At 37.9% G+C, this 57,671-nt stretch carries 53 protein-coding genes (2 of these 53 running past the window's edge); 26 read left to right on the plus strand and 27 right to left on the minus strand.

Annotated elements, in window-relative coordinates; all coding sequences use genetic code 11:
- A protein-coding gene (gene priA / locus ACOXY8_RS01585) for a replication restart helicase PriA (protein WP_458329805.1) crosses the window boundary here: on the plus strand, positions 1-1,686 show its 3' portion. It extends 804 nt beyond the left edge of the window; the window shows 1,686 of its 2,490 coding nt (coding positions 805-2,490); its start codon lies beyond the left edge, outside the window; its stop codon occupies positions 1,684-1,686.
- Positions 1,686-2,750, plus strand: coding sequence for a DUF6048 family protein (locus tag ACOXY8_RS01590; protein ID WP_458329806.1), 1,065 nt, complete (start codon positions 1,686-1,688; stop codon positions 2,748-2,750). Before priA ends, ACOXY8_RS01590 begins: the two co-directional genes overlap by 1 nt.
- Before the next feature lie 27 nt (positions 2,751-2,777).
- Here the strand turns inward: ACOXY8_RS01590 and surE are convergent, their stop codons facing one another.
- On the minus strand, positions 2,778-3,566 hold the full coding sequence (gene surE, locus ACOXY8_RS01595; protein ID WP_458329807.1) for a 5'/3'-nucleotidase SurE: 789 nt from the start codon (positions 3,564-3,566) through the stop codon (positions 2,778-2,780).
- Positions 3,567-3,729: 163 nt separating this feature from the next.
- Here surE and ACOXY8_RS01600 point away from each other — a divergent pair, with 163 nt between their 5' ends.
- Both ACOXY8_RS01600 and ACOXY8_RS01605 read left to right on the plus strand, forming a co-directional pair.
- A complete protein-coding gene (locus ACOXY8_RS01600; protein ID WP_458329808.1) occupies positions 3,730-4,302 on the plus strand; it encodes a pentapeptide repeat-containing protein in 573 nt (190 codons plus the stop codon).
- A gap of 68 nt (positions 4,303-4,370) precedes the next feature.
- Positions 4,371-4,769 (plus strand): DUF2721 domain-containing protein, encoded by a 399-nt coding sequence (locus ACOXY8_RS01605; RefSeq protein ID WP_458329809.1) that lies wholly within the window; start codon positions 4,371-4,373, stop codon positions 4,767-4,769.
- A gap of 69 nt (positions 4,770-4,838) precedes the next feature.
- On the opposite strand, the gene ACOXY8_RS01610 is transcribed toward ACOXY8_RS01605, so the two are convergent.
- From ACOXY8_RS01610 to ACOXY8_RS01645, 8 genes are all read right to left on the minus strand, one after another.
- Positions 4,839-5,465 carry a peroxiredoxin gene (locus ACOXY8_RS01610; RefSeq protein WP_458329810.1) on the minus strand — a complete coding sequence of 209 codons (627 nt, stop codon included), beginning with the start codon at positions 5,463-5,465 and terminating at the stop codon, positions 4,839-4,841.
- A gap of 183 nt (positions 5,466-5,648) precedes the next feature.
- Positions 5,649-7,091, minus strand: a complete 1,443-nt coding sequence (locus tag ACOXY8_RS01615; RefSeq protein WP_458329811.1) for a TolC family protein — start codon at positions 7,089-7,091, stop codon at positions 5,649-5,651.
- Between the two features lie 7 nt (positions 7,092-7,098).
- Complete coding sequence (locus ACOXY8_RS01620) at positions 7,099-8,445, minus strand: HlyD family secretion protein (RefSeq protein ID WP_458329812.1); 1,347 nt, start codon at positions 8,443-8,445, stop codon at positions 7,099-7,101.
- Positions 8,438-10,171, minus strand: coding sequence for a peptidase domain-containing ABC transporter (locus tag ACOXY8_RS01625; protein ID WP_458329813.1), 1,734 nt, complete (start codon positions 10,169-10,171; stop codon positions 8,438-8,440). The genes ACOXY8_RS01620 and ACOXY8_RS01625 overlap by 8 nt, the downstream gene beginning before the upstream one ends.
- Before the next feature lie 32 nt (positions 10,172-10,203).
- Positions 10,204-10,881, minus strand: a complete 678-nt coding sequence (locus ACOXY8_RS01630) for a TetR/AcrR family transcriptional regulator (protein WP_458329814.1) — start codon at positions 10,879-10,881, stop codon at positions 10,204-10,206.
- Positions 10,882-11,082: 201 nt separating this feature from the next.
- The gene (locus tag ACOXY8_RS01635; RefSeq protein WP_458329815.1) at positions 11,083-11,325 is read right to left on the minus strand and encodes a hypothetical protein; all 243 of its coding nucleotides are present in this window, start codon (positions 11,323-11,325) and stop codon (positions 11,083-11,085) included.
- A 355-nt stretch (positions 11,326-11,680) separates the two neighbouring features.
- On the minus strand, positions 11,681-12,445 hold the full coding sequence (locus ACOXY8_RS01640; protein ID WP_458329816.1) for a type III pantothenate kinase: 765 nt from the start codon (positions 12,443-12,445) through the stop codon (positions 11,681-11,683).
- A gap of 89 nt (positions 12,446-12,534) precedes the next feature.
- Positions 12,535-13,893 (minus strand): NAD-dependent succinate-semialdehyde dehydrogenase, encoded by a 1,359-nt coding sequence (locus tag ACOXY8_RS01645; RefSeq protein WP_458329817.1) that lies wholly within the window; start codon positions 13,891-13,893, stop codon positions 12,535-12,537.
- A 233-nt stretch (positions 13,894-14,126) separates the two neighbouring features.
- Between ACOXY8_RS01645 and ACOXY8_RS01650 the strand changes: the two genes are divergently transcribed.
- The 7 genes from ACOXY8_RS01650 to ACOXY8_RS01680 all read left to right on the plus strand — a co-directional run bounded on the left by ACOXY8_RS01650 (position 14,127) and on the right by ACOXY8_RS01680 (position 22,951).
- On the plus strand, positions 14,127-14,492 hold the full coding sequence (locus ACOXY8_RS01650; RefSeq protein WP_458329818.1) for a hypothetical protein: 366 nt from the start codon (positions 14,127-14,129) through the stop codon (positions 14,490-14,492).
- 100 nt (positions 14,493-14,592) lie between these two features.
- Entirely contained in the window at positions 14,593-17,529 is a 2,937-nt protein-coding gene (gene secDF, locus ACOXY8_RS01655; protein WP_458329819.1) for a protein translocase subunit SecDF, read from the plus strand.
- Between the two features lie 39 nt (positions 17,530-17,568).
- Positions 17,569-18,954 carry a sodium-dependent transporter gene (locus ACOXY8_RS01660; protein ID WP_458329820.1) on the plus strand — a complete coding sequence of 462 codons (1,386 nt, stop codon included), beginning with the start codon at positions 17,569-17,571 and terminating at the stop codon, positions 18,952-18,954.
- A gap of 124 nt (positions 18,955-19,078) precedes the next feature.
- Positions 19,079-19,558, plus strand: coding sequence for a DUF4199 domain-containing protein (locus ACOXY8_RS01665; RefSeq protein WP_458329821.1), 480 nt, complete (start codon positions 19,079-19,081; stop codon positions 19,556-19,558).
- Positions 19,559-19,598: 40 nt separating this feature from the next.
- Positions 19,599-20,015 carry a VOC family protein gene (locus tag ACOXY8_RS01670; protein ID WP_458329822.1) on the plus strand — a complete coding sequence of 139 codons (417 nt, stop codon included), beginning with the start codon at positions 19,599-19,601 and terminating at the stop codon, positions 20,013-20,015.
- Positions 20,016-20,030: 15 nt separating this feature from the next.
- Positions 20,031-20,573 (plus strand): SRPBCC family protein, encoded by a 543-nt coding sequence (locus tag ACOXY8_RS01675; RefSeq protein ID WP_458329823.1) that lies wholly within the window; start codon positions 20,031-20,033, stop codon positions 20,571-20,573.
- A 74-nt stretch (positions 20,574-20,647) separates the two neighbouring features.
- The gene (locus tag ACOXY8_RS01680; protein WP_458329824.1) at positions 20,648-22,951 is read left to right on the plus strand and encodes an acyl-CoA dehydrogenase family protein; all 2,304 of its coding nucleotides are present in this window, start codon (positions 20,648-20,650) and stop codon (positions 22,949-22,951) included.
- A gap of 83 nt (positions 22,952-23,034) precedes the next feature.
- On the opposite strand, the gene ACOXY8_RS01685 is transcribed toward ACOXY8_RS01680, so the two are convergent.
- The 6 genes from ACOXY8_RS01685 to ACOXY8_RS01710 form a co-directional block, all read right to left on the minus strand.
- Positions 23,035-23,412 carry a GxxExxY protein gene (locus tag ACOXY8_RS01685; protein ID WP_458329825.1) on the minus strand — a complete coding sequence of 126 codons (378 nt, stop codon included), beginning with the start codon at positions 23,410-23,412 and terminating at the stop codon, positions 23,035-23,037.
- A gap of 103 nt (positions 23,413-23,515) precedes the next feature.
- Positions 23,516-23,944, minus strand: a complete 429-nt coding sequence (locus tag ACOXY8_RS01690) for an acyl-CoA thioesterase (protein WP_458329826.1) — start codon at positions 23,942-23,944, stop codon at positions 23,516-23,518.
- A 215-nt stretch (positions 23,945-24,159) separates the two neighbouring features.
- Complete coding sequence (locus ACOXY8_RS01695) at positions 24,160-27,375, minus strand: S41 family peptidase (protein ID WP_458329827.1); 3,216 nt, start codon at positions 27,373-27,375, stop codon at positions 24,160-24,162.
- A gap of 194 nt (positions 27,376-27,569) precedes the next feature.
- Positions 27,570-28,760, minus strand: a complete 1,191-nt coding sequence (locus ACOXY8_RS01700; RefSeq protein WP_458329828.1) for a hypothetical protein — start codon at positions 28,758-28,760, stop codon at positions 27,570-27,572.
- 2 nt (positions 28,761-28,762) lie between these two features.
- Positions 28,763-30,046, minus strand: a complete 1,284-nt coding sequence (locus ACOXY8_RS01705) for a hypothetical protein (RefSeq protein ID WP_458329829.1) — start codon at positions 30,044-30,046, stop codon at positions 28,763-28,765.
- Positions 30,047-30,360: 314 nt separating this feature from the next.
- Complete coding sequence (locus ACOXY8_RS01710; protein WP_458329830.1) at positions 30,361-31,932, minus strand: calcineurin-like phosphoesterase C-terminal domain-containing protein; 1,572 nt, start codon at positions 31,930-31,932, stop codon at positions 30,361-30,363.
- Between the two features lie 559 nt (positions 31,933-32,491).
- On the opposite strand from ACOXY8_RS01710, the gene ACOXY8_RS01715 reads away from it, so the two are divergent.
- The 8 genes from ACOXY8_RS01715 (at position 32,492) to ACOXY8_RS01750 (ending at position 39,131) form a co-directional block, all read left to right on the plus strand.
- A complete protein-coding gene (locus tag ACOXY8_RS01715) occupies positions 32,492-32,965 on the plus strand; it encodes an Lrp/AsnC ligand binding domain-containing protein (RefSeq protein ID WP_458329831.1) in 474 nt (157 codons plus the stop codon).
- A 156-nt stretch (positions 32,966-33,121) separates the two neighbouring features.
- Positions 33,122-34,567, plus strand: coding sequence for a Fe-S cluster assembly protein SufB (gene sufB, locus ACOXY8_RS01720; protein ID WP_458329832.1), 1,446 nt, complete (start codon positions 33,122-33,124; stop codon positions 34,565-34,567).
- 27 nt (positions 34,568-34,594) lie between these two features.
- Positions 34,595-35,356: a Fe-S cluster assembly ATPase SufC gene (gene sufC / locus ACOXY8_RS01725; RefSeq protein WP_458329833.1), complete on the plus strand. Its 762-nt coding sequence runs from the start codon at positions 34,595-34,597 to the stop codon at positions 35,354-35,356.
- Between the two features lie 11 nt (positions 35,357-35,367).
- Positions 35,368-36,672 (plus strand): Fe-S cluster assembly protein SufD, encoded by a 1,305-nt coding sequence (gene sufD, locus ACOXY8_RS01730; RefSeq protein WP_458329834.1) that lies wholly within the window; start codon positions 35,368-35,370, stop codon positions 36,670-36,672.
- Between the two features lies 1 nt (position 36,673).
- Positions 36,674-37,918, plus strand: a complete 1,245-nt coding sequence (locus ACOXY8_RS01735; RefSeq protein ID WP_458329835.1) for an aminotransferase class V-fold PLP-dependent enzyme — start codon at positions 36,674-36,676, stop codon at positions 37,916-37,918.
- A 2-nt stretch (positions 37,919-37,920) separates the two neighbouring features.
- Entirely contained in the window at positions 37,921-38,358 is a 438-nt protein-coding gene (locus ACOXY8_RS01740; protein ID WP_458329836.1) for a SufE family protein, read from the plus strand.
- A 10-nt stretch (positions 38,359-38,368) separates the two neighbouring features.
- Positions 38,369-38,695 (plus strand): iron-sulfur cluster assembly protein, encoded by a 327-nt coding sequence (locus ACOXY8_RS01745; protein WP_458329837.1) that lies wholly within the window; start codon positions 38,369-38,371, stop codon positions 38,693-38,695.
- Positions 38,696-38,714: 19 nt separating this feature from the next.
- Positions 38,715-39,131: a BrxA/BrxB family bacilliredoxin gene (locus ACOXY8_RS01750; RefSeq protein WP_458329838.1), complete on the plus strand. Its 417-nt coding sequence runs from the start codon at positions 38,715-38,717 to the stop codon at positions 39,129-39,131.
- Positions 39,132-39,222: 91 nt separating this feature from the next.
- On the opposite strand, the gene ACOXY8_RS01755 is transcribed toward ACOXY8_RS01750, so the two are convergent.
- Both ACOXY8_RS01755 and ACOXY8_RS01760 read right to left on the minus strand, forming a co-directional pair.
- Complete coding sequence (locus tag ACOXY8_RS01755) at positions 39,223-39,909, minus strand: response regulator transcription factor (protein WP_458329839.1); 687 nt, start codon at positions 39,907-39,909, stop codon at positions 39,223-39,225.
- Positions 39,899-41,335 carry a sensor histidine kinase gene (locus tag ACOXY8_RS01760; RefSeq protein WP_458329840.1) on the minus strand — a complete coding sequence of 479 codons (1,437 nt, stop codon included), beginning with the start codon at positions 41,333-41,335 and terminating at the stop codon, positions 39,899-39,901. Before ACOXY8_RS01760 ends, ACOXY8_RS01755 begins: the two co-directional genes overlap by 11 nt.
- Before the next feature lie 142 nt (positions 41,336-41,477).
- On the opposite strand from ACOXY8_RS01760, the gene ACOXY8_RS01765 reads away from it, so the two are divergent.
- The gene (locus tag ACOXY8_RS01765; protein WP_458329841.1) at positions 41,478-42,671 is read left to right on the plus strand and encodes a TIGR03435 family protein; all 1,194 of its coding nucleotides are present in this window, start codon (positions 41,478-41,480) and stop codon (positions 42,669-42,671) included.
- A 150-nt stretch (positions 42,672-42,821) separates the two neighbouring features.
- A complete protein-coding gene (locus ACOXY8_RS01770; RefSeq protein WP_458329842.1) occupies positions 42,822-43,241 on the plus strand; it encodes a GxxExxY protein in 420 nt (139 codons plus the stop codon).
- A 126-nt stretch (positions 43,242-43,367) separates the two neighbouring features.
- On the opposite strand, the gene xerD is transcribed toward ACOXY8_RS01770, so the two are convergent.
- Positions 43,368-44,279, minus strand: coding sequence for a site-specific tyrosine recombinase XerD (gene xerD, locus ACOXY8_RS01775; protein WP_458329843.1), 912 nt, complete (start codon positions 44,277-44,279; stop codon positions 43,368-43,370).
- Between the two features lie 12 nt (positions 44,280-44,291).
- Between xerD and aroQ the strand changes: the two genes are divergently transcribed.
- The 4 genes from aroQ to rnhA all read left to right on the plus strand — a co-directional run bounded on the left by aroQ (position 44,292) and on the right by rnhA (position 46,944).
- The gene (aroQ, locus tag ACOXY8_RS01780; RefSeq protein ID WP_458329844.1) at positions 44,292-44,711 is read left to right on the plus strand and encodes a type II 3-dehydroquinate dehydratase; all 420 of its coding nucleotides are present in this window, start codon (positions 44,292-44,294) and stop codon (positions 44,709-44,711) included.
- Positions 44,708-45,772, plus strand: coding sequence for an aminotransferase class V-fold PLP-dependent enzyme (locus ACOXY8_RS01785; RefSeq protein ID WP_458329845.1), 1,065 nt, complete (start codon positions 44,708-44,710; stop codon positions 45,770-45,772). Before aroQ ends, ACOXY8_RS01785 begins: the two co-directional genes overlap by 4 nt.
- Positions 45,773-45,904: 132 nt before the next feature.
- Positions 45,905-46,477, plus strand: coding sequence for a MarC family protein (locus ACOXY8_RS01790; RefSeq protein ID WP_458329846.1), 573 nt, complete (start codon positions 45,905-45,907; stop codon positions 46,475-46,477).
- A complete protein-coding gene (rnhA, locus tag ACOXY8_RS01795) occupies positions 46,474-46,944 on the plus strand; it encodes a ribonuclease HI (protein WP_458329847.1) in 471 nt (156 codons plus the stop codon). The genes ACOXY8_RS01790 and rnhA overlap by 4 nt, the downstream gene beginning before the upstream one ends.
- Here the strand turns inward: rnhA and ACOXY8_RS01800 are convergent.
- The 9 genes from ACOXY8_RS01800 to ACOXY8_RS01840 form a co-directional block, all read right to left on the minus strand.
- On the minus strand, positions 46,941-48,002 hold the full coding sequence (locus ACOXY8_RS01800) for a hypothetical protein (RefSeq protein ID WP_458329848.1): 1,062 nt from the start codon (positions 48,000-48,002) through the stop codon (positions 46,941-46,943). The two genes, rnhA and ACOXY8_RS01800, sit on opposite strands and share 4 nt — an antisense overlap.
- A gap of 35 nt (positions 48,003-48,037) precedes the next feature.
- Positions 48,038-49,609 carry a hypothetical protein gene (locus tag ACOXY8_RS01805; RefSeq protein ID WP_458329849.1) on the minus strand — a complete coding sequence of 524 codons (1,572 nt, stop codon included), beginning with the start codon at positions 49,607-49,609 and terminating at the stop codon, positions 48,038-48,040.
- A complete protein-coding gene (locus tag ACOXY8_RS01810; RefSeq protein ID WP_458329850.1) occupies positions 49,587-50,141 on the minus strand; it encodes an RNA polymerase sigma factor in 555 nt (184 codons plus the stop codon). The genes ACOXY8_RS01805 and ACOXY8_RS01810 overlap by 23 nt, the downstream gene beginning before the upstream one ends.
- 271 nt (positions 50,142-50,412) lie before the next feature.
- Positions 50,413-51,084, minus strand: a complete 672-nt coding sequence (locus tag ACOXY8_RS01815; protein ID WP_458329851.1) for an MCP four helix bundle domain-containing protein — start codon at positions 51,082-51,084, stop codon at positions 50,413-50,415.
- Between the two features lie 117 nt (positions 51,085-51,201).
- Complete coding sequence (locus ACOXY8_RS01820) at positions 51,202-51,765, minus strand: phosphoglycerate mutase family protein (RefSeq protein WP_458329852.1); 564 nt, start codon at positions 51,763-51,765, stop codon at positions 51,202-51,204.
- Positions 51,766-51,881: 116 nt separating this feature from the next.
- Positions 51,882-52,133 carry an RNA recognition motif domain-containing protein gene (locus ACOXY8_RS01825; protein WP_458329853.1) on the minus strand — a complete coding sequence of 84 codons (252 nt, stop codon included), beginning with the start codon at positions 52,131-52,133 and terminating at the stop codon, positions 51,882-51,884.
- A 143-nt stretch (positions 52,134-52,276) separates the two neighbouring features.
- The gene (locus ACOXY8_RS01830; RefSeq protein WP_458329854.1) at positions 52,277-53,641 is read right to left on the minus strand and encodes a serine hydrolase domain-containing protein; all 1,365 of its coding nucleotides are present in this window, start codon (positions 53,639-53,641) and stop codon (positions 52,277-52,279) included.
- Between the two features lie 61 nt (positions 53,642-53,702).
- Entirely contained in the window at positions 53,703-55,271 is a 1,569-nt protein-coding gene (locus ACOXY8_RS01835) for a DUF1501 domain-containing protein (RefSeq protein WP_458329855.1), read from the minus strand.
- A 3-nt stretch (positions 55,272-55,274) separates the two neighbouring features.
- A complete protein-coding gene (locus ACOXY8_RS01840) occupies positions 55,275-56,855 on the minus strand; it encodes a DUF1800 domain-containing protein (RefSeq protein WP_458329856.1) in 1,581 nt (526 codons plus the stop codon).
- Between the two features lie 192 nt (positions 56,856-57,047).
- Between ACOXY8_RS01840 and ACOXY8_RS01845 the strand changes: the two genes are divergently transcribed.
- Positions 57,048-57,671, plus strand: the 5' portion of a protein-coding gene (locus ACOXY8_RS01845; RefSeq protein ID WP_458329857.1) for a LytTR family DNA-binding domain-containing protein. 249 nt of this gene lie beyond the right edge of the window; only the first 624 of its 873 coding nucleotides appear in the window; it begins with the start codon at positions 57,048-57,050; its stop codon lies beyond the right edge, outside the window.

Raw genomic sequence — 57,671 nt, forward strand, 5'->3', positions numbered from 1 at the left:
TTAGAGGAGTTTTTCATTCAGGTTTCTAGATTGGATGAAATCAATTTGGAGAACATTCCGGAATTGGAACTCAATGCTGCGCAGAAAACTGCCAAGGAGGAAATTCTCCAGCAAATGGAGGAACAAGACGCCATTTTGCTACACGGCATTACAGGAAGCGGCAAAACGGCCATCCTTATTGAACTGATCAGAGAAGTGATTGATAGCGGTCATCAAGTGCTTTATCTAATGCCTGAAATTGCCCTCACAACCCAAATGGTAGGCCGGTTAAAAAAGCATTTTGGTAATGATCTGGGTGTCTATCATAGCCGTTTCAGCGATAACGAAAGAGTGGAAGTTTGGAAAGGTGTATTGGATGATAAATTACCTATCGTTGCCGGCGTTCGCTCATCTATCTTTTTGCCATTCAATAATTTAGGATTGATTATCGTTGACGAGGAGCATGAAGCTTCATTCAAACAGTATGATCCTGCGCCTCGCTATCATGCACGCGATATGGCATTGGTCTTGGCGCGCTTTCACCAATGCAGATGCATCCTAAGTTCTGCCACCCCTTCTATTGAGACGTTCCACAATGCACAAGAAGGAAAATATGGTTTAGTAAATCTAAAAAGCAGATTTGGTGAAATTCCTCTTCCCGATATTCAGCTTTCGGATGTACGCAAACATAAACTGGAGAAGAAGGACATATTCAATTTTGGGACGGAACTGAAGCTAGCTATTGAGGAGCAACTTGAGAACAAAAAGCAGGTAATCCTTTTCCAAAACCGCAGAGGGTATTCGCCATATCTCAGTTGTGAGGAATGCAGTTGGATACCGAAATGTGAGTCCTGCGCAGTGAGCCTTACTTTCCACCAATATGCAGGAGAAATGCGCTGCCATTATTGTGGATTCAAAAGCAATGTTCCGAGCCATTGTGCTGTTTGCGAAAGCACTCATTTGAAGACGGTAGGCTTTGGAACTGAACGCATCGAAGAAGAAGCTAAACTACTATTTCCAAATGCTCGTCTTCAACGAATGGATCTAGATACGACAAGAAGCAAAGACAGTTTCCAGAAAATTATTGATGACTTTGAAGCTAGAAATATCGATATTCTAATCGGTACTCAAATGGTGAGCAAGGGCTTAGATTTCGATCACGTGAGTTTGGTGGGTGTGATGGATGCTGATCATCTAATTCACTTTCCGGATTTCAGATCGCATGAGCGAGCCTTCCAAATGCTGACACAAGTAAGCGGGAGGGCTGGCCGAAAAGGTGATAAAGGCAAAGTAATCATCCAAACTCGGGACGATAGCCAAGATGTTTTGAAGCTGGTAAAGAATCACAATTACCACAAAATGTTTGAGCTGGAGTTGAAGGAACGTCAAGAATTTTTGTATCCGCCATACGCTCGTATCATCAATATAACGGTAAAATCAACAGATAAATTGGAAGCAAAAAAAGCTGCTGAATCCTTAAATCTTCACCTTAATGCTCAATTGGGAGACAGTATTCAGAAAAATCCTCCACATGAGCCTTTGATTTCTAAAATCAGAAATTGGTATATGCAGGAAATTCTATTGAAAATTTCGAAAGAACTGAATTTGCAAAAAGTAAAGCAGCGAATAAGAAAAGCTGTAGATTTAGTGGAACAAGACAAGAGATTTAAGAAAATACGCATAATTTTGGATGTAGATCCAGTCTAATGAAGCAATCGATTTTACTCATTTTCCTATTTTCATTTTTATTCATTGGTTTTCAGTCGATTGCCCAAGAAACGACCGAAAAGCAAAAGCAAGACACTATTAAGCAGGAGAAACCTGTGGTTTTGCCTAAGACGGATACTATCCCGCCGCCAAAAACGGGAAATGACACTATTCCACCGCCTAAAACACAACCTGATAGTATTCCTCCCGCTTCTATTCCACAGGATACGATTCCTGTTACACAGCAACAATTACCTGCTGATACCATTCCTGAAGTAATTCAACAACCAGTTCGTTATGATTCACTTGGCAATGTGATTACTGAAATGCCTACTGATACCATTCCTCCTGTCGGTAATCAGACTGATTTATTGGATTCTTTAAGAGCTGAAATTCCTACTGACTCCTCAGGAATGGCTAATTCTACAAACGTACCTTTGCTTCCTCCCGCTTTTGTTTCATCCTTAGGTGTACAGGTAGATTATGGGAAGTTCAGCTCCTTTTTTCTAGGCTTCGAAACAAAATACGAAGCTGGCATCTTTGTGAAATTCAAAAACCGCTATCAAGTAGTAATGGATATTGGCAAAAGTGCTTTGAGTCCTGTAGATGTGCTGGATGATAATGATTACCGAGCAGCTGGCACTTATATGCGAGCTGGTGCAGATTATGTAATGGCCAAGGATCCTTCGAATAGAGTATTTGGTGGCTTAAGATATGGAAAGTCAAATTTCTCAGACCAGGCTCAATTTTTTGGTGAAGATCCTTATTTAGAACAGTATCCGATCGGCTTGAGACGAGATGGTTTTACTGCAGATTGGTTTGAAGTAGTTCTAGGTACTGAAGGGCAATTTATGGAAAACCTCGATATAGGATTTCTGATTAGGATGAGAATATTGTATCAATTTGAGCAGGTTGGAGAAGGAGAATTACCAGTTTACAGAATTCCGGGCTACGGCAGACCCGAAGATAAAACCTCTCCAGCTTTGAATATTTTTATGCGCTACGGCATACGTTTCAAATCAGCAGCTGAAAAGAAATTTGAAGCCTTGCAAAAAGAGGACTGATAATCTGCCCTCTTTTTGGAAATTCTTTTAATTTGAAATGATATCCCAATCGTCATTTAATTGACTGATTGCATGGTGAGCCGTCATATCGAATTCTACCGGCACCACAGACACGAAGTTGTTGGCAATTGCCCATTCATCATTGTCTTCCCCTTTATCGAAATTCACAAAGTTTCCTGCCATCCAGAAATATCTTCTACCATTAGGATCAAATCGCTGATCAAACTCTTCTTGCCATTTGGCACGAGCTTGACGACAAATCTTAATTCCTTTGATATTCTCAATGCGTTTAGGTGGGAAATTCACATTCAATGCAAGGCCTTTTGGTAAGCCTGTTTTCAAAACCTGAGCTGCAATCTTGGTAACATACTCCACAGTATGCGAAAAATCTGCATCATGAGAATAATCACAAAGCGAAAATCCAATGGAAGGAAGGCCTTCAATTGCACCCTCAACCGCAGCCGACATCGTGCCTGAATATAAAACACTTATAGAAGTATTACTTCCATGATTAATTCCACTTACTACCAAGTCTGGAGTCCTGTCTTTAAGCACCCAATGTTTGGCTAATTTCACGCAATCTGCTGGCGTACCGGAGCATTTGTAAGCAACAGTTTCACCGAAAATATCAACCTGAGAAAGGCGTAATGTATTGCCAATCGTAATCGCATGTCCCATTCCTGATTGTGGACTATCAGGAGCAACTACTACAACTTCCCCCAACTTTTGCATGGCCTCTACCAAAATGCGAATACCCGGTGCGGTAATTCCGTCATCGTTTGACACAAGTATTAATGGTCTATTCTCTGTCATCATTTCTAAAAATTAAGGTGCAAAAATGACCAATTAATAAAGCCCGAGCAACTTAAAAGGCAGGTGAATGGATTAATAAATCAATAAATCTCAATTACCTTTGAAAAAGAGCACACAAGTTTAAAGCAAATTAATGGAGCTGAAATAATTAAAAGCAACTTTAGAAATGAACAAGCAACTAATCGAAGGAGAGACTTTCAGCAATATAAATTATACTGAAAACCTAATGGCTAAAGGCGATTATGAGAATTGCCAATTTACAAATTGCAATTTATCCAGTGTTGATTTATCAAACATCAATTTTACTGAATGTACCTTCGATTCATGCAATTTGAGTATGTGCAAACTCGGAAACACAGGAATCAAAGATGTAACTTTCAATGACTGCAAAATGCTGGGTTTGCATTTTCAAAATTGTAATGAATTTTTGTTTGAAATAGAAATCAACAATTGCCAATTGAACTTGTCTTCATTTTATCGAAGGAAATTGAAAAAGACGAATTTTAGAAACTCAGTTTTGCATGAGGTAGATTTTGCTGAAGCTGATTTATCAATGGCGGTATTCGACAATTGCGATTTACAAGGAGCTATTTTTGAAAATACTATATTAGAAAAAGTGGATTTTCGAACCGCTAAAAACTACAGTATAAATCCTGAACTCAATAGAATAAGAAAAGCCAAGTTCTCAATTCCGGAGGTAGTAGGGCTATTGAACAAATATGATATTACCATCCAATAAAAGCGGGAGGATATAATTACCCTCCCGCCCTATTCAAATTTTCAATTCGCTAATAATCAATAAATAATATGACCATTTCGATTGAAACACCCGCTCTCTTATTTTCTGCCACCTCGCTGATTTTATTGGCCTATACCAACAGATTTCTTACGATTGCTTCGATAGTTCGTGGATTGAAAAAAAGCTATGACGAAACAGAAAGCAAGAGAACAGCGCTTGAGATAAAAAACCTAAACTTGAGAGTTACATTGATCCGAAATATGCAAATGTTTGGAGTGTTGAGTCTGTTCTTTTCTGTTTTTTCAATGACATTAATCTTTTTTGAAATCCCTATGTGGGACATCTATTTTTTTGGCTTTAGTCTACTTTTATTGATGATTTCGCTTAGTCTTTCTTTTTGGGAAATAAGTATTTCGGCCAATGCTCTTAGATTACACTTAAGCGATCTGCTAAAAAAGAAATTCTAATTCAACCTAAATAAAAAAAGGTGGCGGTAATACTACTAGGCCACCTTTTTAGTTGAACTTTTCTGTAAACTATAATTTAGTTGTCCGTAAGTATGGTTTTATTTTCTGGTAACCTTGAGGAAAAAGTTTATTCGCATCTTGATCAGAAATAGAAGGAAGAATTACAACATCCTTACCCACTTCCCAATCCGCTGGAGTAGCTACCTTATGACTATCTGTCAATTGTAAACTATCTATCACTCGCAAAATTTCATTGAAATTTCTACCGGTTGACGCCGGATAAGTGAGAGTAAGTCTTACTTTCTTGTTCGGATCAATAATAAATACGGATCTCACCGTCGTTTTTTCTGTAGCATTTGGGTGAATCATATCATATAGCATAGCCACTTCCATATTGGGGTCAGCAATGATTGGGAAATTAACATGACTCCCTTGCGTCTCATCTATGTCCTTTATCCAGGTTTGGTGACTTTCTACATCATCAACACTTAATGCGATTACTTTCACGTCACGTTTAGCAAATTCCCCAGCTAAGCTAGCTGTTCTGCCCAGTTCGGTAGTGCATACAGGAGTAAAATCAGCCGGATGAGAAAATAATACACCCCAGCTATTTCCAAGCCATTCATAAAATCTTATTTCTCCTTGAGTAGAATTAATTCTAAAATCAGGAGCAGTATCACCTAATCGTATTGACATATTGATTGAGTTTTAAGTTTAACAAATTTTATTATTGATAATCAGCCTTTTATAAAATATTGAGCTTGACCTTCACAGCAAATTTAAGAATAAAAATTATAAATATATAATTCCTATATAAACAATAGGAATTAATAATAAATGCTTAACCAACTATTGGTAACGTGTTTTTATTATTAGCGTTTAGATACCTTGAACAAGCACATAATTAACTTTCAAACTTGATTTTTGTTGCTTGCGCACCAAGTCCATCAGTTTGATTTGGGAATTGATATATCCCAGCTCCCGTGAGTTTACTAGAAATAAGGAACTTTCGCCTATCGCAAATTTTTGTCTTTCGCCTTCTAGTAAGGATAGATAGTCTTCAACAGTTCTTCGGTACAAACTCACTTGATCACCAATAGTATTAACTTCATTCAAAGCCGCTTGAGCTTGGAAATTGAGACTCGCCCCTTGTTCAGCAAATTTTGCTTCTACGCTTTGTATTTTGAATTTCGCAAGCTTCAGCTCGGCTCTTTCCTTACGCAAAAACAATGGCATTTGCACGCTAATGCCATAAGTAAAATTATTATTTGAGTAAGCTGTAAAGAGGTCATTATTTAAGGATTCTGCTAATGCATTATATTTCAAATTGACGATAGGCTTCAATTGTTCTTGCTTCCATCTCCGATCTATCTTATTCATTTCCAGCTCCAACTGTAATTGCTGCAACAGTGGATGATTCCTCAGCATCGTTTCCCATTGGGCAAATGCTTCTTCCAAATCTAAGGATTCAAGATTCTCAAAAGAGTTTGGTATTAAGTTTTCGTCCAACTCTAAAGGCACAAAGCCTTCACTCCACAAATACACAGATGCCAGTAATGTGGAGTTGGTGAAATCTAATTGCGCTTGCTGAAAATTAAGTGTGCGATCCTGTACTTGGATTCCAGCTTCTAGAGTATCGATCATTGGTAGAAATCCCGCTGCTGCTTGTTGCTTCACACCATCGAACCGGATTTGAGCCAGCTCCAAAGCTTCTTCGAATATTTTTAAGGTATGATAGCTATAAAACCAGTCCCAATAAACTTTCCCAGCTTCGAAATACAATTCGTTAAGCAATTTTAACCGCTCTAGCTCAGTAACTTCCTGAAAAAGTTGCGCCTTACGCAATTCTGCTCTTCGATAATCAATTAATAATCCTTGCCCTATTGGCATAGAGAGGCCTGCATATACTAGTCCATTTACTGGAGTAGTATTTTCTGAATTTAGATATACTCCTTGATTTTGCTCATAACCACCTACTACTTCCATCCCAAACCATGTAGGCACTTTCAAGCCAGCATCTATCAGTCGATAATATTCATCACCTTTAAAATTCTTCTCATTTAGGTTGCCCGCAATTTTTGGATCGAAATTTCCTCTTGCTCTTTGTAAAGCAGCTTTACCTCCTTCTGCTTCCAAGTCGGCTTGTATAACAAGTGGATGGTTGGTCATCACAATTTCCATGTACTCCTCAAAACCCAATACGCGACTAGTATCCACTTGGGCAAAAGATTGCATACTACATAGAAGTATAAAAATTCCGATAAGCCATTTATTGAACATAAATCTTAAAGATGCTTGAGTAATAAATATATCTTTCGCCATTATTTAATTATTGGCCTTGTGTTAGCATTGGTGCTGGTTTGTAATAGTCTGGCGGGAAACCGTTGATATTACGCCATAGCTCATAGTAGATTGGCACATCTTTGAGAAGCACCATACTTGTAGCCCCTGCACCAACTCGAAGCGCATCTGGCCAAGGATAGCTTGTAGAATCGGGAGTAACTAATATTCTATAAAGACCATTTGCATTTGCAAAATTGTCCATTGCTAAAACATTGCCCGAATACGTACCATAACTTGTATTTGGCCAGCCGGAAAAAACAATTGCTGGCCAACCATCGAATTGGATTTGCACTGGTTGTCCCTTTTGTAAGAGCGGGAGGTCAAGTGGTTTGATGAACATCTCAACTGCCAAATCATACTCAGATGGCATAATCGTCAAGATCTGCTGACCTTCTTTCACTGTTTCTCCAATACCGGATTCAATCACCTGAGTAATATATCCGTCTTGCGGAGCTGTGACGTAATAAAGAGAGCGCCTAATAGAGTAGTTTTTAAATTCATTTTGCAGCTTACTTGTTGTAGCCTCAGAATCAAACATATTAGACATTGCTGTAAACTTGTCTGACTGAGCTTTGGCTATGGCATCTTCAAAGCTTGCTTCAATACTATTTATTTCAACTTCTGTATTAATCAACTCATTGCGAGATGTAAGCAATTTATTCTCAGCTGAAATAAGTTTCGCATTTTCCTGTTGAAATTTGAGTTTCCTGCTTTCAAAATCTGCCAGTGATATTAATCCCGATTCGAGCAATTCTACACTTCGATCCTGCTGATTTTTAGCAATCTCAAAATTAATTTTCGCTGCTTCGAAATCTATGCTATCGCTTATAACCTTCAGTCTTGCTTGAGTAATTTTATTTTCAGCTTGTTGAAGTTTAAGTTCTCTAGAATCCCGTAATGCAGCAATTTGACTTTCCAATGCAGTCACCTTATTAGAATATGCCTCTACAGCATTTTGCTTAGAGCCGATCTGCTCATTAGTTCTTATCAGAATTTCAGGATCAAAGTATTGGTCTTTTACTTCGGAGATGAAAAGGATCGTATCGCCTTTAACTACATAGTCACCTTCTTGCACGTACCAACTTTCGATCCTCCCGCCTATTACAGACTGAATTGATTGAGGTCTTTGCTCGGGTTTTAGAGCAATTACTTTTCCATCAGCTCGGATATTTTGTGTCCATGGCAAAAACATAAACACTAATCCAATTCCTGCAAAAACTGTGAGAAGTCGAATAAGCAGCTTTCCAGTACTTCTTTTATTAACCAAAGCAAATGAAGAGAACTTCTGCTTATCTACAATGTCCATTATACTATTTGGAGAAATATTAAGCATGATCACCTCCTTTTGAATTAAAAAACGGCTTCAACTCTTGATAGCTTCCAGTTCTTTGTATCATTCCATTGTTCATGATGGCAATATTATCGGCCAATTTGGCCATGTATTGATCCGATGAAGTTGCGATAAGGGTCCATAAATGCTCGTCTAAGAATAGAAAATCAATGATTTTCCTTTTGTCTTCTTCATCTAGATACTCAAATGCATCCTCCAGGAGCAAAAGTCTAGGCTTAGTAACGATAGATCTCGCAATCAAAAATTTCTGAATAATACTTTTTGGCAATTTATTACCAAGTGGGTCAAGCTGAGTGTCATATCCTTTTGGCAAACTCTTGACATAGTCTAATAAGTTTAAATTTTTAACCGCCCATTTTACATTTTCGAAACTAGCATCCTCTCTACCTACTTGTATGTTTTCCAATACTGTACCCTCAAACAATTGCTCAGAACTTAAGCAAGTACCTATTAACGCTCTATAGGATAACATATTAAAATTTTCTATCGGTATGTCATTTACAGAAAACCTGCCCTTCTTTAAGTTATACAAGCCGGCTATTAGGTAAATTAATGTGCTTTTTCCAGAGGCATTTTCACCTGTAATAAGCCATTTTTCACCTCCCGCAATTTTCAGATTCACATCATTTAAAACTTGTACATCTTGTCCAGGATAGGTAAATGATACTTTATCTAATTCAATATCAATTCCAGTTCCATTGAGCTCATGATTCAAGTCCATTCCCTTATGCTTCTCCAGCTCCAAATCGGTAACCTGACCTATTTTTTCTAATGCTGTAAGCACATCATAAATTGTTTCCAGATTGAAAACCAGTTTTTCTACTGAGCTGATAATCATTAAGATGATGATTTCTGCGGCGACAAATTGCCCAATATTCAATTGCTGATCCATTACCAAATAGCCCCCAATGGCCAATAATCCAGTAGCTACTAAAACTCTGAAAATCACCAACATTGAATACTGCTGAACTAACACTTTGAAATGGCTTTCTCGAGCATTTAGGTATGCTCCAACGTGAGAATTTGCTTTATTCAGCGCCAAATCAGAATTACTCGCCATACGGAACGTATTTGACGTACGCGCTACTTCCTCCAGCCAATGAACCAAACGGTACTTGTGTTTAGATTCTTCTAGACTTGTTTCCAAACCTCTACGTGCTGTAAATCTAAATATGGCAAAAACCAAAAGAACCAGAATAAGACCAAAAATGATGAAAAAGGAATTGTAAAATGATAATAGTATTAGTCCAAATAAAATTTGAAGGGAAGCAATTGAGAATTCAATCAGAATCTTGGATAACCCTTTTTGAACTGTAAGAGTATCAAAAAACCTGTTCATCAATTCTGGAGCATAGTGTTTATACAGTTCCTCCATTTTGATTTTCGGAATGCGATACACAAACTCAAAAGATGCTCTAGTGAATATCCTTTGCTCAAGATTCTCTGTAATCCTCAGTTGGAAAATCTGAAAAATACCAATCAACGCAATACCAAATACGACTAAGATCACTAGGATGATCCATGCTGTACTTACCCTCCCGCCTTGAATTAAGTTAATAATCGCTTGGATACCCAATGGAATAACCAAGTACACCAAACCATTAAATATGGAATAAATATATACATCTCGAATTTCCTTGCGATCGGGTTTAAGTAATCGCCAGAACCGTTCTGTTGGACTTATTGTCTTTTTGAAATTATTATCCATTTGGAATGCAAAATATTGCTTGAATACAAAATTTAATACTTAATAGAACTGAAGACCAGACTACTATAAAACTTCTTAATTGAGTCTTCGCCTTTATGTGAATCTGTCAACCTTGGAAGATGTTCAGAAAAATACCGTTGAAGATGCGCACCTTCTATAATTGTAGATATGAGCATGTGCGGGTATTTGTAGGTCGGATTAATCTCTAATACAATATCCGCGATCTTAGCTACTAGCTTTTTGTAACCGGCAAATGCACCAATCTTATTTTCTTGATCTACCACTTTTGTAAGGTAAGATTTTGATGATTCAGAGATTACAATCCTATTTAGCTTGGTCTTATCAATGGGAGTAGAATTTTCTGCTTCTTGGAAATTTTCAGTTATTAGCTGAATCGCTTTCTCAAGTCTCTGCTCAGCAGATTGAATATTGGCAGTACAAAAAGCCAATCTATACTCCATCCAACCCCAGTACCACGATGATAAATAAAGTAAAAGCTTATGCTTATTTTCGAAATAGCGATAGATAGAAGCTTCTGTAGAATTAATTTCCTTGGCAAGTTTGCGAAATGTAAACTCCTCAAAACCGAGCTCATCAATTAAGGAAATACTCGTTTCCAAAATCTTCCGACCCAACTCGCTTGATTCAGGATCCTTCAAGTAAATATGATTATTCACTTGAACATTCATTTTCGATAGTATATCATGCATACTCAAAGCTTTTAAGCTATAAATAAAAGTAATACTATCAATACAGATTTAAGCCAAAAAGGTTTTAAATTTTATCTAAAACCTTTCAAAAATTTTTGAGTGCACACAATGCTTTATGGAAGGTGATTTTTTCTAAAGAAAAATGCTCCTAAGAATTCGGATTCTTAGGAGCATTCAAATCATTACGATTGTAAACTTTGACTAATTAGATTTTGTAAGGATGTAATTCATCAAATCATTAGGAGTATGAAGTAGTTCTACTTCATTAGCATCTAAGTCCACATGCATTGCTCTCTCTACGTCGTAGAACAGACCTTCTACATACACTTTATCAAAACCTAAATCATTCACAAAATCCTTCTTCTTCACTTTGGAAACGGGAGCTATTCCGTATTGGTCGAATACACTGACCATTGTTTTAATTTTTGTGTATTTATTCTCCATACTTTTGTTTGTTTATCTAAAGTCATTGATTTTGGCAAACTGGATTTTCATTATCAATTCATATTCCAATTTTTCAAACGCTCTTATTTATTATTGACTTTTGAACGAAAACCAGTAATATCAGTCCAAGAACGAGTGCTAAGTGGTTAAAATTTCACTTTACTGAAATATTTTTACCTTGAAAACTAAAAAATAGCCTTAAGTAAAAATGTTATTGACCTATTTAACTATGATTTTCAAGTGATTGGAATAAAACTAACTAGCCAAAAGCTGAATTGGTTTGCGTATTTTTATTTCAACTAGAATAAGGAAGGAGAGTTTGTGAAGATGAACAATATTATTTAAACCTGTTAATCTATGAGTTTGCATCCATTATTATGCGCATTCCATCTAGGGTAAGGTGTCGGTCAATTATATCAAATTCACCTTCCAGATTATGCAGAATGCTGGACATTCCGCCAGTAGCAATTACTTTCATAGAGTCGCTTACTTCAGATTTAATTCGGCCGATCATTCCTTTAACCATGTAAGTGTAGCCTAGCAATATACCTGATTGTATGGCAGATACAGTATCATTTCCTATTGCGGTTTTAGGTAATTCCAATGGTACATATGGCAATTTGGCAGTATTAGATGAGAGTGCTTTTACTGCCGTGCGCAATCCAGGTGCAATGGATACGCCGATTACGCTTCCTTTGGAATCTACAATAGTGAAAGTAAGAGCAGTGCCAAAATCTACTATGATACAAGCATTATTGAATCTGGTCCAAGCGGCTACCGCATTCGCCACCAAATCGGTTCCAATTTCTTCGGGGTTATTCAGTTTGATTTCCAATTGAGGATAACAAGTCATCCCGATTGTAAGCGCCTCTATACCAAACATTCTCTTGGACAAATCCTCCAAAATACCTGTGATTTGCGGAACTACAGTGCTGATTACTACTCGATCTATTTGGTCGATTTTAAAGCCATTCTCTAGAAAACAAAAGCGAAGGAATTTTTCATACTCTAATGCTGGCACGATAGGATGCGTTTCGAATCTCCATTCTCGCGTCCATTCTGTACCTGTGTATATGGCAAATACGATATTGGTATTGCCTGCATCAATGGCTAATAACATTCCGAAATATACGAATGATTTTGAATGCCCAATAAAGCAAGAAAGCGGGAGAAAAAAGAAAAGCTAATCCTCCCGCAATATTTTCCGATTTATTTATTTACGAAGACTGTTTTCACATTCACAAATTCCAATAAACCCTCCCGCGACAGTTCCCTTCCATAGCCAGATATTTTTGTCCCTCCAAATGGCAATCTCGGATCTGACTTCACCAATTCATTTATAAAAAATGCTCCGTCCTCTACTCTATCAGCATAGCTTTGTGCTTTTTCAATATCCTCGCTAAATAAAGTCAATCCCAATCCAAATTTAGATTTGGCGGCCAACTCAAAAGCTTCATCTATAGTTGCGGCTTTGATAATTGCGGCCATTGGCCCAAAAGTCTCCTCATCAAATGCTGGCATTCCCGGCTGCACATTCACCAATATAGTCGGTTCGTAATGTGCTCCTTTTCTTTCTCCACCTATCAATATTTCAGCACCCATTTCTACAGATTTTTTCACCTGCTTTTCCAAATCCTCAGCTAAATCTTCTCTAGCGAGCACACTTATTTGCGTTCCTTCTTCCAATGGATCACCAATTTTCAGCTTGGATACGGCTCCCTTAAATTTTGGCATAAAACGCTCATATGTATTCCCAACCAAAATAAAGCGCTTGGCTGCAATGCAGCTTTGTCCATTGTTTCGCATTCGAGCCATCAATCCAATTTCAATCGCTTTATCTATATCGGCATCTTCGGCCACGATAAAGGCATTGCTGCCGCCAAGCTCCAACAAGGATCGCTTCAAATATTTGCCAGCCAAAGCTGCCACAGCACTACCTGCCTTTTCACTTCCAGTAAGCGTGATCGCAGATACAGCTCTATGCTTTACAACCATTTCCGTCTGATCATGATCGATTAATAGATTTTGAAACACGCCTTTTGGGAAGCCGGCCTCTACGAAGAGTTCTGCAATATGTGTAGCTGAGCCAAATACATTCGAAGCATGCTTTAAAAGCGCCGTATTCCCAGCCATTAAAGTTGGCGCAGCAAAACGCAATACTTGCCAAAATGGGAAATTCCATGGCATTATGGCGAAAACTGTTCCTTGAGGATCGTATCTCACATAGCTTTTATAGGCATCCGTTTCAATGGTTTTGCTTTGAAGAAATTCTGCTGCATTCTCGGCATAGTATTTACAAACCCAGGCGCACTTTTGGATTTCAGCTATTGATTCCGATAGAGGTTTGCCCATCTCCAATGTGATGGTTTTTGCATATTTCGATTCATTTTTTTCTAATAGCTCAGCAGCTTTCAGCATTAGCTTGGCTCTTTCTTCTATGGATACTTTCTTCCATTTATTATAAGCTTCAGCAGATTGATCTAAGATTTCATTTAATTCTTTTTCTGTGTGTTTCTTATAACTAGCGATCTGCTCACCAGTGTAGGGATTTATGCTTTTCAATGTCATTATCTAGCTTATCAAAATTATTGATTGAATATATTTTTCACTCAGATTGGGAATATTAGAACGGTATTTCCGATTGCAAAACACTCCTGCTTTCTAATTTGTTCGTTGATTTAATCTTTGTTGAGATTAAGGATAATGGCCAAAATTTAAAAAATAAAGGCATTTAAATTTTCAAAAAAATAAATATTAATCTCGCTCAACTGAATTCAATTCTTATACGTTAACATTGCATCGTGAAAAAGTTAGGGTTTCCAAATCTTCCAATCCTAAAGCAAAGTATCGCTACTTTTCTTGCCGTTACTTTTTTGTTTATCTCGCTCACAGCTCAAGCAGAACACGAAGTAAAAATTAGCGATTCTTCAGAATATTTAACTTCCTTAGATTCAAACTTCAGCGATACTTTTCAGGCGGTTCAACCCAAAATAAGAGTAATAAATCCTGCACAGTTTCAGCTTCAATTATTTACAAGTGTAGACCAAAATCTTTATACACTTAGAGATTTATTATTCACCAAAAAAATTATCCTCCCGCAGGTTTTAGGCGTTCAAGCTCACCTGCAGACAATCCTTGAGTTTGTTATTTGCACAAACGCTCCTTAGTAATTCATCATCAAATGCTGGAGTAAAATTGATCTGAATCCATCAGACGAATTACTCCTACCCTATTCCTAAATTATTTTGATGATTTTTTATTAAGAAAATGAAAAACAAGAATTTTATTGTGTTTATCACACTGGTGATTACAGCTTTATGCTTGTATTACCTATCATTTACCATTGCATCGGGCAGAGTGCGCGAACAAGCAACACTCCAGGCCACTCAAGCTGATGGCACAGTCAATTTTATTAAAAAGCAGCAATATCTCGATTCAGTGTGGAGGTTGCCTGTGTATAGAATACTTGGTGCAAATTTCACCTTCAAAGAAGTAAAAGAGACTGAACTTGGCCTTGGACTGGATTTGCTGGGTGGCATGCATGTAACCTTGGAAGTATCACAAGCTGAGATTATTAAAGGCTTAGCCGGTAATCTTGAAGACTCAAAACTCCAATCAGCAATAGCAAATGCCGTAGAATTGTCAAAGACTGGAAATGGCAATTTTGTAGATTACTTTTATCAATCATTCACTAAGGAATTGCCTAATATTCCATTGAGCGAGTATTTTGCTAATTCAGCGAATGCAGATAGAATTACGATCAATTCGACTGATTCGGAAATTTTGAACATTATTAATGCTGAAGTTGAAAATGCGCTAGATCGTTCTTTCAATATCTTGAGAACTAGGATAGATCGATTTGGCACATCCAATCCAAATATCCAACGCATACAAAACAGCGGGAGGATACAAATAGAACTTCCTGGAGTTGACAACCCAGAGCGAGTGCGGAAGCTACTGCAAGGAGTAGCCAAGTTACAGTTTTGGGAAGTATATGAAACTTCCGAAATAGCTTCGACCATCGAAAATATCAATAGCCAACTGTTGGCAAGCGGAATTACTCAATCATTACCTAGCAGCACCTCATTGGATACAAGCAATTTATCCGATTTGGAAAAGGAATTGGCTTTGACCGATTCTAGCCAAAAACTTGAAAATCAGAATTCTGAGTTTATTGAATTGCTGCAACCAGGTTATGGTCTGAGCTATTTGCTGAAAGACACTATGCGAATCAATCAGCTTTTAAATAGCGAGCAAGTTGCTCAAGTAATCCCATCGAATACCAAGTTTCTATGGGCTGTGAAACCGGCTTCAGCACAAGTTGGAAATGAAGTATTGGAGCTATACGCCATCAAAACAACCAGAGGTGAAAGAGCTCCATTGGAAGGTGATGTGGTAACTGCTGCGATGCAGACGCTGGATCAAACTTCGAAACCAGCAGTAAGCATGCAAATGAATGCAGAAGGTGCTCGCCAATGGAAAAAGCTTACTGGTGAAAACCAAGGCAGAAGAATTGCCATCGTATTGGACGACTACGTTTACACTGCACCGACAGTGCAAGGTGAGATTCCAGGCGGAAATTCAGAAATCACAGGGAATTTCACAATCGAAGAAGCAAAAGACTTAGCTAACATTCTGAAAGCTGGCGCATTACCTGCTCCTACCCAAATTGTGGAAGAAGCCATGATTGGCCCTACCCTAGGTCAAGAAGCTCAATTTCAAGGATTGTCCTCTATGATTGCAGGACTTGGCATAGTTGTGTTATTTATGCTTGGCTATTACGCCCGTGCAGGCTTGGTTGCCAATGTGGCGTTGATCTTCAATATTTTCTTTATCCTTGGTATTTTGGCTCAAATCGGTACTGCCCTTACCCTGCCGGGAATTGCAGGTATTGTATTAACAATCGGTATGTCTATCGATGCCAATGTGCTTATTTTCGAAAGAATTCGAGAAGAACGACGAAATGGAAAAGGCCTGTTAGAATCCATAAAACTTGGATATGACAAGGCATTTAGCGCAATATTAGATTCAAATGCAACGACTCTCCTTATCGGTGCAATATTATACAGCATAGGCCAAGGACCTGTAAAAGGCTTTGCAGTTGTACTTATGATTGGTATTGTAGCTTCATTTTTCACAGCCGTTTATATCACAAGAGTAATTCTTTATTTCCTTACCAAGAAAGGTGAGCAAAGTAAGATCAGTTTTGAAACAAAGCTTGCTTTCAACCGAATCAAAGACTTGAATTTTGATTTCCTTGGAAAAAGAAAAATAGCTTATCTATTCTCCACGTCAATTATTGGCCTTGGACTTATATTAATCTTGTTCAATGGATTAAAGCTTGGAGTTGATTTTACAGGTGGCCGATCTTATATCGTAGGATTTACCGAAAGCGTAATTCCTTCCGAATTAAAAGTAGACCTAGATAATGAATTTGATGGCTCTGTCGAAGTAAAAACGTACGGATCGAGCAATACGGTAAAAATCACTACCTCCTATTTGGTAAATGAAAGCAGTAATGAAGCTGATATCCTAGTTGAAGATAAATTAGTAAGCAGCTTAGAGAATATTACGGGGTTTACATATAATGAAAATGGCGCATCCAATATAGATGATTCCTTCAAAATTGAAGGCACTTCAAAAGTTGGCGCTTCAGTGGCCGACGACATCAAGTCCTCTTCCTACAAAGCAATCATTTGGTCGCTGATCGCCATATTCATTTACATTCTAATCAGATTTAGAAAATGGGAATATTCCTTAGCCTCCATTATTGCGCTTATACATGATGCAATGTTTGTAATTGCGGCATTTGCCATTGCCAATAGTTTGGGTGCAAACTTTGAGATTGATCAAGTATTTATGGCCGCTATTCTTACGGTAATTGGGTATTCCATTAACGACACCGTAGTGGTTTTCGACAGGATTAGAGAGCGATTGCAAAATCATAAATCCAGTCAAAAAACACAAGTGATCAATGAAGCAATAAATCAGACTTTGAGCAGAACCTTAATTACCTCATTCACCACACTAGTCGTCGTATTAGTGCTGTTAATATTTGGTGGTGAAGTTCTTAGAGGATTTTCATTTGCGCTGTTTGTTGGCATCATCGGCGGTACTTTTTCTTCCATATTTATTGCATCACCTATCATGGTCGATCTAATGAAGCGGGAGGTTAAAAAAGAAGCTAAAGCCGTTCATGCCTAATCATTTATTAAATAATCAACCAATCAATTTAAAATAGAAATGGCTACTCAAGCAACATCAACCGAAAACCGAGGCCAATGGGGTTCTGGCTTTGGATTCATCATGGCAGCGGCAGGTTCTGCCGTTGGTCTAGGCAATATTTGGCGCTTTCCATACATCACTGGTGAAAACGGAGGCGGGGCCTTTGTCTTCGTGTATATCCTTTGCGTTTTGCTAATTGGCCTCCCGCTATTACTCAATGAAATCAGCCTTGGCCGAAATAGTGGCAAAAACCCTATTGGAGCAATTCGAAGTAGTGGTGGTAATAAGTTTTGGCAATTGGCCGGTGTTATTTGTGTAATGGTGTGCTTCTTTGTTTTAAGCTATTACTCGGTAATTGCAGGTTGGACAATTGGTTACATTTTCACAGAGCTATTAAATGTTCCTATTAGTTTCGAGGTATTCCAAGAAACTCCCATGTATGTGATTCCTCTATGTTTTCTCTTTATCCTAATCACCATTTTGATTGTGGTAAAAGGAATCTCAGGAGGTATTGAAAAAGCATCAATTTATCTTATGCCTTTACTGTTTCTGATTATCATCTTTATTTCAATTCGCAGCATCACCTTGCCGGGTGCCTCCGAAGGGATTAGATATTACCTAGAACCAGATTTCTCTAAAATCAATGGAAAAGTTGTGTTGGCTGCATTAGGCCAAGCATTTTTCTCCTTATCTGTTGGCTGGGGGCTAATGATCACTTACGGATCCTATTTATCGAAAAAGAACAACGCAATTACTTCCGCAAGCTGGATTGTAGGGATGGATACATCAGTAGCTTTAATGGGTGGTTTGATGGTATTCCCAGCTGTATTCGCTTTTGGCAAAAACCCTGCTTCCGGCCCGGCTTTGGTTTTCGATGTATTGCCTACAGTGTTTGATCAAATGACCGGCGGAGCAATTATTGGCGCATTGTTTTTCTTGCTCTTATTTGTCGCTGCACTTACTTCCAGTATTTCCATGCTAGAAGTCCCAGTTGCGTATTTGATTGATGAGAAAAAATGGACACGCAAAAAAGCCGCTTGGACAGTGGGCATTGCTGCAATGGTACTGTCCATCCCATCAGCCATTTCATCTATCGAAGGCAACATATTCAATACCATGAGTTTGAATTTCTTCGGCATTGTAAAAACTGGTTTTTTCGATTTGATGGATTTCTTCTTTGGAACGGTCGCCGTAGTGGTAGTCTGTTTAATGTTGAGCTTATATACGGGCTGGGTAAAAAGCATCCAAACCTATGCAAATGAGCTCGCCCTTGGCGCTCCGGGTTTCAATGGCTGGAAAAGAGCCTTCTGGATATTCTTTATCAAGTTCGTTTGCCCTGTTGTGATATTCCTTGTTGTCTTAGACTTGCTCGGCGTATTTGGCACTCCTCAAGCGGGAGGATAATCGAATTATATATTTATACCAAAAGGCTTCAATCAATTTTGTAGTCTTTTGGTATTTTTATTTCCCATTTATTGACTTTCTCATAGAATTGGTTGAAATTTCATTTCTACTATCAAATACCACCATGAAAAAGTACAGTATTGAAATCAAATGGGGAATTATTTTTATCCTCGCAACACTCCTTTGGATGTTCCTTGAAAAGCAATTTGGGCTGCATAGTGAGCACTTAGACAAGCATGCGACTTATACCAATTTCTTTTCTATCGTTGCTATTGCAATTTATGTATTAGCACTTTTAGATAAGCGAAAAAATGCCTTTAGTGGCACCATGAGCTGGAAACAAGGATTCAAAGCAGGCTTTATCATCACAATAGTAGTGACTGTCCTTACCCCAATTGCTCAGATCATTACGCATAATGTAATCAGCCCAGAGTATTTCCCTAATATAATTGAAATGGCTGTGGAAACTGGCCTGCAAAGTCGTGAAGAAGCTGAGGCTTATTTCAATTTGAATAATTATATCCTTATTTCCACAATTTTTGCATTTGTTGTCGGGATTCTCACTTCGGCCATTGTGGCAGTTTTCACACGTAAATCCTATTAAGAAATTCTTAATCAATCCAACAGGAAACTGATAATCAATTATGACCAAAAGAGTAACAGGCATCGGTGGAATATTCTTCAAATGCAAAGATCCAAAAGCTATGAAGCAATGGTATGGAGAGCATTTGGGATTACAAACCGATGACTATGGAACCAATTTCGAATGGCGCCAAGCTGACAATCCTGATAAGAAGGGCTTCAGTCAATGGAGTACCATGAGTGAAAACACTAAACACATGGAGCCATCCAAAAAGGACTTTATGATCAATTATAGAGTTGAAAATTTGGAATGGCTTGTAGAACAATTGCGTGCTGAAGGCGTCACCATTTGTGATGAAATCGAAGCTTTCGAATATGGAAAATTCGTTCATATCCTCGATCCTGAGGGCAATAAGATTGAATTATGGGAACCGAATGATATTGAATACGACAAAATTGTAGAAGGAAGAACCAAATAAATTAATAATCACACCATGAAAGCATTAAAAATTATCCTAATTGGCTTAGCCAGCATTATTGCGCTGGTTTTGGTAGCTGCAATCTTTGTAGATGGCAATTATGCTGTTGAGCGGGAGGTTACTATCAACCGTTCCAAATCAGAGGTATTTGATTATATAAAATACCTTCGCAACCAAGATGAATTTAGCAAATGGGCTTCGATGGATCCGAATATGAAAAAGGATTTTCGAGGAACAGATGGAGCAGTAGGTTTCGTGTCCGCTTGGGAAAGTGAATCTGACGATGTAGGCAAAGGCGAGCAAGAAATTATCGCCATTGTAGAAGGTGAAAGAATCAATTATGAATTGCGTTTTCTCGAACCAGTTGAATCTACTAGCCAAGCGTATATGATCACCGAAAGTGCCGGCATGAACCAAACTACCGTGAAATGGGGCATCAATGGGAAAATGACATATCCAATGAACCTCATGCTACTATTTATGGATATGGAAGAGATGCTCGGCGCAGATCTTTCTGAAGGACTCAATAACTTGAAAGAGAAATTAGAGAGTAACTAAGACAAATTTCGCCAATTCTTGAAAATATCTTTGCCATCCTATATCTATTTTGAATGAATAGAGTAAATTAAGGGATGGCAAATTTATTTTCAATTTCACAGCATCCTTCGATTTCCGTATTTCTTCCTTTGTTCCACACCGTTTGGGCTGATGCCAATCTGAGCGAACTCGAAGTCAAAGTGCTCAGCAAATATATCAACCAAGCCAAATGGCTTGAAAAGACTGAGAAAACATTTCTACTCTCAAAGCTTCAAGCCCAAAATCCTCCCGCTGCATCCGAATTGCATCTTTGGGAAAGTGAAATCAAATCTGCTATAGTCGATGCTATCGAAATTGAAAAGTTAAGCGACATCAGTTTCCAATTAGCCAAAAAACATCTTAAATCGAATATATCTGAATCATTTTCAGATATTAAGAATGATTTAGATAAACTAGAAAAGAAGCTTGGAATTATCAGCAAAGAGGCCATTTTCCTTTATACAGCCGGCCACGATACAATCACCACAAGTCATAATACGCAAAGCTCATTCGATATTGAGCAAATGCAGGCTTTGCTTGATGGCGACCAATCGGATATTATTGGCAAGGTGAAATTGGTCATTACTCGACCTGAATTTGCGTATGTAGATCCCTCCAATCTCAAAGCCTATCGCGAACAAGTATTGAAATGGTGTAAAATCCTCGCCAAAGAAGGTTTGGGAGCAATGGCCTATCCTACCCAATTTGGTGGCGGTGGAGATATGAAAGCCTATTTCAGCATTATGGAAACGCTGAGTTATCATGACCTTAGTATGGTTATCAAATTCGGGGTCCAATTTGGTCTATGGGGAATGAGTATTCAGTCGCTTGGTACCGAAAAACATCACAAAAAGTACCTTAATAAAATAGGCAAACTTCAATTGCCCGGTTGTTTTGCCATGACGGAAACCAATCATGGATCGAATGTGAAAGGCATTGAAACGACAGCTACTTACAAGCATGACAGTAAGACCTTTACCATCCACACTCCACATAAATTAGCTCAAAAGGAATACATTGGAAATGCAGCATTACATGGCCAAATGGCAACTGTTTTTGCCAAGTTAATAATCGATGGAAAAGATTATGGGGTGAATGCATTTGTGGTTCCACTGCGTGATAAAATGGGTAAATTGCACCCAGGAGTAAGCATTGAAGATTGCGGGAAGAAAATGGGATTGAATGGAGTAGACAATGGAGTCATTAGCTTCGATCAAGTAGAAATTCCCAAATCAGATATGCTTGACAAATATGCCAGCGTAAATGACAAGGGTGAATTTGAAAGTCCCATTAGTAGTGATAATCGTAGGTTCTTCACCATGCTGGGAACACTTGTGGGCGGGAGGATTGGCATACCTCGTTCCGGATTATCAGCAGCCAAAACCGGACTTACCATCGCCATCCGCTATGGAAACCAACGTCGACAATTTGGTCCTGAAGGTGGTGAGGAAGTGCCCATTCTTAATTATCGCATGCATCAGCGAAGGTTGATGCCTTTGCTAGCAAATGCTTACGCACTTCATTTTGCTTTGCAATACCTCACCTATCGCTTCCTAAATAGAACTGAGGAAGATATGCAGGAAATAGAAGCTTTGGCTGCCGGACTTAAAGCATTTGCAACTTGGAACACCACAGCCACTTTGCAGGAATGTAGAGAAGCTTGCGGAGGAAAGGGATACTTATCGGAAAATCGGATTGATGCGCTTAAAGCTGATACAGACATTTATACCACATTCGAAGGTGATAATACCGTACTGATGCAATTGGTCGCAAAAAGTAGGCTTACAACTTTCAAAAAGGAATTTGGTGAGATGAATATGATTACCATTTTCAATTATTTAGCCGATCAAGCCAAGACTTCCATTCGAGAAAAAAATCCATTTACTGTAAGGAAAACAAGCGATGAACATTTGCTCGATGTGGAGTTTCATCTCAGTGCTTTCCATTATCGTGACAGAGAAATTGTGAGCTCTGCTGCACAAAGACTAAAGCGACATATTGACAGTGGAATGGACTCTTTCGATGCTATGAATGTAAGTCAGCATCATTTATTCAATGTTGGGAAAGCTTACATTGAACGTGTGGTTTTGGAGCAATTTGTATTGCAGGTGGAGAAAACTACTGACCCGAAACTGAAAGCTACTTTGAAGAAGCTCTGTGATTTGTTTGCCCTATCACAAATAGAGAAAAACAGAGGCTGGTATTTGGAACAAGGATATATGGAGGGCAGCAAAACCAAAGCAATTCGCAAAATGGTAAACCAATTATGCTGGGAAATCCGTCAAGATGCCGTGCCTTTGGTTCATGCATTTGGAATCCCAGAGTCTTGTATTGGTGCTGAAATATTGGTGGAGAAATGAAGTTGGAAGGTTAAAATATCTTTGCGTCTTATGCGCCTTAGCGAGAATATTTTTCTCACGCAAAGCCGCATAAGGCGCTAAGTTTATAAATTGTTTACAATTCGAGTTATTCCGTTCTTAATGAGCTTTTCATTGAAATTGATCAGCAGTCCAAGTTTTAATCCGGTAATCTTCAAGTAAGTAAGCAATTGCTTGGGATGAACAGGAGCAATTGTTTCAACTGATTTCAATTCCACAATCACTTTGTTCTCGACGATCAAATCAGCTCTAAATCCCAGCTCCATTTTTATACTATCCCAAATTACAGGAATAGCCTTTTGCTTTTCTACTTTGAGCCCTTGCCTAACCAATTCATAAAACATAATCTCCTCATAAACAGACTCCAATAATCCAGGCCCTAAATTCACGTGAATGTCATAAGCTGTATTGACTACTATTTTGGATATTTCGTTTTCTGTCATCTCTTTATGGTTTTACGAGAAAGATTCTTACGCTAAGGTGGTATCTCGCAAAGGTTTGCGATCCTTCTTTGCGCCTTATGCGGCTTTGCGAGATATATTTTTACTAAAAACCCTTCCCTTCCAGCGCTTCAATTTTCTGCTTCAAATCAATAGGAAAGCTTACTTTCTCATTCTTATTGAAATCGAACATTACCATAATATCTTGACCTTCTGCGGCGACTTCTCCTTTATCGTTTAGGATAAGATGCTGAAAACTAAAGCTTGTATTACCAATAAAGGCCACTTTAGCCATAATAGTAATTTCGCCGGGAAAGTAAAGTGGCATTCGGAAATCGCATTTGCAAGAAGCTAGCAATGGGCCAATATTCGTTTTGCGATGAGATTCAGTAAGACCTATTTGATCCCAATAATTGACCCTCGACGATTGGATGTACTTGTAGAAAGACACATTATTCACATGTCCAAAGTAATCCAACTCACTCCAGTCGATTCTTAGTTTCAATGAAACCGGGTATTCACTTTTATTGATCATGGTGGTAAATTATTTCTAAAGGCAATTTACCAATTTTATAGAAGCATATTAATTAAAATCACGAAGTCATTTCTTTGCGTCCTTGCGGCTTTGCGTGATATTTATTCTCGCAAAGTCGCGGAGGCGCAAAGGATTATTATTTTTTAGCTCCAGTTGAATTAAAAAAGGCCTCCAATCTAAGATTGAAGGCCTTTTCAAAAATTATTAAAATCTACTTATTGCACGTCTTTGAGCAATTCCTCTACGGCTTTTTCCAATTGCTGATCTCTGCCTTTATCTACTACACCAGGCATATTCTTCACTTGGAATTGCGGTTTGGTTTCATTGTTTTCTAGCCATTCACCGGCTTTATTTTTCGCACTTATCGGCACAGCACCCCAGCGAGTGCCATCAGGTAAACCTTCCCAGCCAGCAAAACTACATGTACCTGGTACAGGCATTCCTACGGTTTTACCAATTTTTAAGTCGGTATAGCCACAAGCAAAACAATGGCCGTCGCTGTAATTGCCTTCATTGAACATGGCCAAAGTTGGCTTAGTCCAACGGAAAGTTGGTTCATAACCCACATCTCTAGCTTCTGTGGCATAGGTCAGGAACTTCTCGCCAGTGAAGAACATCGCCAAATCAGCCACTAAGTCACCACCACCATTGAATCTGGTATCCACAACCACGCCTTCCTTGTCATGGAATTTGCCCATCATTTCCTCATACACATTTCTGTATGGGCCATCGCTCATGCCAGGGATGTGGACATAGCCCAATTTACCTCCACTAGCTTTTTCTACTTCCTCTTGATTTTTCTTCACCCAACGCTTGTAAAGCAATTGGTTTTCAGCACCCAATGAAATCGGCTTGATAGTAACTTGCGAACGAGAATTATTGGCTGGATCCAAAAGCTCAATCAAAGTGAAATTGCCTGCTTTTCTATTTAGATATTGTGCAATATCTCTATCGGCAGAAATTACTTCACCGTCAATTTTTTCGATAATCATACCCGCTTTCACATTCAAATCAGCCTTATCTAATGGCCCACCTTTGATGATTTCACTTATTAAGATTCCGTCTGCTTTATGCTTATAATCCATGAAGATACCCAAACTAGCGGTTGCATCTGCTTGTGGAATGCTATTGCTATAGCGAGCTCCTGCATGCGATACATTCAATTCTCCCAGCATCTCACTTAGCAATTCCGAAAACTCATAGCTATTGCCAATATGCTGGAGGTATTTTTGATATTCTGTTTTCATCAAGTCCCAATCTACACCGTGCATATCTGGTGTGTAAAACATGCCTTTAGTTCGTAGCCACACATGCTCGAACATATAATCACGCTCGGCAGCGACATCCAAAGTCATTTCACCACTGATGCTAATATTCTCTCTCTTATTGGACTCTACATTTATTTTGGAAATACGTCCGCCAGATAAGAGATATAAATTTTTCATTTCCTTATCCCATTCCAAACTCCCACCACCTGCATCTAAGGCAATTTCCATCTTAGTGTCTTTAGTGCGCAGGTTAGTGCTCCAAAGGTTCATACCGGCTTCAAATCTGGCTAGGTAATAGAGTTTCTCACCATCTTTTGAAAGCACCGCATCGCTCAAAGAAGATGAATGAATTGTCAGCCTCGCCTTTCTCTCTTCCATATCATCCCAATCGAAAGTAAGATCAGCTACGGCTTTACTATCTTCCTTTTTCTCATCCTTATTTTCATCTTCCTTTTTGCTTTTTTCGATTTCCTGTAGCAAAGCAAAATCTTCTTTATTCAGATTGAATCTATCCCAAGCTTCTTTGGTGAAGAACATGGAATACACATCATCCTGAGTCGAGCCGCTAGTTGCATAGCTTTTCAAACCATCGCGATTGCTAAACCACAGCATTTGCTTGCCATTGTTTACCCATTTTGGGCTGCTATCACCATAGCCACTTTTGGTTAGGTTGATCATTTCTCTTTCGCCAGTAGCATCGAGTAATACAATTTCGCCATTGGACATGGTAGGTCTGTAGCTAGCTAGCAACCATTTGCTATCCGGGCTCCACGTATAGTATTGATCTCCATCACGCATGTGAAAAAGCTCATCCGGAGTCAATAAAGTTACCGTCTCTTTACTTGCCAAATCCATCACTTTCAAGGTACGACGATTTTCAACAAAGGCCATTTTCTTACCATCAGGTGAGATTTCCGGCAGGTAATTTTCATTAGCGTTGCTCAATAGAGGCGTTTCTTCGATAAGTGTGGAAGCATAAAAATATGGCTCTCCCTCACGCGTTTTTTTACTTTGGAATATTTGCCATCTACCATCACGTTCACTTGCATATACCAATGATTTTCCGTCAGGCATAAATTTCAAAAAGCTTTCTTGCTCTGGCGTATTGGTAATCCGTTTTGTCATCGAGCCATCTACTGAAGTTACGAACACCTCACCTCTAGATATAAATGCGATTTCCTTTCCATTTGGAGAAATAGCCATTTCACGAACACCTCCATTTATAGGCACATAGCTATCATTATTGCTTTTGGCTTGCGTACGGATGATAATATTCACTTTACTGGGTTCTTCACCTTCGCGAATGGTGTATAGCTCGCCATCGTAGCTAAAAGCCATCAAACCATTTTCAGCGATGCTAAGAAAGCGAACAGGATGAGTATCTAAACTGGTAATTTGCTGATTTTGAGAAGGATTCGCTAAGCTTGACTTATGAATATTAAAATTGCCACTTTGCTCACTTAAGTAAAAATAGCTTTGATCATTATCGGCAAATACCGGATTGCGATCTTCACCATAAAAAGTAGAGATCATCTTATGCGTATCTGAAGCTGAATCGTACACCCAAATATCTCGGGCTATTGCAGACATTTGGTGCTTACGAAATTCATTCTCCCCTCCTTTTTTATCATGGTACAGCATTTTGCTGCCATCCTTGCTCACAGCAATATATTCTGCCGGAACGGTAAAAAGCTGATCTACCCTCCCGCCCGTTACAGGAACAGTGTACAATTCAGGTTGTGAGCCGGTAGGATATTGTCTGTGCTCAGCCAAATCTAATCGTACTCCGCCAAATATTACTTTCGCATTATCATGACTAAAGGAATATGGCATTTCATCATTCGAATGAAAAGTAAGTCGCTGAGCAGCACCGCCTTCAGCCGGCATTAAGAATACATCAAAATTGCCATAACGGTCTGATGCAAAGGCAATTTGCTTACTATCTTTACTCCATACGGGCATATAATCATGTGCATCGTGGAAGGTAAGCTGCATGGCTGCACCTCCATTTGAAGCGACTTTGTATAAATCGCCTTTGTATGTGAAGGCAATATATTGGCCATCTGGAGAAATGGACGAATAGCGAGCCCATTGAGGACTTATTTGCGCTATTGCAGTGCTACTGAGAACGCATAGAAGGAATGCAAGGAATTTCCTGATCATGAGGGTAGAGATTAAAAATTTCGGATTATTAATTAGCGGATGAAATTAAGCAATTAAAATAATTATTGGAGAAATAGCGCTAAGATAAGTTTGAAAAAAGCGGGAGGAGTTTTGCCACTTTGCAAATAAAAACCCTACGAATCAGTCCAATTTGGCTGCTTCGTAGGGTTTCAGATCATGAGTGTATATTTCTTTTATTCTTCTATCAATTTCACTTTGTAAAAAATAAGATAATCCAGCTCCTCTTCTTCACTAGGACCACGAGTAAACCATAAATCTTCACCTTGCCCTAATGCAAAATCTCCTAAAACATCTGGCGCCAAAAATCCATCTATCCGTTTTTCGCCATCAACGAAAACTTGCCATAAGTTGGATGGAATATTATCGGGATTTACGAGTGTCATCCTGCCTTCAGAAGTAGTAATAAGTTCTGGTTCTTTCCTCAAATCCTCCGGCAAACCAGGATTGTACTCCACTATTACCGTGTTTCCAAAATGATAAGATGCATTTACAGATGCTTCACCCATTTTACCGCCAAAAGAAAAGCCAGAATTGCCGGAACTATTATCAACCGTTTCTCTGTCCGCTCCATTGTCAATATGAAATACGCTTGGTGTTAATTCTAAAATTTGATCTAGCTGAAAACCATTTGACGTAAAATCATACAAATACACGCGAGATTCTTTGGGGTAAGTGACTGACAATTTGTTATTATTAAAGCTGATTTTTGGCAAAATCTTCATTGCCGTGTAGCCTTTTCCATCCAAGTATCGACTGTTTGGTTCTAGCGGAATCAATGGCAAAATACTGTCCGTTTCAGTCAAAACTATTTGCACAGCTCTGTTTTCCGTATAGTACTCATCCTTTGCCGGATTCTTTACAAGCACGTCCATATTTGGGCTTAAAATAGCAGGCTGGTTTTGGAAAGTAATGGGGTAAACTGCCTTAGGATAATTTCTACTTATTACCATACTGCGGGAGGTAGCATCCTCTACTTTCTTCACCAAATTACCTTCGAAGTCAAAAATGAAATATCCTCGTGTCGCATAAAGTGCAATCTGATCATCTCCATAAAAAGCGGGAGGATTAAATAATGAACCTGGCGAATCAGGTATATCTCCTGATTTTTCAAACTGATGCAGAATGGTGCCTTCCTTATCTGTGACAAGAAATGAAGTTCGCTGATTATCATAAATAAGAAAGCGATTGCCATCTGAAGAAACATCCGCAAGCAATCCGGCTCCCAAATAATCTACCACCAAGGAATCTACAATATTGAAAGCATAATTTCCTGAGCCTTTGGCACCCTCAGAAATAGACTCTGAACTATCGCCACAAGAACTAAGAATAATAAAACCAATTAATAGCGTTGATAGTAATTTCATTGTTACAATTTAGAGGCAACTTTTACTTTGTAATAAGTAATAAAATCTGATTCTTCTTCATCGTCGGTAGTGTTTCGAGCAAACCACAAGTACTCACCATCTTGCAGGCCAGTACCGCTAAGATTTTCAGGAGCTTCAAAATCGCTTCCGATTTTCACTCCATCTATAAATAATTGAAAACGATTATTGACTTTTGGTCCATTTCCAGTAGTAACACGCATGGATCCATTCTCACCACGTTGAATTTCTGGCATTACTCTGTCTTCCTTTTTTACCCCAGGGTTATAGACACTAATTAGCTGGTTTCCATGCAGGAATGAATTGATAATTCTTCCTTCACCCATTCCACCACCAAGCATTGTCACTCTACCACCACCCGGTATAGAAATATCGTTTTCATTTTCAGCATCAGGCTTATCGATATAAATTAATTCTGGATTTAAATTTAATGAATTAAGTAAATTAAACTTGCCATTACTAAATTCATAAGTATATACATTTACATCTTTATTGTACCCAACCAAAATTTTATTCCCATCAATAGACATAAATGACCCCGCTGAAAGAGGTCTGAAATCCGGCATTAGTCTATAAATGCTCTCTTGTGGTAAATCAATGTGGTATGAAAAGCCTTTAGTAACTTCCAACTGTGCTTCTGTTCCTTCTACTGATTCTTCCTCTAAACCTTTGGTATTACCACCTAAACTTTGAATTTCATTCGGCTTTACCAATGTGATGCTTTTATAGTCAGCTAAGGCTTTTTCTACATCAACCTCCCGATCAAAACTTGACGGGCCTTTGGTTAATAACACTTGCTCACCATTAATTTCTGCATAATGCAGCGTTTTAGAACCGATGATGGACATAAAAAAATTGGAATTAAGGTTTGTCTCCTTAAAGTTCTTCCAAATTGTTCCATCGAAATTGTAGATGAAGTACCCATTTCGCCCTACAGCTACAATCTTATCATTTCCAAAAAATACAGGATTGAAAGAAATTTGCCCATGCGCATCTGGCGTGTCCGTTGATTTTGAAAATTCATTTGTAATCTCTCCAGCCTTATTCGTCACTACAAAATTATTTCGCTGTCCATCATAAAACAGGTAATGATTTTTGTCAGGCGATATATCAGAAAGACTAAGTCTGCCCAAATAATCTACGGCTACACTATCTACAATTTCGAATGTTAGGTCAGAATCTGCAGAGAAGGTTTCGGTAAGTTCTTCATTTGCGTCGCAAGCAAATAGTACAATGCTGGCAAATAAAATAAGAAAGACATTTTTCATGTTTGATTGATTTTGATTTACCTTCTTGAGATGTTTTGAATATACTTTAAGTTTTAAAAAAAGCTGGAAATTTTTCTAATACCAAATATAGCTTTTAATAGTCTTTAATTTTGATCGAAACAGTCAAAAATCAGCGGGAGGATTGTGTCCTTAGATGATAAACTTCTTATACTATTTAATTTATCCATAAATGACAAAAGCCGCTTCGAAGCGGCCATTGCTTAAAAATACTAACCCTAAAATGATTTTTAAAATTAGGAGAAGGATTCGAACCTCCGTTGGGCCTACGCCCAGTGCCTCACTATTTTTCCTAATTATTTTTTCAATACTTTTACTTCTCTTGTTCCAAAGTGCTCTTTTCCATATCTATCCTTAGCACGAACTTCTATAGTATGTGTGCCGGCTTGCAAGCTTGAAGGCAGGTTGGTTGTCCAAAGGTGATCGGTTTGTACAGGGTAGCTTGGTCTTCTTCCATCCATTAATTCGTCCGTTGTATCCCATTCAAAATACTTCATTAAATACGTTGGATCCAGATCGCTGTAATTCCTCAATGGAAGCCACTCTCCTTCGCCAATTCTGTAGTGAACTTCATCTGTAGATATACCAGTGAAGAAGTTTACAACTAAGCGATCTCGATTTCTCTTACCCTCTTCCATCACTTTCGGTGCGAAAATAGACATTTGGTGACTCGGATCCTTTCCTGCGGCTTTGTAGCCCGTGGAATAGTTTGCTCCATCAATACTTAAATACACATATCCTTTTGGTGAGCCATCTCTCATTATAGCCTCTGGAATTCCTTCATCGTTCCACCTCCCGCTATACCAATCTCCAGATGGAGTACCAATATTGAAATGGTGATGAGGGTTGGCTCCAGTATAACCATCTTCTTCTCCGAAAAATACTTGTCTCATATAGTGTGTATGAGCAGAGATAGATAAGGTATTTTTAAAGCCTGAAATTAATTGAAGCAAACGTTCACGGTCTTCATCTCTGAAGCTATCTCCGTTTTCTTCAAACAATGGAATATGCATAAACAATACTATGAGTTTATCCTTTGACACATGCTTCAAATCATTTTCCACAAAGTCAAGTTGATCTTCTCTAAAACCACCCCAATATCCATATCCTCTTCTTGGATCCGGGTAAAGGACATCATCCAAAATGATAAAATGAGCATCTCCATGATTGAATGAATAAGTAGAAGGCCCAAAATTCACTTTAAAAGTTTCACTTGTCCAAAGGTCTTCCTTAGCTTCATAATTCATATCGTGATTGCCCATTACATTATACCAAGGCAGTCCAAGTTGTTTCATCACATCACGATAACCAGGAAAAAGAGAAAGATCATCTCCAACAATATCTCCGACTGAGATTCCAAACTCGACCTCATCCTTATTAGTGACATCTCTCACTACACCTTTATCAAACCAATCTAGTTCCTGCTCAGTATATGGTTGTGGATCTCCAAAAACCAGAACTCTAAACGATTCTGGTTTTTCAATTGGAAGCAATGGAAAATTAAGCGACTCAGGTAAAATTCCTGTTGGTGAGAAACCTTTGTATCGAAACTCTTCAGTTGAACCATCTGGTCTGTGGATATAGAAGAATTGTGGAATTTGAGTTTCATCAACTGGGTATTGATAATCTGAAGGTTTGATTACAAATACAACACCCTCATTATTTAGCGACAATTCATAATACCCATCATCATTGGTAAGCACAACTTCTACTCCATTAGATACGGATACATTTGCAATTCCACTTTCACCAGTACTTTTCAGTCCATCTTTATTGGTATCTTCAAAAACATAGCCTTTAGCTATTTCTTGAGTGTAAGCATTGAAGCTAATAATTATTGCAAATAGGAATGTGAGTTTTTGTTTCATGCCGCATTTTATTTGCGACGAAGGTAGAAAAGAGAATTTACCAGTAGGTTATGGAACCGTTATCTTTCAATGAGTTTGATTAGACTAAGTCAATCCTGTTGATGTCCATAAATAACAAAAGCTGCTTTGCAGCAGCCTTTGTGTGACAAACATATAAACCCAAAATTAACAAGACGTTAGCTGTAGGAGAAGGATTCGAACCTCCGAGGCGCCTTTCGCACCATACCGCATTTTTGTTCCTACAGTTTTACAAAATAAACCCAACATGATAAAGATTTCACTCTATTGCTGTAGGGGAAGGATTCGAACCTCCACAGAGCGGTTAGCCAAACACGAGTTGTGTATGATTTATTCCGAGCCTCCACCCCCGAGACAGGAGGGCATGTCTGCCTGTTTCATCACCCTACAGTATAATTTGTTTTGTTGTTGTTTTGTCCGTCTGACATTACAAATGTAACAGACTGATCTTTATTTTAAAAATTTCGCAAATAATTAGCTTAATATTTCGATACTTTTTATTTTTACCCATCAATCATTAACATATTAAAAAAAATAGCTCATGAAAGAAGATAAAAATTACGAAATTGATAATGTGGATTTGAAGATCCTTAGTCTCTTATTGAAAGATGCCAAAAGTCCATATACTGAAGTTGCCAAAAAAGTCTTTGTTTCTGGAGGAACCGTTCATGTAAGGATGAAAAAATTAGAGGAACTGGGAATTGTAAAGGGCGCAACTTTAGATATTGATTATGCCAAATTAGGATACGATGTACAGGCCTTTTTAGGAATCTATTTGCAAAGAAGCTCACTCTACGATGAAGTATCTTCCCAGCTGGCGGCAATATCTGAAATAGTAAGTATCAACTATACTACTGGAGCTTACAGCATCTTTGCCAAGGTGATATGTAAGGACACGCAACACCTGAGAACAGTACTCCATGATAAGATTCAGAAAATTGATGGAATTGAACGAACTGAAACATTCATTTCTCTGGATGAAAGTCTAAATAGACCGGTTCAACTTTTGGGCTGATTTTGTTAAACAAAAAGGAACTAATGCAAGTATTCCTTTGTCAGTTAGGTCGATGATTTACGTGCATTGAGCAATTTGCTACAACTCTTCCTAATTGCTGAACAGAATTCGATTAGGTATGTTATATTTGCAATTGATAATTAGTCTAAATAAGATATGAGTAAAGATAACCAAATCCTAGAAGACTTTGCTTCGAAGGAATACGAACACGGTTGGAACATAGATATAGAGGCAGACCAAGCGCCGATTGGCTTAAATGAAGATACAGTCAAGTTTATTTCAGCTAAAAAGAATGAGCCTCAATGGCTTACGGAATGGCGTCTAAAGGCTTTTAAAACTTGGCAAGAAATGGCCGAGCCTAAATGGCCGAACGTTCATTATCCTAAAATCGACTATCAAAACATTATATATTACTCTGCACCAAAACCTAAGAAAAAGGTTGGCAGTCTTGATGAAATTGATCCGGAGCTTCTCGATACTTTTAAAAGATTGGGTATCTCACTGGATGAGCAAAAAAGACTTACAGGTGTTGCAGTAGATGCGGTATTAGATTCGGTTTCGGTTGCAACTACTTTCAAAGATAAATTGGCTGATTTAGGTATTATTTTCTGCTCGTTCAGCGAAGCAGTAAAAGAGCATCCGGAATTGGTGAAAAAGTATTTGGGATCAGTTGTTCCCGTTAATGATAATTACTTTGCTGCTTTAAACTCCGCTGTATTCTCAGATGGTTCATTTTGCTACATTCCAAAAGGCGTTCGCTGCCCAATGGAATTATCTACGTACTTCCGTATCAATGCCGCAAATACAGGCCAATTTGAGCGTACACTAATTGTCGCTGAAGAAGGATCTTATGTTAGCTACTTAGAAGGTTGCACCGCTCCTATGCGTGATGAAAATCAATTGCATGCTGCCGTTGTAGAAATCTATGCAGGCAAACAGGCTGAAGTAAAATACTCTACCGTTCAAAACTGGTATCCAGGTGATAAAGAAGGAAAAGGTGGGATTTACAATTTCGTTACAAAAAGAGGTATATGCGCAGGAGACTATTCTAAAATCTCTTGGACACAAGTAGAAACAGGTTCAGCTGTAACATGGAAATACCCAAGCTGTATATTAAAAGGAGATAACTCAATTGGTGAATTCTATTCAGTTGCTGTAACCAACAGATATCAGCAAGCAGATACTGGCACCAAAATGATCCATATTGGTAAAAACACCAAAAGCCGTATTGTATCCAAAGGTGTGTCCGGTGGACATAGTCAAAATAGCTACCGTGGCCAGGTGAAAGTAATGAAGCGTGCAGACAATGCACGGAATTTCAGTCAGTGTGATTCCCTACTTATGGGCGACAAATGTGGCGCACACACATTCCCATATATAGATGTAGAAAACAAATCGGCCAAAGTAGAGCATGAGGCGACCACATCTAAAATTGGTGAAGATCAAATCTTCTATTGCAACCAAAGGGGCATATCTATGGAAGATGCTGTAGCATTAATTGTAAATGGCTATTGCAAAGAAGTATTAAATCAGCTGCCAATGGAATTTGCAGTTGAAGCTCAAAAACTACTTGCGCTTACATTAGAAGGTAGCGTTGGATAATTATTAAATACCAAGAAAATCAAGAATATGTTAAGTATAAAAAATCTGCACGCTTCGATTGGCGAGAAAGAAATCCTGAAGGGTATAAATCTAGAAGTAAAAGCTGGTGAAGTCCATGCGATTATGGGACCAAATGGAAGTGGTAAAAGTACATTGGCTTCAGTATTGGCGGGAAGAGAAGATTTTGAAGTAACTGAAGGTTCTATCACATTCAAAGGTGAAGATTTACTTGAACTTGCTGCTGAAGAGAGAGCGCGGGAGGGTGTGTTTTTGGCGTTCCAGTATCCGGTAGAAATACCAGGAGTAAGTACCACCAATTTCATGCGTACTGCCATAAATAAGGTAAGAGAACATAGAGGACTAGAGCCTTTAGATGCTGTTTCTTTCCTTAAAGTGATGAAAGAGAAAATGTCCTTAGTTGAAATCAGCCAATCATTATTGAGTCGCTCATTAAATGAAGGCTTCTCCGGTGGTGAGAAAAAGAGAAATGAAATATTTCAAATGGCAATGCTTGAACCAAAGTTGGGCATTCTTGACGAAACGGACTCAGGACTTGATATTGATGCATTAAGAATTGTAGCCAATGGGGTGAATAAGCTCAAAAATAAAGACAATGCCTTTATAGTAGTAACTCACTACCAAAGATTATTGGATTACATCGTACCTGATTTTGTGCACGTATTGCACGAAGGCAGAATTGTGAAATCTGGCACCAAGGAATTAGCTCTTGAGCTAGAAGAAAAAGGTTACGATTGGATAAAGGATGAAGTGGCGAATGCCACGGCATAAAAAAAGATTCAATGAGCAAAACGACACAAATTACTATACCTACTTTATTTCCTTCATTATTTGAAAGCAGAATTTCCACTGGTTCTCAAGCCCTTATTGATATAAGAAAGTCAGCTTGGGTAGACTTTGAAAAGCTTGGAATTCCTACTCAGAGAAATGAAGAATATAAATTCACTAATTTGCATAAGCCTCTAAACAAAGAGCCTTTTGAATTGGCGAATACTACTTTCAAAGCAGTAATACCAGACTTTATTCAACAATTCGAAGGCATCAAATTGCTCTTCATTAATGGTGAATTGCAAGCTTCTCAATCTGATTTGAAAGCACTAAAAGCTACCGGCATCGAGTTTTCGACCATTAGCGATACATTTGCCACGAAAGCTGAATGGATAAGCAAATACTTCAATCAGAATACTCCGAACAAGACGGATGGCTTTGCTGCATTAAATACAGCGCTATTCACGGATGGATTAGTTTTTCACCTCCCGCAAAAGAAGGTGGTTGCTACACCGATTTACTTGATCAATTATAATATATCAGGCGAGTCCGCTAGCATTTCTTTTCCACGTTTCCTTACAGTTGCGGAAGAGAATACTGAAGCTCAATTTATCGAGATTCAGCTTTCATCTGGAAATCATCAAGCATTTTGCAACCAAGTATCTGAAATACACCTTGAGCAAAATGCCAACATCAGCTGGAACAAATTGGATCTTGGCAATGAAAACCTCAATAGCGTAATACATACGCAGGTTTATCAAGCGGCCAAAGGTGTGTACAAGCATAATAATATTTCGCTAAGTGGCGGAATTATTCGCAACAATCTCAACATGGTTCTAGACACGGAACATGCGGAAGGTAATATGTTTGGACTTTATTTGCTCGAAGGAAAAACGCAAGTTGATAATCATACAAGTGTAGATCATCGCAAGGCAAATGGTCTGAGCAATGAGCTTTATAAAGGCATCGTTGCTGATAAAAGTACTGGCGTTTTCAATGGGAAAATATTTGTAAGACCGAATGCGCAAAAGACAAATGCCTACCAATCTAATGGCAATATTCTGCTTTCGGATGATGCAAATGTGCACACAAAACCACAGCTTGAGATTTGGGCTGATGATGTGAAATGCTCACATGGCTGTACCATCGGTCAGTTAGACGAAGAAGCACTTTTCTATCTTCGTTCTCGTGGCCTATCAGCCAAAGAAGCAACTGCTCTACTCCTATTTGCTTTTGCTTCTGAAGTAATTGAAAAAATTAATCTTCCCGATCTTAGAGAATGGTTGGAGACAACACTTACCAAGCGTCTAGAAAAATAATATGCAAAATAGCGTAGCAGAAATAACATTGGATATTGAGAAAATTCGCAAGGATTTCCCAATTCTTCATCAAGAGGTGAATGGATTTCCATTGGTTTATTTTGATAATGCTGCAACTACGCAAAAACCGAAAGTGGTAATTGAGGCTTTGGAAAACTACTACGCTGGCTATAATTCTAACATCCACAGAGGAGCGCATTTCTTGGCAAATAAAGCTACAATTGCATTCGAGGAGACAAGGAAAACTATAGCTAAATTCATCAATTCTGCTGAAATAGAGGAAGTTATTTTCACCAAAGGCACCACTGAAGGAATTAATATAGTTGCTCAGTCTTTTGGTAGAAAGTTTCTAAAAGCCGGAGATGAAATATTGATATCAGGTCTGGAGCATCATTCTAATATTGTGCCTTGGCAAATGGCTGCTGAAGCAACAGGCGCTACATTGAAGGTAATTCCCGTGCTAGAAAATGGTACTTGGGACATAAATGCCGGTTTGAAGCTTCTGAATGAGAATACAAAAATTCTTGCAGTAAACCATGTAAGTAATGCATTGGGAACTGTGAACCCTATTGAACTTTTCATCAAAAAAGCACGGGAGGTTGGAGCAAAGATTTTAATAGACGGAGCTCAATCTGCTTCGCATTTCGACATTGATGTGCAGGCAATGGATTGTGATTTCTACGTGTTCTCCGGTCACAAAATGTTCGGGCCAACGGGTTGCGGAATATTGTATGGCAAACGGGCAATTTTAGAAGCCATGGATCCTTATCAAGGTGGCGGTGAAATGATCAAAGAAGTGACTTTCGAGAAAACTACTTACAATGACATCCCATTCAAATTTGAAGCAGGTACTCCAAATATTGGAGATATCATTGCGCTAAAAGTGGCTGCTGATTACATCATCAAAATTGGTCGTAAAAATATTGCTGCACATATAAATCGATTGCTAAAGAGAGCTACGGATGCCTTGAGTAAGATTGAAGGGCTCAGAATAATCGGTACTTCTGAAAATAAAATCGGAGTAGTTTCTTTTCTGCTTGATGGCTACCATCCTTTCGATGTGGGAATGCTACTCGATGCAACTGGTATAGCTGTTCGAACAGGCCATCATTGTGCGCAGCCATTGATGAATAGCTTTGGAATCGAAGGAACTGTTAGAGCCTCATTTGCGGTTTATAACACAATTGAAGAAGTAGATAAATTGGTTAAGGCGGTTGAACGTCTTGCTGCACGCAAAAGAAAGTAAGCATGCCATCAATTAAAGAGCTGGAAGAAGAAATCATAAGTGAATTTGAAATTTTGGGGGATGATAGAGAAAGCACCATATTCTATATAATGGAATTAGGTGATAAGCTTCCTCCGCTACCTGAAAAATTCAAAACAGATGATAACTTAATAAAAGGCTGCCAATCGAAAGTATGGCTTACAGCCAGTGATGATAACGGTAAAGTCAACTTTTTGGCAGATAGCAATACAGATATTACCAAAGGTCTTATCAGCTTGCTAATAAGAGTGCTAAACGGACAGCCAAGGAAAGAAATTATAAATGCTGATTTGGCATTTTTGAATAAAATTGGAATGGATCAAGTAATTGGTTCCCAGCGCTCCAATGGACTTGCTTCCATGATTCGACAAATGAAAATGTTTGCTTTGGCATTAGATACTAAAAGTGAAGCAAACGCTTAAGATTGAAATTATGAGTGATCAAGTAATAGAGCAAAAGGAATTGAGAGAAAAGGTTTTAGATGCGATCAAAAGCGTGTATGACCCTGAAATTCCTGTAGATGTATATGAACTAGGCCTTATTTATGAAATAAGTATTTATCCCGTAAATAATGTATTTGTTTTGATGACGCTTACATCGCCAAGTTGCCCATCTGCAGAAGCTATTCCAGATGAAATAAAAACGGCTATCAGCATAATACCGGGTGTTAATAATGTGGAAGTTGAAGTAACTTTTGATCCACCTTACTCACAGGATATGATGTCTGAAGCTGCCAAACTCGAACTAGGATTTTTATAAAACCATAAATAGATTTAAGATGTACCCAGAATATTTAGTTGCTCCAATGCGAGCAGATTTGACCATAGCTGGTTTTAAGGAATTTAAAACAGCGGATGATGTTCAGAACCACCTAAAAGACCACAAAGGAACTACCCTTATCGTAGTAAACTCTGTATGTGGTTGCGCAGCAGGTGCAGCAAGACCAGGTGTTAAAATGGGCTTAGCTCAAGCTTCTAAAAAGCCAAATACCATCGCTACAGTTTTTGCTGGAGTGGATCAAGAAGCGGTTGCTAAATTCCGTGAGCTTGCATTGCCTTACCCTCCTTCCTCTCCATGCATTGCATTGTGGAAAGATGGCGAATTAGTGCACTTTGTAGAAAGACACCACATTGAAGGCAGAAATGCTGAAATGATCGCAAACCACTTAGAAGAGGTATTCGAAGAGTATTGCTAATTGCTATGAAGGCTTTATAGCTCTCAAACTTATATATAAAAAGGTCGAAGGAATTATCCATTCGACCTTTTTTATGTCAAGATCTTAGGCCTTAACACTTCAAAATATACCCTACGCCTCTAATATTGCTAATCTCAATTGAAGTATCTGCGTTAAGATATTTTCGTAAGCGAGATATAAAAACATCGAGCGTTCTGGAATGAAAGTAACTATCATCTAACCAAATTTTATAAAGGATACTGCGCTTACTCAACACCTTATTCCTATTATCTATCAGTAGTTCTAATATTGCTGCTTCTTTGTGAGTAAGCTTTTTTTGACTCTCCTCAAATGCTAAAATCAGCGTTTTTGTATTCAACGTATACTTTCCGATTTGATATTCTTCCTTTCCAATTTCCGTAATCGTATCCGTTCCATATAGCTGCAGTTTTATTCGGACTAATAATTCATCCATGCTAAATGGCTTCCTTATATAGTCATTGGCGCCCCATTCAATTCCCTTCACAGCATCTTTAGGCTGAATTCGAGCCGTGAGAAAAATAATGGGTGTGTGAGTATCGGTATTTCTAATCGTTTTTAAAACTTCGAAACCATCCAATTTCGGAAGCATTACATCTAATAAAACCAAGTCCGGCTTTTCTTTTTGAAATATTTGCAGCGCTTCATTACCGTCGAATGCAGAAACTACTTGATAGGATTCCTCTGCCAACCTTTCAGAAATCAAATAGGAAAGTGATTTCTCGTCCTCAACTAATAATATTTTCTTCTTAATCCTCATTGATAGGAATCAAAATTTGGAAAACGGTACCTTCATGATCTGATTGAAGCAAAGAAATTGTAGCATTAAAATGCTGAAGCGTTTGTCTAACATTAAATAGACCAAGTCCCAAACCTCCGGGATCATCGTTTCCATATTTTATATGTCGAAAAAACTTATTGAATACTTCACCTTGGATAGATTTCGGAATTCCTTGTCCATTATCAGCTACTAAAATACTAATCATTTCTCCCTCTTTCGAAGCAGAGATGCGCAGCTCTATTGGTTCCTTTTCTCCATACTTCAAGGCATTATCTATTAAGTTGATCAGTACAGATTGCAGATAATAAGCTGGTATCTTGACAAGCAAATTTTTACAATCTACTTCAATTCCTATGTTTAAGTTAAGTCTTTTATCATTTGAAAACTTCTCTTTCAAATACGCTGCTTGTTCAGATAAAGTAGTGAATCCTGTTACCACAGAGCTTTCTTCATTACTAACTACATTATGAAGGCGATTCGATATATCGTCCAGTTTCCGGAGCTGTTCTTTAGCAATTTCTACTTCTATACTTTTTTCATTATTAGCTTTAAACCGACTTTCCACCACATTAAAGCTCAATTTTAATGTAGTAATCGGAGTCAGTAATTCATGCGCCAAATTATCAATAAATACATCCTTAAGCTCCGAAAGCTTACGTTCCTTACGCCAGAACCCTAATAGGAAATAAAAACAAATACCTGTTGTCGCTAATACAAGAACCCCGAGCAAAATAGAATAATATGATCTGTTTAGAATATCAGGAAACGGATTATCAAACTCGGCCCAAACTAATTGCGGTATATCCCATTTATAAAACACTAGAAACTCCGAAGACAGATTGGATGAATTAGTTGAATCAGAATTAATGTATAAGGTATAGTGTGTTTTAATATCCAGTTCTACTAACTCTCTATGAAATGTGCTGTCAAGAAATTCTTGATCTAAATCCGCATCCATCTGAAGAATCTTTAGCCTCTCTCCTAGCTCTTCTTGCCAGAAATACACTATGTTAGATAATATATATTCGTGATTTCTGCTTAAAAACAATTGGAGGTATGAGTAATCCTTATTGATTTCCTCAGGCTTGGAGAATGTTATTTCAACCAAATTATTATTTGATTTCTTATCAATAATCATCAACCTTTTAAAACCATCTTCATTAATGGAGGAATCCATCAATATGTATTCTCCACTAATTAAATCCTCGCGAAACTGCTCATTAATCAAATTAGCACGATGAATTTTTGCTTTGTCCAATGCAAGACTTAAAGCCTCCGTAATATCCTTTTTAAACACTTCTTCCCTATATAGATAATCCTGATAGACAAGATACCCTTGCAAAAAAACAATGCTCATAAGGCTAATGCCAATGACCCAAACTAAAACTATTTTACCTGATTTCACACTTTAAAGGTAGTTTTCAATAATCGCATTCTTCATTTCATTAACAAACATTTACAAAACTTAAGGGATCCATTAACCTAGTTTCCAAAAGATTATAAACTCCTTTGTGAGAAATATTATCAGAAATTAAAATTCTATTGCTATGAAATTACTTCTCACATTCCTGTTCGTCTCATTTCAGTTCTTCTCTTTTGCTCAAAGTAAAATCGGGACACAAGTTCCGGATATTTCTTTTGAAGAAGTGCTGAATTATTCTTCAAATGATCTTCAATTGTCAGAAATTGAAGGGAAAGTTATCATTTTAGATTTTTGGGCTACTTGGTGTGCTCCATGTATTGCCTCATTTCCTAAATTAGAAGAGATTCAAGAAAAGTATAAGAGTGAACTTCAAATCATTACCATTACCTCTGATTCCAATGAACGCATTCTTAAGTTCCTTGAAAATAGAGATATGAACTTACCTATTGCCATAGACCCAAGTAGGAAAATTGTTGAGTATTTTCCTCACCGCTCTATCCCACATACTGTGGTAATCGACAAGAATGGAATAGTCCAAGCAGTTACAAATTCCTCAAATATTACTCAAGAACTGGTTCAGAAAGTGATTGATAAGCAAACAATTAATCTAATTGAGAAAATTGATGATTTAGCATTTGACCCAGCTGTTCCACTTTCAGGTAATGAGAATTTTGCATTTCAAGTGACTATTACTCCTTTCCGAGAAGGCGCTCCGTCATTTTCTAACACTTCAGGCGGCGAAGGGCCTTATAAAAACCGTAGAATTATCACTACAAATTTAACTGCTCGCACGCTATATGAGCTTGCTTATCAATTTCCTACCAGAACTAGGACGGTGATTGAAATTAGTAATCCTTCTTCGCTAGCTTGGAATAAGGAAAATGCTATTTGCTTTGAGATTATCGTACCTGAAGAGTTGGGAAGTCAACGATTTGAAATGATGCAAAAGCAATTGGACATGTATTTTGGTTTTGAGACATTAATAACCCAAAGAGAAATGGAAGTTTATGTGCTCGAAAGAATTCCAAATAGGGAGCATAATCTAAAGCTAAGTGATAAAAACACTCCAAACGAAAAAAGCTATAGTGGAGCCGGCCTTAAAATGACCAATAATAAAATAGACTATCTAGCCTCTTATTTAGAAAATCAACTTGATTTGCCGGTAATTGACGAAACTAACTTACTCGAAAACTATGACCTTGAAATTCCTTGGTACAACGAAAATCCAGATCAGATTTTTGCAGAATTGGAAAAGCTCGGCTTACAATTACAAAAAATTACTAGAAAAATTGATGTGCTTCTATTGAAGGATAAGTAAAGAAATCTCGACTGGCATTTACAATCAAAAAAGTGAAAAGAATTTATGAATAGGGAACCTTTAATAGTCTGAACCAAGATTAAGCTGATTAATTGATTTTCCATGATGAAAAAATTCTTAAATTGAGATATAAACCAATTATTAGTTAATTTGATAAAGGAAGAGTACAAATATTCTGAATTAACTAAAAAAATCATTGGATGTGCAATGGCTGTCCACCGAGGAATGGGAAATGGTTTTCAGGAGGTCATTTATCAACGAGCCTTGGAGATTGAAATGGCCGCAGAAGGAATCGATTTTTCTAGAGAGCATGAAATGCCTATTTATTATAAGCAACAGCATATAGGTACACGTAGAGTTGACTTTTTGGTTGAAGGAGTAATTGCTGTCGAATTGAAAGCAATTATAAAATTAGAGGAAGTGCACTTGGCTCAGAGCCTCAATTATTTAGAAGCATATGATTTAGAAGTTGGTCTATTGTTTAATTTTGGAGCTAGAAGCCTCCAATTCAAACGCTTGATGAACAGTAAGTTTAATCAAAAAATTCAAGGTAATCCAAAAATCAAATAAATCATGGTTCAGACAAAAAAATCATTCAAAGTGAGCATTTATTGACTATGATTGAGCTTACATTACTTGTACAATAAGTACCGATTTAAGATAAAAAAGCCAATGCACCAGCATTTGGCTTTTACTTTATTTTCCACCCCTCCCCCTAGGATGAAAATCCAATATCACTTGCTTAAGGTAATCTCTATCCAAATGAGTATAAATCTCCGTAGTGGTGATACTTTCATGCCCAAGCATATCCTGTATTGCGCGTAAATCAGCGCCGCCTTCTATAAGGTGTGTCGCAAAGGAATGTCGAAAGGTATGTGGACTTATCTGCTTCTTAATGCCAGCCTTCAATGATAAATCTTTAATAATTGTAAATATCATTACTCGACTCAGTCCAGCACCTCTATTATTCAGAAAAGCAACATCTTCTTGGCCACGTTTGATTTTCACAAAGGGCCGTACTTCCTCAAGATAAATCTTCAAAAATTTCAAAGCCTCCCGCCCTATTGGCACCAATCGTTCTTTATCACCTTTACCCGTAATTCTCAAAAATCCGATGTCAAAAAAGATGTTTTTAATTTTTAAATTCACCAATTCAGACACACGTAAACCACTGCTATAGAGCACTTCTAACATGGCTCTATTTCTAGCTCCATTTGCAGAAGATAAGTCAATTGAAGAAAACAATTGTTCTATTTCATGAAACTCTAGCGTATCGGGAAGTTTCCTGCCGATTTTCGGTCCCTCTATCAAAGCAGAAGGATCATCCTCCCGCACCCCATCCAAATTGAGATATCGGAAAAAGGCCTTTACACCCGAAAGCATCCTTGCCTGGCTATAAGCACTCATGCCCAAATCAGTCAAATACTTCAGATATTCTTTGATTCTAGCAGCGGCTAATGTCTCAGGTTTATCACTAAAATTGTGGATCTCAAGAAACTGTTTTAGCTTTACTACATCACGTTCGTAGGCTTCTATACTATTGGCAGCAAGTGAACGCTCCAATTGCAAGTACTGCCTAAAACCGCGAATGTGTAGCGTCCAACTCATAATGATCTATTGATGAACTTAATTATCATAAATGGCCCAAATCTAAACCTTTTGGGAAAAAGAGAACCTGAAATTTATGGATCTCAATCCTTTGAGGAATATTTTCAAGAATTGAAAAATCAGTTTACAAATGTAAATCTGCAATATTTTCAATCAAATATAGAAGGTGAATTGGTAAATAAAATCCAAGAAGTTGGCTTTGAAATAGATGGAATAATTATCAACGCAGCTGCATACACACACACTTCTGTGGCCATATCTGATGCAATTGCTGCTGTATCCTCTCCTGCAATAGAGGTTCATATATCAAATATTTATAAGCGGGAGGAATATCGCCATAAAAGTATCATAAGTGCACATTGCCAAGGAATGATTTGTGGATTGGGCATGGTAGGTTACAATTTGGCCATTCAATACTTTCTACAAAAATGATCTCCTTTTATCCCGGCCCATCCAAAGTACACGAGCAGGTAAAAAAATACATGCACGATGCTTACGATGAAGGTATCTTGAGTATCAATCACCGAAGTCAAGAGTTTGTTTCATTAAACAGATTTACCAATAACCTACTTCGAAAAAAGCTCTCTATTCCTGCAGATTACACTATTATTTACACTTCATCCGCTACAGAATGTTGGGAGATAATTGCTCAGTCCTTTATAAAGAAAAAAAGTGTGCATTGCTATAATGGAGCTTTTGGTAAAAAATGGTATGAATACAGCAAAAAACTGAAACCTGAAGCAAGAGCAATCGAATTTGGAATTGAGGAGGTTTTGGATCCCAGCTCAATGGAAATAAAGCGGGAGGATGAACTCATTGCAATCACTCAAAATGAAACCTCCAATGGAACTCAAGTAATTGATCCATTGATTTATGAAATCAAAAAGCGAAATCCCGAATGTTTGGTGGCAGTAGATGCCACTTCCTCGATGGGTGGTATTCATCTTGGATTTCAAAATGCTGATATTTGGTTTGCCTCGGTTCAAAAATGCTTTGGCTTACCAGCAGGAATGGGCATACTTATTTGCTCACCTCAAGCAACGGAAGTTGCCAAGGAAATATCGGACAAAAATCATTACAATAGCTTCCTATTTATGGCAGAAAATGCCGCTAAATTCCAAACACATACTACACCAAATGTTTTGGGAATATATCTTCTAATGCGGGTATTGAAGGACAATCCAAAAATTGACAAAACAGATAAAATCTTAAAAACTAGAATTCATTTGCTTACTACCTTTTTCGAAAATAAAACTGAATTCAGTCCCCTTGTAGATAATTTATTAGTGCGTTCAGATACAGTATTGGCGTTAAAAGCAAATCCAAAAACACTTGGCAAACTAAAAGCTGCTGCTAAGAAAAAAGGAATCAAACTTGGGAACGGTTATGGAGAATGGAAAGAATCTAGCTTCAGGATTGCTAATTTTCCGGCACATTCAAAGCATGATTTTGAAAAGTTAATTGCTCTTTTTGATGCTTTTGAAAAAGCCTAAGTTAAAACTCAATAATTAAATAATCCTTCTCAATATCAAGGCATTCATTTTCAATCTGAGAATTCTCTTAGCAATCCCATTCCTATAAGCTTAGCAATTGCTAACTTGCAGGCCAATACGAAAACCTGCCATATGTTGAACTTCAAAGAAATCATTTCGGTAACGCTGATTCTATTTTCAGTCATAGATATTTTGGGTTCTATTCCAATTGTAATTGACTTACGGAAACAAGCCGGCCATATCCAATCCGAAAAAGCTACACTCGTAGCAGGTGTCATTATGATTGCATTTCTTTTTATCGGGGAGTCACTTTTAAAATTACTTGGATTAGATGTTGGCTCATTTGCCATTGCTGGAGCTATCATAATCTTCATTATTGGCATGGAAATGATTCTGGGTCGCTCCTTTTTCAAGCAAGATCAAGAAACATTAAAAACAGCTTCTATTGTACCATTAGCATTTCCACTCATTGCAGGTGCGGGAACAATGACTACCATATTGGCGCTAAGAGCCGAGTACGAAACCATTAATATTTTGGTGGGCATTGTATTGAATTTGATAGTGGTTTATGTAGTATTAAAGACTTCAGGCTGGTTGGAGAAAAAATTGGGAGTCAATGGGTTTAATATTATCAGAAAAGTATTTGGAATTATCTTATTAGCCATTGCTATTAAACTGATTAAGACCAATCTACTAGGTCAATGATAAAATTATATACAGACGGAGCTGCGAGTGGAAACCCCGGCCCTGGTGGCTATGGAGCCATACTTCGCTACAATGCCCATGAAAAAGAATTGTCAGAAGGATTTCGCTTAACGACCAATAATAGAATGGAGCTATTGGCTGTAATCCGCGGCTTACAAGCCCTTAAAAAGGCTGGAATGCCAGTGACTGTTTACTCCGATTCTTCGTATGTAGTAAATGCTATAGAAAAGGGCTGGTTAGCAAATTGGCAAAAAATTGCCTTTAAAGGCAAAAAGAATGTGGATTTATGGAAAGAGTTGATTCCACTATTAAAATTGCATAAAGTGAAATTCGTTTGGGTAAAAGGACATGCTGGACATCCAGAAAATGAGCGATGTGATCAGCTTGCTGTGGATGCCGCCAAATGGCCTGATTTGAAAGTTGACTTTGGCTACGAGCAGGAGAATAAGCCTACAGGATTATTTTAATTTGTTGGGTTTACAATTGGAAATCTACCCACCTTACCTCTACCTCCAACAGCAATCGCTTGATTTTCAGTAATCGTCACACTATTGAAGGGCTCGTCAGAAAACTTAGCCCAAGTGGAGCCATTATCATTACTAATGAAAGTTCCTTCCGTGCCTACTGCCACACCTACTTCTAAAGTAGCATGAAAAGCCAAACCGGAAATATACACATTTGGCATTCCTTCACTTTTCACCTGCCATTGGATAGCATTGGAATCTGATTGTGCCGCACTTCTATCACCAGCTTGAGCTGAAGAAAAAGAACCTCCCAAGGCTAACAATTGACCTCCCGCATTTTTAGCCATAGTATAAATACCATAATATTCTCCCGTTTGAAGATCCGTATCAATAGCTTCCCAATTTTCACCTTTATCATCCGAGCGAAAAATTCGCACTTTCTCTGGAGCTCCCAATCCAATTACTACGCTACTTTCACCAAAGCATACAATGCTTGTTCCGCTTGCTGCAAATCCACCCTCTCCTGAAATGGCAGGTGGTAAATTGCTAGGGTTAAAGTCTATCCAAGTTTTCCCAAAATCCTCACTTTTAGCAAATACCAACTTTCCATCTACAGGATCACTAAATGCCAAGCCTGTGCCATCATCCCAAAAATCCATACCATCGAAAAATACACCAGTCTGGTAATTTTGATAAACCAACTCCCAGGTTTTACCAGCAGTGGACGTATAATAAAATTCCGCTGAATCACCTGCGCTCATTGCGACAGCCTCATTTTGCCTGAATGCATGGATATCTCTAAAGTCTTTACTTGTTGCATTCGGAATGCTTAGATCAAGCCATGTGCTCCCTCCATCGTGGCTTAAGCCAACATAACCTCCGCTACCGCTAGTCCAAATAATAGAATCATTTAGCGCATAGAGTCCACGAAGACTTGCTTGTACATTAGTTGAGGAATCCTCCCAATCTAGCTCTCTAACAATAACTTGCTCAGATTGGTCAATTGTAGATTGACAGGAAATCGCGACTATAAGTATAAAGGAAATGTAGAGGACTTTCATTGTTGGACAAATTTGAGCCAACAAGATAAGATATTTTAGAATCGAGGTAAATTATATCGCATTACAAAACCCAAATTGTATTGATTTGGCTGACTGCGAAAAAGCACATTACTTTTGGCTAGATCAGAAACTGCGAAAAAGTAACCTGCTTGTACTCCAAGGCTATAAGTTGGTGATATTCTGTAAGCAACTTCTGTGGCAACCATACCTTGTACAAAAACAGTGTTATATGGCGATGCGTTTCCTGGCTTAAACACTTCAGTTCGTAGTCTGCCATTTGGATCGATAATTTCACCACCGGTAAATACATTTGCCGTAGCTCCTGTTTTTAGCATTACTTCGGCTTTATTTATCGGGATGATAAAACCTAAATTAAGAGGTACAGATACAAATTCGAACGAATTACGAACTTGGTAAGCATCGGTAATCTCAAATTCTAATTGCGGACGAAGGCGTTCTTCATTTGTTACGGCTACAGTCACCGGCTTACTCCAAGTAAAGTGTTGCGGGCTTGAAACCACATTAGAAATACTTGTGGTACTATGGTTTGCATATTGGATACCTGATTCTATCATTAGGTTTTTACCAATCTTATACCCTAAGCCCACTCCTATTTGCATTGAGTTCTCGGGCGTTTGATTTACACCCATTTGAGCTGGAACTGCCACTGATTCACTGCTATTTACTGTTAATGCATAGGCATTGATGATATCACCTTCTTGCATTGTGAAATTAGGATCGAAGGAGCCGGTGTTAAAACTCAACTGAGTAAAGAAACCCTTATTTGGGTTGAGTATTTTAGGTGCAGTAGTTTCCGGAACTTTCAATGTTGTGATTTCCGAAGGGGTTTTCAAATTAACCGCAAGGCTTGGAATTTGCATTCCACTTGTTGAATTATCCAGTGGTTTAATTTCTAAACTTTGATTGATAGCTTGTAAACTGTTCTTGGCAAAGATTTCAGAATCCATACTATTGATCAAAAGAATCTCGCTTAGCTCATCAATTTTATTGTTAATATCGAATGCAGAACTTTCATTCAATGCTGCAATTTGTATAGACTCAATTTGCTCATTTACCTTATTATCAATTATTTGAGAAGGTTCTGAATTTACTTCTGTTTGAGATAAAGCCAATTGATCTGGTGAAGAATTACTGTCTGGATTTGTGGTCGAATTTTGCTCTTGGATTGTTCCATCCTCCCGCGGATTTTGTTTTCCACTTTCACTAGATTGTGAATCACTGGATTGCGAATCGATACTCTCTATTTTATTACTTTCAGTATTTTGAGAAATATTAATTTCTGATGGAGTAAACTCAATATTATTCAATCCAAATACTACCACTAAGAAAAGAACCGCAGCGGCGGTAGCCATTTTAGCATATTTAGTTTTGTAGAAAGGAATTCTTGCTGCTGCAGGATGAAGCTCATTTTGGATTCTGGACCAAACAGCGGGAGGAGGATTTATGCCTTTAGATTTGCCGACAAAGGATTTTTTCCACACCAATTTCTCCCAAACAGAGGCGGGTGGAGTCACTTCTTTGCCTTCAAAAGCTTTTCTAAAGCTTTCTTCAAATAGACCGCGCTTATATTCCTCTGGATTCTCCATAAACTGGTCTTTGTTGTTCTACAAACATTTCCTGTAGCAGCATTCTAGCTCTATTGTATTGCGACTTGGAAGTTCCTTCGCTTATGCCAAGCTTTTCGGCTATTTCCTTATGCTTATAACCTTCTATAGCGTACAAGTTGAAAATAATCCTACACCCATCCGGCAAAGCTTGTAATAGCTTAAGTAATTCCTCGTATTGATAATCTGAAACTGCATCTGCGGCTCCTTGCACATTTTCAACTTCATTGGAATTGAGCTGAGTGTGTAAGAAAAGCTGACTTCTTTGAAAATTTATTGCTGTGTTGATTACGATTCGTTTGATCCAATAATAAAGAGAAGACTCTTCTCTGAAAGTAAGGATATGCTTAAATATCTTTATAAATGCCTCCTGTAGTACATCTTGTGCATCTTCCTCATTCTTGGTAAATCGCAAACAAATTAAGTACATAGATCGGCTGTAATTGTCGTATAACAATTTTTGAGCTTTCTGCTTTCCTTTTTTGCAGCCTTCTATAAGTTCCTTTTCATCCATGTACCTTGGCTTAATTTATTTGTCACGGTACTGCTAAAGTAAGACATATTTCTCAGCTTAGATAGAGAAAAGGGAACATATATAGCTCAAAACAAGAATGTTCTGCCGGAATTTACCGATCAGAACATTCTGGTGTTTTTTAACCCATTGCAAAAAGTCTTCGCTCGCCATTGATTTCGTTTTTGCGGGTTGAGCGATCCACTCCCGAATCACTAACTACAAGACAGGCACTTTCGACAAATGGTTGGAACAGGTTGGAAAAAAAATTAAATTAATTTGCAGAAGGTCGATAATTGAAGATGCTTGTCTTAAAAAATGTCTTCAATGAATAGATTAAGAACATGATACTCAATATGGATAGAGCTAATAACAGCTGCGAGATTACTTTCACAAATCTTACTTGATAAATTGCGTCTGAAAGTAATTCTTGACCAACCTTATCTTGAATTTTCTCCAAGCCATTCAAATTTTCAATCAATTTGCTAAAGGATGTATTTGCCGGACCATCAAAAATATGTCTAGCGATTGAGTCATTTTGGTTGTGAACCGAAGTAAAAATCAACTGATTCCAATTTCTTTGACTTTCTAAATTCAATTTCAAGTCTCTTATTCCACTTTTCTCATCCTCTACAAGCATAGTTTGAGAATACATCATAATGAGTGAATCAACAGAGAGAGAATTTTTATATATTGAATTCCTTAATTGTTCTTCTAATAAATCATCTTCAGCTGAAATTACATTCTCAATGCTAAAGCGATTTTGATACAGTAAATCATGAATTTGGTAAATATCTACTGAAGGGATGAGTCTATCATGATACATCGTGGAAATATTGTTACTCAACCTATGAACCTTACTAGTAAGAATTGAGCTTCCAATCAGCAAAATAATATAGGCGGAGAAAATAGATATAGTTAGTCCTAAAAATGCTTTATTTTTCATGGCAGGGAAATTATCCTCTCATTGAGAGTTACTAATCAAGGTAGGAAAGCTTACAAGGATTTAAATGATGAAAATCTATATGATTATTTTATCATGAATAAATTGCAGCTAGAAATTCTATTTACTGCTTTTAATCCAGTCAGGAGAGAAGTTGAGAACTGTATGTGAGCCCTTATTTTCCTTTGAACCTTGCACGATAAATAGCTTATCATATTCATTTTCTTCCAAATTGGAATAAGTATTTTCCCAAAGTAATAAATTAGCAATACCTGGAATCGTATTAGAATGACCTACAATGAGTACTTTTTTTCCTGAATGTTGACTAAAAATCTCATCTATCAGTTTTGGTGAATCACTTGGGTTGTACATTTGAATCTCTAATCCTAAACTATCTGCTATTGGTTGAGCTGTAAGTATGCTTCTTTTGAAAGGGCTACTGTAAATAACGGCGGGAGGATTTTCCTTTAACATTTCATAAAGCAAAATTGCTCTTGCTTGACCTTTCTCATTCAATTCAGGGTCTTGTGTACCATCATCTGCTTTTTCGGCATGGCGCACTAAATAAAACCAATTGGGCTCCACTTTTAGGACTTCTTCTGTTGAGCTAGTCTCCTCACTTTGCGAACAGGAAAAGAAGGAAATTGATAAAAACAAGCAAGATAAAATCGTGATCCTACGCATAATTATTGAACTGAAAAGTGATAAGGTAAATATCAAAGCTAATAAGTAAAAATAAAAAAAAGCGGGTATAAAACCCGCTTTAAAGCCAAAATTATAAGATTAATTCCTTTAGGTTATTATCTTCTTTCTTGTGGTCTGGCTTCATTTACCACCATCGGACGGCCCATAACTTCGCTTTGGTTAAGGCTGTTAATTGCTGCCTCGCCTTCGCCGTCATTTGGCATTTCAACGAAACCGAAACCTTTTGATCTGGCAGTTTCACGATCGCGAATAATTTTCACGGATGATACTTCACCAAAATCTTCAAAAATGGATCTGATTTGATCCTCCTGAATTTTAAAATTCAGGTTACCAATGTAAATGTTCATGAAAAGAAATATTAGTTAAGAAAATGAACGAAATCAACAATATTTTCGAAATAATCCATTGCTATGGATGAATTTCAGCCAACCTGCTGATACACAAATATTACAGGAAAAAATGAAACTGCAAAAGAAAGAAGGGATTTTGATTAAAAAGTTTCGACTGATAATCCTTTAAAACCTAAATTACTAACTGTTTGGACTGGATCTAATTCATAATAATGAAATAAATTATGCTCGGGCCATTCGTCTACAGATTTAACAAACTGTGACATAAGCCATTGCAATTCGGTATTGGTTCTGCCACCTTTCCAAGTACTTGTATTAGTCACAATACAATAGCTGATATCTTCGTTGTAGCGCATCAATAAAGTGTTCGTCCCTATCAAGGTTCCAGTTCTTTTCCACTGATCTTCGTTTACATCCACCCAGCCAATAAAGGAATTTCCCGGGTTCGTTGGAGTAATCATTTGCTCAACAATGTCCTTTCTTAAGAAATCTGGCATTCTATCATCACCATCACTAGCTGCTAGCAATTTCAATAAATCAGAAGGACTAGCTGCCCAAGCTCCCGCTCCTTCCAAAGCATCATAATGTGTGCCTTCATATATTCTTGAAGCCTTTCCTTCAAGTCCGTAAGCGTTGCTTCTTACATTTTCTCCATCATGATCATAATACTCAACCTCAGGGAATGACTTTTGATCTGGACTTTTTACGGTCAACCGCATATCCTTAATACCTAGCGGAGTAAGAATCTCGGATTTAATATATTCTTCATAGCCCATACCAGAGGCTTTTTCAATAATTCTACCTAAAAAGGCATAACCAACATTGCTGTAGCTGTAACGGGTACCTGGTCTGTATGGTAATTTATAATAAAGACTAAAGGCGAAAATATCATCCTGCGTTATTTCACCTTTGTGACCAATTCTCTTAGCATATTCTGTTGGCTTAAACATGGGGTCACCCATTACATTGCTATTCCAGCCAGCAGTATGATAGAGCAAATGTTTGATTTGAACACGGTTATAATTCGGATCCTTCATCACTTCGGTGTATGGCTCGTTTGCCAGCCAAGCACTATCTGCAAATACATAATCGTCTAATGAAAGCTTTTCCTCTTGCACCAATTTCATTATGCCCAATGCTGTTACCCACTTCGAAGCACTGGCAATTCTGAAAATATGATAGGGCTCTACTTCCTCCTCTTTTTCAACATCACCGTAGCCAAAACCTTTAGCATATACCAATTTACCCTTGTGCATCACACTTACAGTGGCACCATTAATTCTATTCCTTTTGAGAAAACTTTGAATGAGTTTTTCTCCAGCTTCAAAACTGGATGATTCAGATAAATTATTAGTGAGCCTAACTAATATTCGCTCATTGGGAGTTGGCAGTTTCTCATCCGACTCATTATTGTTCGCCGATATTATAAAGGGCGGGAGGATGAGTAAGAAAAATACAATAGCTGAAAAGCCCAAACTTGGGAAAACCTTTTCCTTTTTAACCATTTAACCTTTTATTCTGTGTTTTTAAAAATCGAATATATGGTATGTCTACGAAAAATTCAACTTATTTTTTTACAATCATAGATTTGCTTAGCTGCATACCACCTAAATTAAGTTTGTAATGGTAAATACCTGGTAATAACCTACTCGTATCCACCAGAATAACTTTCTCTCCTTTTTCTATTTCTTTGCTCAACAAAACAGCAATTTGCCTCCCATTGTTGTCAAATAAAGACAAAACAGCCAAACCCCTTTTATTCAAAAAAACCTTAATACTTGTGCTCCTTACCGCTGGATTTGGGAAATTTTGCCCTAACCAATTTCCATTCGCAAAAACAGAATCTTCAATATTTGTGATGGTATTGATGATTGGCAAATGCTGAAAACTCCTATCAAAAATTTGAGTCACTAAACTTTCGTCGGCACCAAGCCAATCTTGCAAAAGAGTGGCATAAATATCCCGATAGTCATATTGCATTTCAACGCTTTCATTCTGAGCCGGATTAGCTGGAATTATTGGATTAGCACCATGTACTATCGGATTTACTTTAGTACCAAATACAAACAAAGGTGCTGCAGCTCCATGATCAGTTCCACTGCTATTGTTGCTTCGAATCCTGCGACCAAATTCACTAAATGTCATCCCCAAAACCTGATCCTCCACTCCCATTCTCTTAAGGTCATCCATAAATGCAGAAACGCTATCTGCAATATCTCCAAGCAGGTTTGCATGTGTACCCGTAGTTGTATTTCCAGCTACTACTTGGTTTGCATGCGTATCAAATCCACCAATATTTACCACAAAAATGCGCGTCTGGATCCCACCATTTATCAATCTCGCCACGATCTTCAATTGCTCTGCAAGTCTACTTTGAGGATAATCTGGGGATAAGGTATCTGCTTTATTAAAAGCTGCTTGAATGCCATCAGCATACTGATTGGTTTGTCTCATAATGGTTTTCATAAATTCCAATTCAGCACCATAATGGCCATCTGGAATCTCATCTTCGGCGGGAGGTTGATATGGAAAGTAAAACTCATCGCTACTGACAGCCAAACCCATATTACTTACTGGTCCTTGGCAAGTTTGACTCACCACCGAACCAATAGTTAGTGCCAAAGGATCCTTGAATTCCTCATTCGGATAATTGTCTGGGAATTCAGGATGATAGTAATTGAGAAAGCGACCCAACCAGCCGGAACTTTCAACTTCATCGGATTCAGATCCACTAGTCCAAATATCAGTAGCGCGAAAGTGGCTGAAATTCGGATTTGGATAACTTACACTTTGCAGAATTCCCAATTTTCCTTCATTGTACAAATTGTGAAAAGACTGCATGGCAGGATGAATTCCAGTTTGATTGGTGAGCTTTAAAACTGACTGCTCCGGTAAAGCAATATTGGCTCTTGCTGATTGATATGCGCTATATTGATCAAGCGGAATGATAGTGTTGAGCCCATCGTTTCCACCATTCAATTGCACCAAAACTAAAATCTTATCTTCTTCCAGCGCTAGCCGATTTAGTCTATCAAGAGCTCGTTCTGGCTTGGCAGCGAATATTGGCATTGCATCCAAGAGCAATGGCAAACTCAACCATGGCGCAGATCTTTTAATGAAATTTCTTCTATTCATGGCCTATCCAAGTTGAAATTCAGGTAAAGAAAATAATGCTCTAAAAAATGCATATAGCTTGTTTTCAATGGCCATCCTCAAATTTGTATCGCTCGGATCGTTCTGAAGAGTACGCCATTGATTCCCCCATTCGTATTCTGGAATACCTGGTATAAGTGCTTGCACCAAATAGTCTTCTTGTACTTGGCTTAGCGCCTTTGGCAAAAACAGAATGGATAATTCTTTCACAACCTCTCTTACATTATCGGAAATGCTACAATTCTCAACTAAATCGATTACTCTCAGCCTACTTCTGAAGCCACCCCGAAGTATCCCACTTTCACTTGCTACTTGGTCGGTAAGCTGCTTCCGCAAGGGAATTGTCACTGAATTTGCCCAATTCCGGTAGTATGCAGGCTCTTGATAATAGGCTTGCCAACCAGCCACTTGAGGCGGACTGGAAATTTCCATTTGCAATAATGCATTTACATTGAGATAGTATAGAAAATGGGCGTACTTAGCTTGAACTGACAAATTATCAGTCAACTGATCCATCGAAGTTCTAAATAGGCCATTCGAAAAATCAGCAGGCGATTTCACCATACTTCCTCTCAGTTCTTGCTCATAAAAATGTTCGCTTTTCAGAAGCATTTTTAAGGCTCCAACTATCTCGTAATCATCCTGTATAATCTTATCAGCCAATGGCTTAATAATATTCATTTCAATTGTTTCGTCGATTTGATAATAAACAAACCATCGATAAAGCTTCCGCGCTAAATGCTTAGCCGTTTCCTCTTTGGAAAAGATCATATCAATCAACTCGATATACTCTTGGTCACCACCGTTATTAATTACATGATTATCAAATGCATCCGAAAATATCTTTTCGTTAGTATCGTGAAGGTTTGGACGAAAAGAAACCGATAAATCCTGATTGTTAAAACGCCAACCGGTAAGTACTCTAGCCGCAGAAAAAATATCTTGCTCGGTATAGTTAGTGTAATTGCCCTCTCCGATTTGTGGGCCTTTGCCTATGGTGAATAATTCAAACAGTTCTCGCGCATAATTTTCATTCGGAGAAGTATTTACATTAGATTGGCCATCCAAATAGCGGAGCATCGCTGGTGAAATGGTGATAACTTTAGCAAACTCCCTAAAATTCCCTAAAGCATTTTCATTCAATATTTTATAATAATCGAATAAGGCTCTTGAGTCACGAACAACTGCCGATTCGATTACAAAATGATTATGCCAAAACAAGATCATTTTTTCATGAATACTGAAGGTGTTTTGTAACATCTGCTGTACCCACCACGATTGGAATGAGCGGATCCGACCATTGTTGGATTGTTGATCATAAGGCTGATCAATCCAAACCGACCCAATTGGAAGCACATCATTATTTAAATAAACTTGAGGTAATTGTTGAAGATCTCTAGGTTGAAATAATCGATCAATAGTATAATCCATTCCTCCCGCCACACTTTCAGCAAGTTCGGTTTGACTAACTCCAAATAGGCATCTACGTAATAAATGCAAAGCAGCACTTTTATCCCAAGTTCCGGCATATTTAGCTAGTGTAGAATTTAAGTTTAGTATTCTCATAGAATTCTTTCTACCGGATTTAAAAACACAGAATTTTGTTAATGCTTTGAGTAAGATTACAAAGCTTTTTAAAAGTTTAACTTAACAAACCATAATATTTTACAGCGTAAACAGGAATCTAAAAATTCACTACTTATTAATTTGCCTTATCCTATTAATGTTGATCAAAGCATCTAATTTTGTAGTACCAAAATGAGGAATCGAAAAAACATACTCAAGAGAACATTGCCATTCTATTTCAACAATTGGAAGCAGAATCTATTTGTTGCTTTGGGTATTAGTTTATTTGCTGTACTATTTATGGCGATTTACAAGCCATTCAATTTATTACGAGAGGATTTGCAGAATTTCCAATTGATTTCTGATGGTCTAATTACCCTGTTTGCCATTTACGGCTCTCTCCAGATTAGTAAAAATTTATTCCCTAATTATTTTAAATCAGAGAACGGAACAATCGGTAAGTATCTGATTTTCAATTTATATATCATTTGGATTTTAGGAATCTTATTTACTATTCATAGCCATATATTCTTCGAACCAAGCTCTATTTCAGAATGGATTAGAATCCAAAGAAATGTCCTATTAATTGGAGTATTCCCTATCCTGATAGTATTTGGAATATTGAGAAATTACCAACTCAAGAAGAATCTGCTTTCTCATAATATCCAGCCATATTCGACAGATTCCTTACGGAAAAAGGATACCGAAAAGCTAATAAAAATAAATACAGATACTGCTGAAATCATCCATCTGAATTTGAATGATTTCATATATGCCGAAGCTCAAAATAACTACACGAAGGTGGTATGGCGGGAG

It is taken from the genome of Peijinzhouia sedimentorum, assembly GCF_049340005.1.
GTDB lineage: Bacteria > Bacteroidota > Bacteroidia > Cytophagales > Cyclobacteriaceae > CAXBDP01.

Coding starts and splice junctions, on each gene's coding strand:
- ACOXY8_RS01665 (WP_458329821.1), top strand. CDS start 19,079: ATGAAAAAGTACAGTATTGAAATCAAATGGGGAATTATTTTTATCCTC.
- ACOXY8_RS01690 (WP_458329826.1), bottom strand. CDS start 23,944: ATGATCAATAAAAGTGAATACCCGGTTTCATTGAAACTAAGAATCGAC.
- ACOXY8_RS01680 (WP_458329824.1), top strand. CDS start 20,648: ATGGCAAATTTATTTTCAATTTCACAGCATCCTTCGATTTCCGTATTT.
- sufD (WP_458329834.1), top strand. CDS start 35,368: ATGAGCAAAACGACACAAATTACTATACCTACTTTATTTCCTTCATTA.
- ACOXY8_RS01840 (WP_458329856.1), bottom strand. CDS start 56,855: ATGAGAATACTAAACTTAAATTCTACACTAGCTAAATATGCCGGAACT.
- ACOXY8_RS01600 (WP_458329808.1), top strand. CDS start 3,730: ATGAACAAGCAACTAATCGAAGGAGAGACTTTCAGCAATATAAATTAT.
- ACOXY8_RS01590 (WP_458329806.1), top strand. CDS start 1,686: ATGAAGCAATCGATTTTACTCATTTTCCTATTTTCATTTTTATTCATT.
- ACOXY8_RS01755 (WP_458329839.1), bottom strand. CDS start 39,909: ATGAGGATTAAGAAGAAAATATTATTAGTTGAGGACGAGAAATCACTT.
- sufC (WP_458329833.1), top strand. CDS start 34,595: ATGTTAAGTATAAAAAATCTGCACGCTTCGATTGGCGAGAAAGAAATC.
- ACOXY8_RS01640 (WP_458329816.1), bottom strand. CDS start 12,445: ATGTTATTAGCCATTGATGCAGGCAATACCAATATCGTATTTGCCATA.
- ACOXY8_RS01635 (WP_458329815.1), bottom strand. CDS start 11,325: ATGGAGAATAAATACACAAAAATTAAAACAATGGTCAGTGTATTCGAC.
- xerD (WP_458329843.1), bottom strand. CDS start 44,279: ATGAGTTGGACGCTACACATTCGCGGTTTTAGGCAGTACTTGCAATTG.
- aroQ (WP_458329844.1), top strand. CDS start 44,292: ATGAACTTAATTATCATAAATGGCCCAAATCTAAACCTTTTGGGAAAA.
- ACOXY8_RS01620 (WP_458329812.1), bottom strand. CDS start 8,445: ATGCTTAATATTTCTCCAAATAGTATAATGGACATTGTAGATAAGCAG.
- ACOXY8_RS01630 (WP_458329814.1), bottom strand. CDS start 10,881: ATGCATGATATACTATCGAAAATGAATGTTCAAGTGAATAATCATATT.
- ACOXY8_RS01675 (WP_458329823.1), top strand. CDS start 20,031: ATGAAAGCATTAAAAATTATCCTAATTGGCTTAGCCAGCATTATTGCG.
- surE (WP_458329807.1), bottom strand. CDS start 3,566: ATGATGACAGAGAATAGACCATTAATACTTGTGTCAAACGATGACGGA.
- ACOXY8_RS01830 (WP_458329854.1), bottom strand. CDS start 53,641: ATGGTTAAAAAGGAAAAGGTTTTCCCAAGTTTGGGCTTTTCAGCTATT.
- ACOXY8_RS01815 (WP_458329851.1), bottom strand. CDS start 51,084: ATGAAAAATAAAGCATTTTTAGGACTAACTATATCTATTTTCTCCGCC.
- ACOXY8_RS01715 (WP_458329831.1), top strand. CDS start 32,492: ATGAAAGAAGATAAAAATTACGAAATTGATAATGTGGATTTGAAGATC.
- ACOXY8_RS01615 (WP_458329811.1), bottom strand. CDS start 7,091: ATGGCGAAAGATATATTTATTACTCAAGCATCTTTAAGATTTATGTTC.
- ACOXY8_RS01805 (WP_458329849.1), bottom strand. CDS start 49,609: ATGGAGAATCCAGAGGAATATAAGCGCGGTCTATTTGAAGAAAGCTTT.
- ACOXY8_RS01790 (WP_458329846.1), top strand. CDS start 45,905: ATGTTGAACTTCAAAGAAATCATTTCGGTAACGCTGATTCTATTTTCA.
- ACOXY8_RS01625 (WP_458329813.1), bottom strand. CDS start 10,171: ATGGATAATAATTTCAAAAAGACAATAAGTCCAACAGAACGGTTCTGG.
- sufB (WP_458329832.1), top strand. CDS start 33,122: ATGAGTAAAGATAACCAAATCCTAGAAGACTTTGCTTCGAAGGAATAC.
- ACOXY8_RS01765 (WP_458329841.1), top strand. CDS start 41,478: ATGAAATTACTTCTCACATTCCTGTTCGTCTCATTTCAGTTCTTCTCT.
- ACOXY8_RS01685 (WP_458329825.1), bottom strand. CDS start 23,412: ATGACAGAAAACGAAATATCCAAAATAGTAGTCAATACAGCTTATGAC.
- ACOXY8_RS01710 (WP_458329830.1), bottom strand. CDS start 31,932: ATGAAACAAAAACTCACATTCCTATTTGCAATAATTATTAGCTTCAAT.
- ACOXY8_RS01700 (WP_458329828.1), bottom strand. CDS start 28,760: ATGAAATTACTATCAACGCTATTAATTGGTTTTATTATTCTTAGTTCT.
- ACOXY8_RS01810 (WP_458329850.1), bottom strand. CDS start 50,141: ATGGATGAAAAGGAACTTATAGAAGGCTGCAAAAAAGGAAAGCAGAAA.
- ACOXY8_RS01740 (WP_458329836.1), top strand. CDS start 37,921: ATGCCATCAATTAAAGAGCTGGAAGAAGAAATCATAAGTGAATTTGAA.
- ACOXY8_RS01785 (WP_458329845.1), top strand. CDS start 44,708: ATGATCTCCTTTTATCCCGGCCCATCCAAAGTACACGAGCAGGTAAAA.
- ACOXY8_RS01800 (WP_458329848.1), bottom strand. CDS start 48,002: ATGAAAGTCCTCTACATTTCCTTTATACTTATAGTCGCGATTTCCTGT.
- secDF (WP_458329819.1), top strand. CDS start 14,593: ATGAAAAACAAGAATTTTATTGTGTTTATCACACTGGTGATTACAGCT.
- ACOXY8_RS01670 (WP_458329822.1), top strand. CDS start 19,599: ATGACCAAAAGAGTAACAGGCATCGGTGGAATATTCTTCAAATGCAAA.
- ACOXY8_RS01605 (WP_458329809.1), top strand. CDS start 4,371: ATGACCATTTCGATTGAAACACCCGCTCTCTTATTTTCTGCCACCTCG.
- ACOXY8_RS01745 (WP_458329837.1), top strand. CDS start 38,369: ATGAGTGATCAAGTAATAGAGCAAAAGGAATTGAGAGAAAAGGTTTTA.
- ACOXY8_RS01825 (WP_458329853.1), bottom strand. CDS start 52,133: ATGAACATTTACATTGGTAACCTGAATTTTAAAATTCAGGAGGATCAA.
- ACOXY8_RS01835 (WP_458329855.1), bottom strand. CDS start 55,271: ATGAATAGAAGAAATTTCATTAAAAGATCTGCGCCATGGTTGAGTTTG.
- ACOXY8_RS01820 (WP_458329852.1), bottom strand. CDS start 51,765: ATGCGTAGGATCACGATTTTATCTTGCTTGTTTTTATCAATTTCCTTC.
- ACOXY8_RS01610 (WP_458329810.1), bottom strand. CDS start 5,465: ATGTCAATACGATTAGGTGATACTGCTCCTGATTTTAGAATTAATTCT.
- ACOXY8_RS01645 (WP_458329817.1), bottom strand. CDS start 13,893: ATGACATTGAAAAGCATAAATCCCTACACTGGTGAGCAGATCGCTAGT.
- rnhA (WP_458329847.1), top strand. CDS start 46,474: ATGATAAAATTATATACAGACGGAGCTGCGAGTGGAAACCCCGGCCCT.
- ACOXY8_RS01705 (WP_458329829.1), bottom strand. CDS start 30,046: ATGAAAAATGTCTTTCTTATTTTATTTGCCAGCATTGTACTATTTGCT.
- ACOXY8_RS01695 (WP_458329827.1), bottom strand. CDS start 27,375: ATGATCAGGAAATTCCTTGCATTCCTTCTATGCGTTCTCAGTAGCACT.
- ACOXY8_RS01660 (WP_458329820.1), top strand. CDS start 17,569: ATGGCTACTCAAGCAACATCAACCGAAAACCGAGGCCAATGGGGTTCT.
- ACOXY8_RS01735 (WP_458329835.1), top strand. CDS start 36,674: ATGCAAAATAGCGTAGCAGAAATAACATTGGATATTGAGAAAATTCGC.
- ACOXY8_RS01750 (WP_458329838.1), top strand. CDS start 38,715: ATGTACCCAGAATATTTAGTTGCTCCAATGCGAGCAGATTTGACCATA.